The sequence below is a fragment of the Mesorhizobium sp. M0590 genome (genome assembly GCF_040320905.1).
Classification (GTDB): Bacteria; Pseudomonadota; Alphaproteobacteria; order Rhizobiales; family Rhizobiaceae; genus Mesorhizobium.
This window is the reverse complement of sequence record NZ_JAMYQN010000008.1, coordinates 1-56,544: the sequence shown is the minus strand read 5'-3', so window position 1 is coordinate 56,544 and position 56,544 is coordinate 1. Positions and strand designations below refer to the sequence as shown.

Genomic DNA, 56,544 nt, shown 5'->3' with positions numbered 1-56,544 from the left:
GCGCGCCTGAGGCGGGGTCAGGTGCCCGGCCGGGCCTCTTGCCTAATCGGCTGATAATGAACATTCTTCGACCGCCGCTGTCGGCGGCCGAACGGAACGGATGAGGGCGTTCGTGAACAGGATCGTATTTTCTTGGCGCGCAACAACCGCCGGCCTTGTCGCCGGGCTGTTGCTGGCCGCGAATGCTTCGGCGGACGAGGCTTGCGGCCTCTGCGCCAAGGAGGTCGTCATCAATTCCGAACTGGCGAGTTGCTTTCTCGACCAGTACGACCAGATCTCCAAAACCGGCAACGCCGCCGTTGTCGTCGATCTCAGCAGTTGCACCTCACGCGGCGTGGTCGAACCATTGCCGTCGCCGAGCAAGGCGCAGGTGGCGCCTGACGTGCAGTTCATCGTTTCGCGGGCGCAGCTGGATTGCCTGAAGAAGAAGCTGGAGGCGCCGGGCATCGTGCTCGACCCGTCCGCCACCATAGAACTGGACAGCTGCGGATGACGAAAGCGGGGGGCAACGCAACGCAGCAGGTAGTGACGGCGCCGGTACCGCAAAAGAAGCCGGTGTCGCTGCCGGAAACCGTCGAAGGCCTGCCGTGGGTGAGCAATCACGAGGTCAAGAAGGAGGCGAACCCGTTCACCGATCGCGACTGGCGCATGCTCGTCTATGCCTGGTCCGGATTGCTGGTGCGCCTGGCGATCATCTTCACCTTGATCTTTTCGGTCTACCAGTTCCTAGCGACCAGGAGCAGAAGCGCGTCGAGCAGACGATGTCGCTGGTCGAGCTCTGGGAAAGCAAGGACTACCAGCAGGCGCAACGGGCCCTCAAGCAACGCCTGGCGGCGCTCAACGCCAAATACGGCAATCTGCTCAGTGCCAATCCGACGCCGACCGAGGAACAGGTGTTCAGGCAGCGCATCGGCATCGAAGCGATGAGCGCAACCGGCGGCGACATGCCGCTTGCCGAGTTCAGCGACAATTTCGACCGCATCGTCTATTTCCTCAACCGCCTTTCCTTCTGCGTCGAAGGCAGGCTGTGCTCGCGTGAGGTCGCCGACTCCTATTTCCGCGACTATGCCGCTTCGTTCTGGAGCTATTTTGCCGGCTATATCGACAAGGAACGCAAGGCCGGTTCACCGACTTTCGCCCAGCCGATCGAGAACTATGTCCGCCAGGCGCCACCCTCGGCCCAGTCCAGATAATTCCCGAAAATGCGAAAGCCGGCGACGGAAATGCTCCGCCGCCGGCCGGTTTTCCGCGACGATCGCGGCGGAAACTCTGCAGGCCTATTTGTACAGGCTGTTGATCCACTGGACGTTGATGGCGTTCAGACGCACGGCTGTGTTGGCATCCGGGCTCTCGGCCACGTTCACGCCGGTGATGACGCGCTGCTTGGAGCCATTGTCGTAGGCATAGACCGAGCTGCCGCTCGATCCTGGATACGTGTCGCAGTCGTACTGGAAATACTCGGTGGCGATGTGTTCGGCGAGCACTTCGCAGGTCGCCTTCCACATCGTGCCCATCGGCTTGTCGCCGGGATAGCCGACGATGTTGGCGGTGAAATCGCCGAGATCCACATAATTGGCATAGCCCAGCCAGCCGAGGTTGGTGCCGACATCCTGCTTCAAGGTGACGATGCCGAGATCCCATGGCACGACCGAGCCGTAAAAGCCCTGGTAATTGTCGATGAAGCCCTGGATGATATAGGCGCTTTCATAGGTGAAGGCGCCGAACGGTGCGTCGTCGGCAGTCTTGCCGTTGAGAGCCGGCACGAACAGGATGTCGTCGAGCCAGGCCTTGTCCTCGTGGCTGTAGAGGCAGTGCGCCGCGGTGAGCACCGTGCGCGGGCCGATCAGTGTTGCCGAACAGCTGCCATAGCTGCCGCTTTTCGATTTGCCTTCGAGGTAGCCGATCGCGGTGAACGGGTAGGTTTTGGTATTCTTGATCTGCTCCCGGTCGTCCGTCCCGAACACCTGGCGGCCGGCCTCTTCGCCTCCGCTCAGCCCGGAATTCTCGGACTTCTGTCCCTCGGCGGGCGCGTTCATTTCCTTGATGACAAGGTCCTTCAGCGTCTCGTTCGGATCGATCTTGATGTCCTTGCCATCGGCGGAGCGGCCGACGATGCCATAGGATTTGACGGCCGTTGCTTCGTCGGTGAGCGGCGCGGCGCGGTTGGCCTCGTCCTCGGTCAGTTTCGGCGGGGCGATCGGTTTCGCCCGGCCGGGCTTGTAATCGCCCGATGTCACATCCCGCATGCTTTCGCCGTTGCCGGCATTGGCGGAACCTGGATCGGCTGCCAAGGCAGGAACCGCCCACATTGCGGTGGAAAGCAACGCGGACGCAATAATGCTATATGTCAGTTTTGTCATGGTGAGACTCTCCCAAAAGTCAGCAAGGACTGGATCAAGATACAGAAATATTGTCGAGATCGTGGTGGCGCAGAAAAATGAAATTGGTTACCGGTACCTTTACCGGGCCATTATTCAGTGCAGCCAGTTTAGGTCCCCGCCAAAAATGCCTGCAACGGTATACTGCCTAAAATAATCCAACATTGGCAACGACAAATTGCTTCCACATAGCCCGTGGGGGGCTATAGGATTTTGGGCGGGTTTGGCTCGACAGCACGACTAGCAGAAATGGTGCTCGGCTTTGTGACGGATCATGCTTCGCCGTGGAGCATGATCTCACCGGCCGGTTCCATTTCAGTGGATCATGCGTCGGCGACTGACCTGTCGGGAACATCGTCTCAGGGGGTTCGAGGTGAAGATCATCCATAGGTTCAGACCGATTGCCGCCGCCGCACTGCTCGGCATCGCGGCGGCCTTGCCGGCCGTCAATTCCGTTCATGCCACGGACGCGGCCGCGCGGCCGGAGGCGGCGATCTCGCCGATGAAACGCGTGGCCGAGGCCAGGGCCAAGGCCAAGGCGGAGAACCCCGACGGCGCCGATCGCGTCTACGGCGGCAAAGAGGCCGAGAAGGGCGCTTACCCGTTCCAGGTGGCATTGTTGACCACCAACAGACTGGACAAAAGCCCGGCCTCGCAGGCGAATGCGCAGTTCTGCGGCGGCAGCCTGATCGCGCCGCAATGGGTGCTGACGGCGGCGCACTGCCTCAATGACGACGGCGAGCCGATTTCGCCTGATATGGTCACCGTGCTCACCGGCGCCACCGATCTCAGCGAGGGCAAGCGCTACAAGGCGGCGGAGATCATCGTCAACGAGGGCTATAGCGAGCAGACGCTGGACAACGATCTCGGCTTGATCCGGCTGGCCGAGCCGGCCGATGCTCCGACCATCAAAATTGCCCGTGAGCCGACACCGGACACCGGTAAGACGACGGTCACCGGTTGGGGCAAGATGCAGGACGGAGCGTTTCCCACCGCGCTGATGGTCGCCGACCTGGACCTCCAGCCGAACGCAACCTGCAACAGCGGCATCAAGGCGATTTATGCGCATGATTTGAAGGCAGCGCTCGGCGAGCTCGCCCGCCGCATGCGTTACTCGGAAAGGGGCATCGAGGCGGCCGCCAACGCGATTGCAGCTGACATGGCCGATCCGCTGACCGGCAACATGATCTGCGCCGGCACCGCAAGCGGCGAGCGCGACGCCTGCAACGGCGACAGCGGCGGACCGCTATTCATGACCGGCGCCGATGGCCCGGTGCAGGTCGGCGTCGTCAGCTGGGGCGAAGGTCCGGCCGACGGCAGCACCGCCTGCGGCCACAAGAACGCCTACGGCATCTACACGCGGCTGGCCAATTACACCGGCTGGATCGAAGAGAAGATGAAGACGGCAGCGCCGGCAGCGCCCAAAGCCCTCGGCACGGCGCAGAAGCCCGCCACGCCCTGACCGGTGTCATTTGCTGAATGACGGCGGGAGCAATCCCGCCGTTTCTGCCCGGAACCTTAGGTTGGGACTAGAACCAGCGATCGCGGCGCTGGTCTGTGGCGGCCAAGGCGAGGCCCAGTAGCGCCCCTACGGCCGCTCCGAGTATGAAGGCGGACGATATTGTGCCGGGATTCTCCTGGACAACCCCGGACACTGTCTGCGCCCTGTTGCGCAGGGCTTGTGCCGTCCGCGAGGCGCGCTCAGCAGCGTTGCCATACCAATCGCCGGCGTCCTCAATCGCCTCTTCCGCGCGTTCGGCCAAGGTTCGGTTGATCTTGTTGATCTCGCGCCTCAGCTGCGCGACCTGCTTCTCCAGGGCTTCCTGAGCTTCACGTTGAGTCATCTTCGGTGCTGCGGATTCGTTCGGTTCGTCGGCCATTGTAATCTCCTTTGCTCAGGCTCGGCTCAACGGCCGGCCCACTGTGCAGGTTCCTCCGCAAAACGCGTATGTCCGGTGTTTGTTCGGTGAGAAACCGGCTTTTGTCCGGCATGTCTGCGAATTCGGCATCAACATCGGATCGTTCCGGCGCTCCCCGCGTTGGTGAAAACGCCACAAGGGAGGAACCGCCATGGACGACGATCGGCATGAAAAAATTCGGCAGCGAGCCTATGAAATCTGGGTGCGCGAGGGCCGCCCGCACGGCGCACATGAGCGTCATTGGCAGCAGGCGAAACATGAGCTTGACCTCGACGACGCGACAACGGTGCCGGCAGATGATGGCGCGGCCGAGCACGGTCCCACTGGAACGATCGCCAGTTCCGACGTTCTGACGGTCGAGGCACTGGCGATGCGCACCGGGATAACCGGTGATCAGGCGCAAGAGCTGATCGACAGGCTTGGCAACGACAGAGCGACGCTCGAGGAAGCCGCGCGGAACCTCAAGGCAGCCGAAGGTTAGCCGCTGGCCACCGTGTCGAAGACAGCTACCAGTTCGCGCTGCCGCGTCTTTTCGATGAAACCGGACCGCAGACCGTCGTCGCCTACTTCCTCGGCGGCCCCTTGCGCTCGGCCGATGCCGCCCAGAGGTTGATGTCCGACTCGCGGGCAAAGGTGTCGATCTCGGCGAGCTCGGCATCGCTGAAGTCGAGCGCCTTCAGCGCGCCGACGCAATCCTCGACCTGTTCCGGCCGGCTGGCGCCGATCAGCGCCGACGTCACCCTGCCCCGGCGCAGCACCCAGGCCAGCGCCATCTGCGCCAGCGTCTGGCCGCGGCGACGGGCGATGACGTTCAGCGCCTCGATATTGGCGACGGACTTGTCGTTGATGAATGCCGGGCGCAGCGACTTGCCCTGGCTGGCGCGGCTGCCATCGGGGATGCCGCCGAAATATTTGTCGGTCAGCATGCCTTGCGCCAGCGGCGAGAACACGATGGAGCCGACGCCAAGCCCCTCAAGCGTATCGAGCAGGCCGTCATCCTCGACCCAGCGGTTGAGCATCGAATAGCTCGGCTGATGGATCACGCAAGGCGTGCCGAGCTGCTTCAATATGTCGGCGGCCTCGCGTGTTCGCTGGGAATTGTAGGAGGAAATGCCGGCATAGAGCGCCTTGCCCGAGCGCACCGCATGATCGAGCGCGCTCATCGTCTCCTCCAGCGGGGTGTCAGGGTCGAAGCGGTGCGAATAGAAGATGTCGACATAGTCGAGCCCCATCCGCTTCAGGCTCTGGTCGAGGCTGGCCAGCACATATTTGCGGCCGCCCCATTCTCCATAAGGCCCTGCCCACATTTCGTAGCCGGCCTTGGTCGAGATGATCAGCTCGTCGCGATAGCCGGCAAAGTCCTTCCGCAGGATCTCGCCGAACGCCCGCTCCGCCGAGCCGGGCGGCGGGCCGTAATTGTTGGCGAGGTCGAAATGCGTGATGCCGAGGTCGAAGGCCTTGCGCGTAATCGCCTGCTTGGTTCTATGCGGCGTGTCGTCGCCGAAATTGTGCCACAGCCCAAGCGAGATCGCCGGCAGCTTCAAGCCGGAGCGCCCGCAGCGATTGTAGATCATCTTTTTGTAGCGGTTCTCGGCGGGGACATAGGGCATGGGAAATCCTCATATCTCATATCGAAACGCGCCCGACGGCTGCCGACGCGATGACGGGCAAGTCGGCTCCAGCCTCACCCTTAGCCTCTCCCCGCGCAAACGGGGAGAGGCTGTTGCGGTCCTTGGGAGGTGCGCCGCCTACTTCGTTTTCTTCTTCGCCAGCAGCTCCTTCGCCGCCTTGACGCCGAGTGCCGCGGGCCGCTCGCAGCTGGTCTGCATGGCAACGAACTTTCCGGTCTCGCCCGAGCGCAACAGGCCGGTCATGACGTCGACGGCATGCAGCGCCAGTTCCATCGAGCAGCGGTGCGGCCTGCCTTCGGTAATCGCTATCGCCATGTCGGCAAGGCCGGCGGTGCGGTAGTTGGCCATCATGCCTTGCGAATGCATCTCGTTGGGCACGCCGAACGGATGCGGCCATTTCGGCAGCTTCTTCACCGGTTTGGCGGCTTCGGTGTAGCGCACTTCGCCGCCGAAGAAGTTCGGATCCGGCACGAACACCGTGCCCGCCTCGCCATAGAGTTCCATCGGCGCGTGGCCATGGCTCCAGACATCCCAGCTGGTGTTGAGCGTCACCACGGCGCCGTTCTCGAATTCCAGCACGCCGTGGATCGTCGTCGGCGTGGAGACCGGGATCTTTTCGCCGGCGCGCGGCTTCGAGCTGATGATGCGTTCCGTCATCGGGATCGAAGCGAAGGCGGCGACCCGCTTCACCGCCCCGATCAGCTGGATCAGGTTGGTGATGTAATAGGGTCCGATGTCGAGCACCGGCCCGGCGCCCGGCTGGAAGAAGAAGTCCGGATTGGGGTGCCAGTGCTCCATGCCATGGCTCATCACATGACAGGTGCCGCTGGTGATCCTGCCGAGCCTGCCGGTGTCGATCAGGTCGCGGACAAGCTGGTGCGCGCCGCCGAGGAAGGTGTCGGGCGCCGAACCGATGCGCAGCCCCTTGCTTTCCGCCCGTTTTTTCAGGTCGAGCCCTTCCTTGACCGACAGCACGAAGGGCTTCTCCGAATAGACGTGCTTGCCGGCGTCGAGGATCTGCTTCGACACCTCGTAATGCACCGCCGGAATGGTCAGGTTGACGATGATGTCGATATCGTCGGCCTTGAGCAGCCCCTCGACGGTCTCGGCGCGCAGTTTGAACTCTTTTGCCCGCGCTTTCGCCGCTTCCATGTTGATGTCGGCGCAGGCGCGCATCTCGATGCCGCGAAACAGCGGCGCCAGCGAGAAATACGCCTTCGAGATGTTGCCGCAGCCGATAACGCCAATGCCAAGTTTTGTTGCCATGCTGGTGTGCTCCTAATAGGTCTTGGCGGCTGCGATCGAGCGGCGGGCGAAGCGCTCGATATCGTTGGGATTGTCCTGTTCCATGACGTAGTATTTTGCGGCGCTTTTGGCGCGCAGCGCCTTGATCAGGCCGGGCCAGTCGATGGTGCCGTGGCCGACATCCGACCAGCCGTCCTCGTCGAGGCCCTCGCCCGGCTTGGCCAAGTCCTTGACATGGACGGCGACGATGCGCTTGCCGTGCTTCTCGATCCAGGGCAGCGGATCGACGCCGCCGCGCACCACCCAGGCGACGTCCATCTCCCAGCCGATGTCGGGCGCGGAGGACAGGATATGGTCCTGCGGCACCGAGCCGTCGGCAAGCGCCTTGAACTCGAAATCATGGTTGTGCCAGGCAAAGCCATAGCCGGCTTTCCTGGCCGTCTCGCCGACCTTGGCCAGGCGTTCGCCGAAGCCGCGCCAGCCGGCTGTGTCGGCCGGTCTGAACTCGGCGTTCAGGAACGGGCAGATGAGCAGCGTGATGCCGAGCGCGTCGGCCGTCCTGCGCACGCCGTCGAAATCCTTCTCGAGCGCGTCGATCGAGAAATGCCCGGTCGGCATGGCAAGGCCGTTCTTGTCGAGTTCGGCCCGGAACGCCTTGGGATCGTCATAGACGCCGCCGAACCCTTCGACTTGGCTGTAACCAAGCTCCCCCAGCATCTTGAGCACGCCCTCCCAGGGCTGGAAATTGCGGGCGCTGTAAAGTTGGAATGACCAGTTCATCGTCTCTGTCCGTTTTCTTGTGGATGGTTAGTTTTGGGGGGATGAGTCTTGGGGGAGTGGAAGAGTCTTGGGGAGTGGGAGAGTCTTGGGAGGCTAAATCATGCTCTAGAGGCGGTTACCTGTGGCGGCGTCGAAAAGCGAGGCGCGCATCGGGTCGAAACCGATGCCGACCGCCTCGGCGTTGTTTGGCGTGCGCTCGGCTGTCACCCGCACCGTGAAATTCTGGCCGGCGAGCTTCAGCCAGACCAGCGTGTCGGAACCCATGGGCTCGACGACCTCGACATTTGCCGTGGCTGCGAACGGCCATCCCGTGCCGCTGTTGAACGCCACGTGCTCGGGGCGGATGCCGAACACGGCCGGCCCTGGCACCGGGTCCTTCTCGAAAGCATAGGTGGCAAGCGGTATCCGCACATCCTCGGCGACGAAGTGCCAGTCGCCTGCAGCTTGCTCCAGTCTGCCGTCGAGGAAGTTCATTGCCGGCGAGCCGAGGAAGCCGGCGACAAACCGGTTGACCGGCCGGTTATAGATGGTCTGCGGCGCATCGAGCTGCTGGATGACGCCGCCCTTCATCACCGCGATACGGTCGGCCAGCGTCATCGCCTCGATCTGGTCGTGGGTGACGTAGATCATGGTGTTCTCGAGCTTGCGATGCAGCAGCTTGATTTCGACGCGCAATTCCGCGCGCAGCTTGGCGTCGAGGTTGGAGAGCGGTTCGTCGAACAGAAAGACATCGACGTCACGCACAAGTGCGCGCCCGATCGCCACGCGCTGGCGCTGGCCGCCGGACAGCGCCGCCGGCTTGCGATGCAAAAGCGGTTCGATCTGCAGGATCTCGGCGGCCCGGGCGATGCGCTTGGCGATCTCGTCCTTGGCGAGGCCGGCAACGCGCAGCCCGAACGACAGGTTCTTCTCCACCGTCATCTGCGGATAGAGCGCGTAGGACTGGAACACCATGCCGATGCCGCGATCCTTGGGCTCTTCCCAGGTGACGTTCTTGCCCTTGATGAAGATGCGGCCTTCGGAAACGTCGAGCAGCCCGGCAATGCAGTTGAGCAAGGTCGACTTGCCGCAGCCGGACGGGCCGAGCAGCACGATGAATTCGCCTTCGGCAACATCGAGGTTGAGCGTCTGCAGCACCGATATCGCACCGAAATTCAGCGACAGGTTCTGGATCGAGACGCTGGTGCCGTTTGCCGCAATGCTGCCGTTTGCGTTCATCGCCATCATCCTTTCACCGCGCCGGCGGCGATGCCGCGCACAAACAATTTTCCGGACAGGAAATAGACGATCAGCGGCACCAGGCCGGTCAGGATGGTGGCTGCCATGTTGACGTTGTATTCCTTCACGCCTTGCACCGAGTTGACGATGTTGTTGAGCTGCACCGTCATCGGATAGGTGTCGGGGCGGGTGTAGACGACGCCGAACAGGAAGTCGTTCCAGATGCCGGTCACCTGCAGGATGATGGCGACGACGAAGATCGGCAGCGACATCGGCAGCATGATGCGGAAATAAATGCCCCAGAAGCCGGCGCCGTCGACACGCGCTGCCCGGAACAGCTCCTCCGGCATGGAGGTAAAGTAGTTGCGGAACAACAGTGTGAGGATCGGCATGCCGAAGATGGAATGGACGATCACCAGGCCGCTGAGGCTGCCGTAAAGGCCGACTTCGCGCAGGATGATGACGATCGGATAGATCATCACCTGATAGGGGATGAAGGCGCCGACGATCAGGATGATGAAGAAGGTGTCAGCACCTTTGAAGCGCCAGTTGGCAAGCGCATAGCCGTTCACCGAGGCGAGCGCGATCGACAAGATCACCGACGGGATGGTGATGCGCACCGAATTCCAGAAGCCACGCGACAGCCCGTCGCAGTTGAGCCCGGTGCAGGCGCTCGACCAGGCCTTGACCCAGGGCTCGAAGGTGATCTCCATCGGCGGCGAGAAGATGTTGCCGAGGCGTATCTCGGGCATGCCCTTGAGCGATGTCACCACCATCACGTAGAGCGGCAAAAGATAGTAGAGCGCCACCACGATGAGCGTGCCGTAAAGGAAGATGTTGCGGCGCGAGAACATATGCCGCGGCTTCGGCCCGCTCGGCCCGTAGGCTTCGAGCCCGCCGGCGCCGGCAATAGCGGGCAATGAAACGGTATGGTCAGACACGCTTCTTGCCTCCGAACTCGAGATAGGCCCACGGCACGATGACAATGATCACCGACACCAGCATCATCGTCGAAGCGGCGAACCCTTGGCCGAGGTTCTGGGCAAAGAACATGTAGTCATAGACATATTTGGCCGGGACTTCGGAGGCGATGCCGGGTCCGCCGCTGGTCTGGGCGACGACAAGGTCATAGATCTTGACGATACCGGCAGCGATGATGACGAGCGTGGTGATAAACACCGGCCGCATCATCGGTATGATGATGAACAGATAGGTCTTCCAGGTCGGTATCCCGTCGACCCGCGCGGCCTTCCAGATATCCTCGTCGATGCCGCGCAGGCCGGCCAGCATCAGGCACATGATGAGCCCGGTGCCTTGCCAGAGAGCGGCGATCAATATGCCGTAGATGACGATGCTGGAATCATAGAGCGGATTGAAGCTGAAGCTCTCCCAGCCGAGGCTGCGCACCACTGCCTGGACACCGAACTCGGGGTTGAGCAACCACTGCCAGACGAGGCCGGTGACGATGAAGGAGAGGGCGAAGGGATAGAGGAAGATGGTCCGGAACGTGTCTTCGAACCGGATCTTCTGGTCGAGCAGGGCGGCAAGCAGGAAGCCGATCACCAGCGAGAACAGCAGTGACAGCACGCCGTAGATCAGCAGGTTCTCGATCGAGACCAGCCAGCGCGGCACCGACCACAGCCGGTAGTACTGGTCGAGCCCGACGAAATTCAGCCGTGGCAGGAGCTTCGAACTGGTGAAGGAATAAAGCACCGTCCACGCGCTGCCGCCGACAAAGATCACCAGCGCGGTGAGGATCATTGGGATCGAGGCGATCTTCGCATTGAGGTTGCGAAAGAGTTGGCTAGGGCGTTCGCTCTTGCTCATCTGCACAGCCGCGCTGGATCGGGTAAGGGCCGGAGGGTCAAGAGGCCTTGACCCGAGCTCCCGACCCTGCGTTTGCAGGGGCGGGAGTGAGGCGGTCGGTCGATCGCTCAATCGGCCGAACTGACAATGGCGGCGAAGCGCTTCTGCGCATCTTCCACGGTCATGTCCTGCTTGGCGAAGAACTCGGAGAAAAGATCCTCCTTCTGCTTCTGCGTATCCTGCGAAAGCAGCTGGTCGGTCCAGGGCATGACATTGCCCTTGGCGAGAATTTCGAGCCCCTTCTTCATGCAGTCGTTCGCCGCCTTGAGGTCGACGTCGCCGCGCACCGGCAGCGAGCCTTTCTTGAGATTGAAGGCGACCTGCGTCTTGGGATCGAGCAGCGTGTGGGCCAGCACTTCCTGTGCCTTCGATTTTTCGGGATCCTTCAGCAGCGGGAAGTAGAAAGCGTCGCCGCCGGTGGCGATGACCTCGTTGAGACCGAGGCCCGGAAGGCAAGTATAGTCCTTGCCGGCGGTCTGGCCGGCAACCTGGAACTCGCCCTGCGCCCAGTCACCCATGATCTGGCCGCCCGCCTTGCCGGTGATGACCAGATTGGTGGCCTGGTTCCAGTCCTGCACATTGGTGTTCTTGGCCATCTTGCGGGCATCGTCCGCGGCCTTGAAGACCTTGGCGACCTCGGGCCCGGCAGCGAATTCCGCGTCCTTGTCCTTGTAGACCTTGAGGAAGGCGTCGGTGCCGCCGACCGCCGCAAGCAGCACGTCGAAAGCGCCGGAGGCCTGCCAGGGCTGGCCGCCGACCGCGAGCGGCTGGATGCCTGCTTTTTCAAGCGCGGGCGCCGCAGCGACATATTCATTCCAGTTCTTCGGCACCGGCACGCCGGCTTTTTCGAAGGCCGCGTTCGACAGCCACAGCCACTGCCAGGAGTGGATGTTGACGGGCACGCAATAGATCTTGCCGTCGAGGGTACAGCCGTCGAGCAGGCTCTTCGGCTGCACGATTTCCGTCCACTTTTCCTTGGTGGCGAGATCGGTGAGGTCGCGCATCAGCCCGGCCTGCACCAATTCTTCCGCCTGCCGGCCGTGATTGAACTGGGTCGCGCCCATCGGGTCGCCGCCGGTGATGCGGCTGATCATGATCGGCCGCGCCGTGCCGCCGGAGCCGGCGATGGCGCCGTCAACCCAGTGATTGCCGGTTGCGTCGAAAGCCTTGGCGAGTTCGGCGACCGCTGCCGCCTCGCCGCCGGAGGTCCACCAATGGGTGACTTCCAGATCCGTCGCGGCCGCCGGGCCGGCAAATTGCAGCGCGACCGTCGCAGCCAGCGCAGCAGTCATGAGTTGGTATCGCATTTCGTTCCTCCCAGAATCTGAAACGTTACAGATTTTCGATACGGCAATTGCTTGAGGCGCGCAACCCCTCAGGCGAAGGTGGCATCAAGTTTTTTCGAAGCGCGAATAAAATCGCGCGGCTCGCCGGCCTGCCGCATCGCAACAAGAGGGGTTGCACTGCAAAATGGAATGCTGCGACGCCAAAAAATCGGAAAAGCCCGTTCGAATCACGGTTTTGCACCGACTGCAGCACCGCTCGTTCTGCATCTGTCACCAGTGATATGGCGATGGTCGTGACAATCTGTAACGTTTCAGTATATAGCGGTTTCATTCGGTGAGAGCCCGCGGCGAACCCGCGGCCGGCCGATTGCCGGCCTGTCCGGCAACTGTTATGCGCCTGACGGGGCGGGATGAATGAACAGGCATCAAAAAGAGAAGGCCGACGAAGCGTCGGGCCAGGGCCGGCCGACACTGAAGACGCTCGCCTTCATGACCGGGCTGGGCGTCACCACCGTGTCGCGCGCGCTGAAGGATGCGCCCGAGATCGGCGCCGAGACCAGGCGGCGCGTCCAGCTTGTCGCCAAGCAGATCGGTTATCGGCCCAACCGTGCCGGCGTCCGCCTGCGCACCGGCAAGACCAATGTCATCAGCCTGGTGCTCAACACCGAGCACGAGATCATGAGCTTTGTCTCGGATATCATCTACGGCGTTTCCGAAGTCATTGCCGACACGCCCTACCATTTGATCGTGACACCCTACTCGCGCTCCCAGGATCCCCTCGACCCGATCCGCTACCTCGTGGAAACCGGTTCAGCCGACGGCGTCATCATTTCGCGCACGCAGCCGAACGATCCGAGGGCCCGTTATATGCTGGAGCGCGGCATCCCCTTTGCCACGCATGGCCGCACCGATATGGGGCTGATCCATCCCTACCATGATTTCGACAATTACGCTTTCGCAGCCGAGGCAGTGCGCCATCTGGCCGGCCTCGGCCGCCGCCGCCTGGCTCTGTTGGCGCCGCCGGTCGAGCTGACCTATCACGGCCATACGCTCGCAGGCTTTGCCGATGCGCTGAGCGAGGTCGGCGCCAGCGAGATTCCGTTCAACACCGTTTCGATCGATCATTCGATCGAGCAGATCAGAATGCGGACCGCGCAGCTGATGCGCCGCGAAAGCCGCCCGGATGGTTTCATCAGCAGCGCCGCCGCCGCGACGCTCGCCATCGTCGCCGGCATCGAAGACGCCGGCCTCAAGCTTGGCCGCGATGTCGATGTGGTGTCCAAACAATCGTCGGAGCTTCTGCACCTGTTTCGCAGCGAATTGCTGGTCGTCAACGAGAACTTCCGGCTGGCCGGCGCCGAACTCGCCCGCTCGGTGCTGGGCTGGATCGGCGGCGCCGCCCCCGGCTCCTTGCAAAGCCTGAGCGAACCGGGCGAAGTCCAGGCCTATCGCCGCCCGGCGTGAGCGGGACATGTTCAAAGTGAACTGGGCATCCCGCTCTATCTGTTTGTCTTAGCCGCATTCTTCCACTTGGCTGGAAAATGCGCTGCTGACTGGCAGCCTTTGGCCGGAAGCGAATGGTCCGGTCCGGGCTGACTGCACCGGAGAGCCGACATTCGCCCGCCGACCTCATCTCCGGCGTGGAATCACAGCCAAGCTTAGCACATCTGGATGGTGCAGATAAGTCGGATGAGCACGGCAGCCTTGGATCAATGACCGCGTCTCGTCGCAGACGTCCCAGATACCCTACTGTTAGGCGCGACCCCACCCGCTTGAACTAACGCCGGATTTACCCGGCTACCGCCCAAAGTTGCCTGACGGGATATCCAGAGAACCATTTTACTAACATTGGGGACAAGTTTCGGATGTCGATTGCTCGTCAGTGCCCCATATTCTACTTTTGTTCTCATGGAAAAATTCTTGGCACAGGGGCTTGTACGATGAGCGGGCGGGGCACGTCCGGAGGGGTGGTTTTTCAGGCCGAGGTGGGTGCGTACGTGGCTGGGCTGCTGCTGGCCGAACGCCCGGTCTCACGTATGGCAGGTGGGCTTCCTGGAGTGCCACGTACTATTCGATTTGAGACGCCCACGGCCGTGGATGATCTTTTAATCGAGACTGATCGTGGCGAGATTTATGTACAGGCCAAACGCACGATTAGCCTGTCATCAAATCCTGGGAGTGAGCTGGCGTCAGCCGCCGACCAATTCGTGCGACAGTTTCGCGATGGCATAATCGACGGCGGAGTGCGTAGGGATTTTGATCCGTCGCGTGATCGCTTGGTTCTCGCCGTTGGGTCGACGACCGCAGCTACGGTTGCGAACAATCTACGCGAAGCACTCGATCGGAACCGTACCGGCGCCGCAACCGCCATGCCAAATAGCCTGGGCTCAGCGCTAAGGACCTTCTCTGGGCTGATCGATGCCGCATGGAACACTCACGCCGGTATCGGGATCAAACCCGCCGAACGACAGTCTATTTTGGCGTGTTGTTCTGTAGTCGTCGTGGGTGACGGGCAACGCCAGACTGTCGAAGATGGATTGCGCGATGTTGTAGCAGTTGTAGGGGATGAAGCCGCCCTGCTTGAGGCACTAATTTCGTGGGCCGCGACTGCGTCCGGTAACGGAACGGGCGGAGATGCAGCAGCGATCCGTCTGGCGCTAGCTGGCAAAGCTCGCCTGGTCGAGCCGCCAAGCTATCGCGACGATGTACAGCGCTTGAACACCTATAGCGCAGGCGTCATGGGGCGTCTCGAGCGTTTCACACAAATAACGAGCCCGGAGGGTCACTTCACCATTGCTAGACCCGTGACGGCACTGACCGTCCAGGCGGCGCGGGGAGGCTTACTCGCCATCACCGGTGAACCGGGTTCAGGCAAGTCAGCCATCGTTCGCGAAGTAGCGCAAGAGCTTGCGAAGGAAGCTACCGTTGTTGTCCTTACAGTAGAGGCAGTATCTATTTCGGCCGACGCCCTGCGGATTGATATTGGCCTTCAACACTCGCTGATCGATGTACTCGCTCAGATGCCCGGCGACAGACCGGCATATCTCGTGCTTGACGCACTTGATGCCGCACGCGGAGGATTGGCCGAAGCCACCTACAAACGTCTCGTGGAAGAAGTGTCCACCCTTCCGGGTTGGCATGTCATTGCATCGGTCAGAACATTCGATCTCCGTCTTGGCAGGGAGTGGCGACGGCTTTTCGCTGGAACTGCTCCACAAGCGGCTTATGCCAATCCGAATTTTTCCGCCGTCCGACACATCCATATTGGACTCCTTTCGGATGTTGAAAAGGCGGATGTCGCTGTCAAATCGCCAATCCTTGCGTCTGCGATCGAGGCAGGCGGACCAAAGATGGAAGGCCTGGCCCGCAACCCTTTCAATCTTGCCCTCCTTGGCGACCTGCTGCACAGCGGTGTGGCCGCAAGTACATTGTCTTCGGTAGCGACGCGAGGAGAACTGCTGGAGCGATATTGGGATGAACGGATCAGCGAGTTTGGCCTTCCGGCCGTCACAAGTCTAAAGACCGTAGTGACGCGCATGCTCACCGCTCGGTCGATCGATCTCCCAGAAACAGACGTTCCTGATACAGCGGCGAAAGCTGTTGACGATCTTCAACGTGTTGGCGTTTTAGTTACAGAGCAGACACGCCGCATCGGCTTCCGGCATCACGTCCTATTCGACTATGCCGTCGCGCGATTGATCTTGTTGCCAGACCGCGTAGCGGCATTAGAATTTTTGAGCCGGGCGAGCGGCGCAGGCCTCCTAGTCACTCCATCGCTAGGGTACTGGCTTGAAGCTCTGAAGGCTACATTTAGCGCGGAGGAATATTGGTCTTTTGTCGTATCGCTAATTGGCGATGATGCTATCGATCCAATCGTTCGTATCGAAGTCGCCCGCCTGCCCGTCGAGTCGGTTCACAATGGCGACGACCTCACGCCATTGGCGGATGCCCTCACGAAAGTCGATCCGTCAAAGAATCGGGCATTTCAGCACATCGTCGGCTCGCTGATGACGAAGTCGCAGCTCAAGCAGCCGATAGCGGTGGATGCTTGGGCTACACTTTTAGAGGCGCTTGGTGATCCCAATCCCGAACAGCTCGGTAGTTTTCGAGCATTGATTGGAATGCTGATCGAAGACAACCCGAGCCCCGAAGCGCTGAGGTCCTTGGGTAAGGCGTCTCGTGTGCTGTTCGACGCCATGTCGACAGATGAGAGCCGTATCCGATGGCTTGCATCACACGTTGTGCCGTTCGTCGCGAAGACCATAGGAACAGACCCAGGTGCCTCGCGGAAGAGGTTGGATCAGATATTCTCGCAGCCGCGGTTTTCAAAACTTGGCTTTATCGAGGTGCCGTGGCTGGCGCGCGAAAGTCTGAGTCTCGCGGAGCATGACGAAGAGTTTGTTGTTCAGCTTTTTTATCGAGTTTTTCGTGGAGGAGAGTTTAGTAGAGACCAAGTCACCTCAATGTCTGGCAGTTGGATACTCTCGCTCACGTCTAATGCCGCCCAAGATTTTGCGATGTCGACACATTCGCTCGCTAGCGATTTTCCTCAGTTACTGTTGCGATATCCACGGATCGCTTTACGTGCCTTCGCTGCCGCAATCCGAGGTGAGCGCGAAAGGTCACATCCTGCCAGGGAAAGCCAGGAGGTTCAAAGGGTCTCGATTGCCGGTGTAGAGAGGGAGTTCGAGCAGGACTACAGCCATATATGGGCGTGGAACGCAGACGATAGGGAACATGACGACTACGCGAAGCTCTACCGCGCGGTAAGTGCATGGGGAGCGACGGCTGACGACCAGGCGCTTTTGACGCAAGTGCCTGAACTGATTCTGAGTGAAACAGGCATTGGTCTAGCGTGGCGATCAGTTTTCGAGATCGCAGCATCCAAGCCCGATATCCTTGGGAGGGAGATTTGGAAAACGGCAGCCAGTGTGCCGATGCTTAAATCGCTTGATACCCGCCGGAGCGCTATCTCCGCGATAGCTGCGACGTTCCCACATCTGTCATCAGACGAACGTGCCCAAGCTGAGACTGATTGGCTTCAGCTTAATTTCGCTGAGTTCTCGCGGCCTGACGAAGTGCGCGTTGAGATTGTTGGAACGCTATTTGAAACGATAGGCGAGTCCCAACTCGTCACCGAAACAGCACGGGCATTCCTACGTGATGCCAAGACGGGTGGCAGCATATTTGAAAACGGCAAGCCTCTCGAATTCAACTCTGGTTGGACGGCATCTGACCGGCATTGGCTTGAACGGGAAGGGATAGACGTTAAGGCGCATGATGTCGCACCATTATTAGCCCTGGTTAGCGATCTGCGATCCGCCCGCGATGCCTTTAAGGCAGAGGAGACGCTGGATCGAGGAGCATTCTTGTGGAACTCAACTTTGGCCCTTGGCGACGCAGTCGCTCAAGCTGGTCCAATGGGGGCTGCGCTTGATCAGGAGATGTCAGATGCGCTGGCAGAAGGACTTGGGATTGCCTTATCTAAGGGACTCGTACCTACGGAGAAGCGTGATGCCGCGCTCGGGTGGTTGCTGGAACTGACACATCACAGCGATCCCGAGTTGAAGGACGAAACCGAGGAAAGATTCGCAGATTTTCCGTCATGGGGATCACCATCGCCAAGAATCGAAGCCGCTCAAGCATTAGCGATCCTCGCCACTCAATCCGAGTTTTGGCCATTAGTTAGAGAGCGCTATCAAGATATACTCCTAAATGACCCTCATCCGGCTGTCCGCTTTCAGCTTGTTCGCGTCCTTCCTTGGATCGAACAAATAGCCGAAGAGGAGATGTGGACTCTTGCGGAAAAATTTCTGAAGAAAGAAAAGAACGCTACAAATTTGAAACAGGCAATCGCCTCTCTTTCGAGACTAGCTGGCCGAAACCCCGAACGGTTGGAAGCGTTGGCTATTCCCGTTGCGGACGTGAGGTTTCCAAAGAAAGGGGACGATCCGCTGACAGGGCTCATCGTTTTTTTTGCAGTTAACAAAGAACTCCCCACATCTAAGGCACTGCTGTTCGATTGGACGCAAAATTATAAAGAGCAAGAAGAGCGTCTTCAGTCGGCTCTATTTGATATCCGCAATGGGCTGATCATTGGTTTTGATGATGAGGACCCGGAAAAAGTGACACTACGCCGGAGAACTCAAGATTTTCTCTGGATTCTAATCGCTGCTCTCGAACCAGCGGTGAAATCGTGGCCTTCGTCGGGTAATGAGCCAACTCCAGAAGAAGTTTCTGCCCTTAAATTGTTTAATGAAATTGCTGACCAAATCTACTATGCGGTAGGTCATGATGAGATCTCTCCTGAGCTTGCCGGTGTCGACGCCAAACGCAGGTTCCTCAAGGAGTATGCGCCGTTTATCTCGAAACTGACGACGCTAGGCACTCCAGGGTCAGTTCACCATCTCTTGTCAGTCCTAAGCTTTCTCATGGAGGTCGATCCCGAACAATGCTTTGATTTAATTAGCGAGGCGATGTTAAGGACCACTGGAGTTGCTCGCTACGAACACGAAAGCATGGGTGCCACTCTTTTTGTGAAGCTTATCGGATGGTATCTGGCGGATTATCGTAGCGTTTTTGAAGACGAAGTAAGGCGACGGAAGCTAGTTGATTGCCTTGCTCTCTTTGTTGAAGCGGGTTGGCCGGAGGCACGGCGTCTTTTTCAAAGCTTACCTGAGCTTCTTCAGTAGGATTGCTGGTTTTCCGTACTATTTGCACAGACCGGCTCTCATCTGGCGTAGAGGTGAGCCGACAGCCAGCGCACGACCCGCCCGCGACCCGCAACATGGTGACCGGTGATGTCGGCTTTCAGGAAACAGCAAAGTTGATCTGGATGTCCGTTATGAGGCGCAGTCCCGACGTCCAGATGGCGAACCGCCGGACCGGCCCGAGAACTCCCAACGGCGCGCTTGAGATCACCCGCGCGCGGCTCTACTGGTCCGAAAACCTCACGCTCACGCCGCGCTGCCGAAAATAGGCCTGCATCAACTTGCGCCCCGAGCGGTTGTTCTGCGCCAACTTGGTCGGATCGAACACCGCCTGTTTTATCCCTTCTCGAGTCAGCGCCGCTTTAAGCGTCGCGATATGTGCGTCGATGTCGGCATTGTCCGCCCGCAGCGAGGCATAGATAGTTTCGGTCGCCTGGGCCACGGTCGGTTCGCTCACAGGTGTCGTCCCTTGGTTGGTCGAGCGGCGGCTTACCACAGATTCGCGGCTCCGCCGATACCGATGAGACCGTCAATCGTCTCTACCGGCATAGCAGGTTCCTGGCGCGACCCGACACTCAGTTGGTCGCTGGAGATGTCTGCTTTCTGGCAACCGCAAAATTGGACTCTAGGTCCAAGTCGCGGCGCTAACCCGCCGCGCCACTCCCCCAGGGCCCATGGAAAGCGCCCTGCCCATCGATGCGCTCGAAGCCGTGCGCGCCGAAGAAATCGCGCTGCGCCTGGATCAGGTTCGAAGTGCCGCGGCCCTGCCGGTAACTGTCGAAATAGGCAAGTGCAGACGACAGGGCCGGCACGGGCGAGCCGGCTTCGGCCGCCCTTGCGACGACACGGCGAAGCGACGGCTGTGCCTCCTGCATCAATGAAACGAAAGCCGGCGCCATCAACAGGTTGGTGGCCGCGCCGCCGGCGCCGAAGGCCTCCGCCATCGTATCCAGCAATTGCGAGCGGATGATGCAGCCGGCCCGCCAGATCTTGGCGATGACCGGCATCGGCAGGTTCCAGTTGAATTCCTTCGACGCGCCGCTCATCACCGCGAATCCTTGCGCGTAGGCGGCGATCTTGCCGGCAAACAGCGCCAGCTCGAGATCGGCGAGCAGGGCGTCCCTGTCTCCGGAAATCTTGCTCACGCCGCCGCCATAGACCTTTTCGGCGGCAAGCCGCTCGTCCTTGATCGACGACAGTACGCGTGCCGCCACAGCCGCCTCGATTGCGGTGGCCGGGATGCCGAGCTGCTGCGCCTCGATCACCGACCATTTGCCGGTGCCTTTCTGGCCGGCGCGGTCGAGGATGATGTCGACCACCGGTTTGCCGGTCTTGGGGTCGTCGGCGGCCAGCACCTTGGCGGTGATCTCGATCAGGTACGAATTGAGCCTGCCCGTGTTCCACTGGGAAAACACCTCAGCGATCTCTTTCGGCCCCATGCCGAGCCCGTCGCGCAATATGCCGTAGATCTCGGCGATCATCTGCATGTCGGCATATTCGATGCCGTTGTGGATGGTCTTGACGAAATGGCCGGCGCCGTCGGTGCCAAGCCACGCCGCGCAAGGCTCGCCCTTGAACTTGGCCGAGATCGCGGTCAGCACCTTTTCGACGCGCTTCCAGGACTCTTCGGTGCCGCCGACCATGATAGAGGGACCGTGGCGTGCGCCCTCCTCGCCGCCGGACACGCCCATGCCGATGAAGGTCAGGCCCGAATCGGTAAGCTCGGAGAAGCGCCGCATCGTATCGCGGAAATTGGCATTGCCGGCGTCGATGACGATGTCGTTGGCCGACAGCACGCCGCGCAATGCCGCGATCTGCTCGTCGACCGGCTTGCCGGCCAGCACCATGATGATGATCGGCCGCGGCGGCCGGATCGCGGCGGCCAGTTCTTCGAGGCTGTAGCAGGGCACCACCCTATCCCGAAGCGCGCCGGCATTTTCGACAAAGGCATCGGTGCGCGCCGCGGTGCGATTGAAGACGGCGATGCGGTGCCCCTTCTCGGCGATATTGAGCGCCAGGTTGGAGCCCATCGTGCCAAGGCCGATCAGGCCGATTTCGGCTTTTTCCATCGTTTCTTCCCTGCTTTCGGATCTTGTTGGTTTGAGCCCGCGATTGGGTTGGACGCCCATTCTTGATGGCGATGATTGACGGGGGTTCGCGGCCGCGTCAACCGCCTCGCCGAATTGTGTTGCGCGGACCAGCGCCGTCTTCACGGCCTGATGTCGATCGGCGCCTCTATCTTCACCATCTCGAAATCCGAGACCAGGATGTCGAGCCGCGCCGTCCACCGGCCGGCGACCGGGATGACGAGATCGTCGACGCGCCAGGTACCGTCGCCGGGCTTCGTCGCCGGGCGCTTGATGGGTTCGATGCCGGAATCGGGCTTTGACAGCACCAGCGTTACCTGCTTGGCGTCGAGCGGGCCGAAATCGCCGGTCATGATGAAGATCGAAGCGGCAACAGCTCCGGCATGGCCGGGCGCAATGCTGAGGTCGGCCATCGCTTGCAGCGTGTGGATATGCACCGACGCCGGCTGTGCCGCGGCGATCGCCAGCGCGCGCGGCGGCGGCGTGAAGCGCCAGCCGGCGGCAACGCCGAAGATCGCCAGCACGATCAGCAGCTCGATGGCGATCGAGCGGGCCAGCCGCCGCTGGACTTCTGTTTCGCCCGCCTCAGCCGGGGCCGTAAGCTTGAAGCGATTGACGGCGGCGAGTGTGAACAGAAAGACGAGCAGCACCAGCTTGAGCAGCAGCAGCCGGCCGTAAGCGGTATGGACCAGCACCGACGTCGTTTGCACCTGGATGACGGTGAGCACGATGCCGGCTGCCGCAAGCACCGCCACGACGAACAGGATCGCTCGTGAAAACCGGCGCAGCAACGGCCCGGCTTTGTCCGGCTGCCGTTTCAAGGCAAGACCGAGCGGCGCCAGCGCCCCGGCCCAGACGGCGATACCAGTGGCGTGCAGAAACACCATCGGCCGGGTCAGCCATTGCGGCTCGGCGGCACTGGCATGCCCGCTGGCGGCAAGTGCTGCGCCAACGCCAACCAGTCCGGCCAAGGCCAGCGGCTTTGCGTCGGCGGGCGGCACGACCAGCGATAGCAGGCCAAGGCCGAGCGCCATCAGCGCGATCAGCACCGTCCAGCCGAAGCTGGTGCCAAGCCCGGTCTGCCAGATGACCGGCTGCGCCAGCCGGGCAAGCGGCGCGCCGAGTGCATCCAGCCCCTGGAAACCGAGCGACAAGAGTGCGGCGGCCAGCCCGCACAGGATCGCGGCGACGATCATGTTCTGGCCGGATCGGCCGCCTTGCGCCAGCCAGGCCTGCGCAAAGGCACCGCCGACGCCGAAAAACAGGCCGATGTATAGAAAAACCTTGCCGATCCAGATCGCCGTTCGAAGCGCCCGGTCGACAGCTTCGGAGGCGGCCGGCGCAGCACTCGGCGCACCGACCGAGAACAGCACCGAGCCGCCGACCGGATGCCCGTCGGCGGAGATTACCCGCCAGCTCAGCACATGCGTGCCCGACGTCAGCGCCTGCGGATTGTCAATCTCGACGGTCTGGCCGCTGAGCCGGAAAGAGCTCAGCGGGATCGACGTCCCGTCGGGCCGCACCAGCGTCAGCACCAGCGGCGAAACCGGCTCGCTGAAGGTCAGCGACATCTGCGACGGCCTCTGCGCCAGCACCGCACCGTCAGCCGGCTCGGCCTTGATCAGCGCCGCATGGGCGAAGGCTGCGTTTGGCGCGGCAATGGTGGCAAGCAGCACAATCGCAGCCAGCAGGCCTATGGCAAGCCGGCCGGTTGTGCAGGCCGTTCGCAGGATCGATGCCGCGCTCATGTCACCGCCACAAAGACAGCGGCGCGCTCTTTCGGATAGAGCGCGCCACGTAAGGATCACTTCTTCGGCAGCAGCTTGAGGCCGGGCGCCGGAAATTCCAGCGCGTCCTCAGCCTGCCCGGCCGCCGGAATCTCGATCCAGCGATCGGCAACCCCGTCACATTCCTGCACCACCGGGAAATGCAGCGTCTGGCCTGCCGGCAGGTCGGACGCCAGCGTCGCGCGAAAGACGAATTCGTCGTAGAACTCGTCCGGCAGGCTGCCGGCGCTCCAGTCGATCTCCTTGACGCCGCTGGTCACTGCCTGGCCGTAGAGCTGGTAGGACTTTTCGTATTTGCCGTTCTTGACCTGCAGTGTCCAACCCGGCTTCGGCATCGGTTTGACCGAGAGCACCCCTTCCGGGATCTGCACGCGCAGCGCGGTCGTCGCCTTGCCCTCGCAGCCATGCGGCACCCGAAGAACCGCCTTGTAGGTCGAGCCCACCGCCGCCTCCGGCGTTTCGAGCGTGATGTGGGCAAAGGCCGCGCTGGTCCCGAGGGCAAGAAGCACGCAGCCGGGCAAAAGAGATTTCTTCATGATGCTACCTCTCGAAGCGGCCAAGTCAGTCGTCGTCCTGGGGCGCCGCGCTGCCGATGCCTTGCACGGCGAATTCAATCTGCACGGGCCCGGCTTTCTCGAAGGTCAGCGTGGCGGAGAACGTTTCGCCCTCCTTGGGCTGCCGCTTCAAATCCATGAACATCAAATGGTAGCCGCTGCCCGCCAGCGCGACCTTGCCGCCAGCCGGGATTTCGAGGCCGCCGGTGACCGGCCGCATGGTCATGACGCCATTGCTGACGCCCATCTCGTGCAGTTCGGCCTTGGCCGAAATGTCGGAGGTGATCGACAGCAGGCGATCCGGCGCACTGCCGGTGTTGGTGATGGTGAAGTAGCCGCCGGCCACCTTGGCGCCGGCTGGCGTGGCGCGCGACCAGGGGTGCCCGATCTCGAGATCGCCAAGCTTGAACTCGTGTGCCAACACCGTCTGGGCGCTGGCGAACAGGAGGGCAAGAACGCAAAGGGCGATGCCGAGACGCTGCTCGAAACTACCCAGTGCGAAGCGCCTGCGGCTGGATGCGGCAGCGCGAAAAGAGTGAGACATGATTGCTCCGTGGACTTTAAGGGGGATCGCGCCGATTGCCGGTCGCGAACGATGTCGATAAACGCGCCGGCAAAGCGCTGCGCGGCGCGAACCAGAACGGATCAGGCCGTCGCCGGTGGTGCACGCGGATTGGACGGAGTGCGGGCGCGGGCGAAATCGCGATGCCGGAAGGCCGGCAGGAAAAAGGCGATGGTTTCGATGGAAAGGCTGCGAGCCAGGCTCCCGGCTGCATCCAGCGGCGCGTAGACCGCCGAAACGAGATTGCAGCCAAGCATGCAGCAAGCCGGCATGTGCTGCTGATGCGGATCGCCGGCGGGGAGTTGCGCCGCACCGTCATGGGTGCAGATCGTGTTGCCGAAAGCATCGAATTGCGAGGCGTTCGGCGCGACGCCGGAAGCAAACGCGCCGAATATCGACTGGAGCATGAAAAGCCACGCCGCGGCGAACGCGACCGGCATGCTCCATCGTCTCCGGCGTATGGTCAAGAACCAGCCTCTTCACGCAGCAACGTCAGCTCTCTAGCACGGAGCCGGCGGCCGGAAAATCGCCAAAACGTTGCTGCGGCAACGCAACACAATCACGCGCGTTGCGGCTGCCTGCCCTCGGGAATGGACGTCAGCAGCGTGTGGCGGGCCGATTTCAGGTGCTTGCGGCAGGCGGCGTCGACCTTGGCGAGATCGCGCGATTTGAGCGCGGCGATATAGGCGAGATGCTCCTGGACCGCGACTTCGTTGCGCTCGCGCTCCTGCGCCTTGTTCCACTGGTAGTGGTAGTGGAAGATCATGGCGATGACGTCGTAGAAATCGACGATGAAGCGGTTGTGCGACGCCCGATGGATCAGCCGGTGAAAGCGCTCGTCAAGCTCGGAGAATTCGTTGAAGCGCACGGCGATCTCGCGCTCCAGCCGGTGATGCTCGTCTTCCAGGCGGTCGAGGTCGGTCCACACCGGGCTGTCCTCGGGCAGAGCGGCAAAGGCTGCGGCCGAGCGCAGTTCGAACATCTCGCGGATTTCGGTCAACTCCAGCGCGAAGGCGCGGGTAAAGCCTTTCAGCACCCAGTGGCTGTTGCGGCGCTTCTCGATCAGCCCGAAGCGCGAGAAGCGGATCAGGAATTCGCGCACGCTGGTGGTGCCGACGCCGATCTCACGCGCCAGTTCGAGCTCGTTGATCTGCATGCCGGCTTCGGCACCGCTGGCAAGCAGCCGCCGCATGAAGGAGCGCTCGATGATCTCGGCCAGCGTGTCGGTTTCTTCCTCGGGGAAGAAATCGTCCGGTCGCGGTTCGCGCAGGACCGTCTTGCTGCGCTTGTTCCAGTCGATCAGCCCGGTTTCTTCCATGCGCGCAAGGATAGTGCGGACCGTCGTGCGGCTGACGCCGAGCAGCGTACCCAGCTCCGGCTCCGAAGGCAGGCTCCTGGTTTCGTCGAGCAGCCTCAGACCGCGATTATAGGCGTCCTTGTAAACGTTGTTGCTCTTCGACATCCCCTGCCCCGTGGCGCATCTGCGTTTGCGGCCAGTGTGAAGCGTTTCTCGCGCATGAAACCGGTACCTTTTCGGAAAACATCATGCGCAACGCTAGTTTTGGTTGTAGAGCCTACTTCTCGCATCCAAAAGACGCGTCGCGCTCTGGCGAAAAAACAATTGACGCAAAAATGTTTTTTCACGATAAAAGACATTATATGTTAAGAGCCGCGTGTCAATCCGCTCGCGCACCCAGGAACACACCCAGGAAGCTCCCGTGAACGCCGCAAACAGCATTCTTCTGTCTCCCGCCGACAATGTCGCGGTCGCCAATGGCCGCATCGAGATCGGCACCGTGCTGCCGGGCGGCGCCGTCGCCGCCGCAGTGATCGAGCCGGGCCACAAAGTGGCGATCAAGCCGATTGCGGCCGGCGAGGCCGTGGTCAAATACGCCCAGGCGATCGGCCGCGCCACGCAAGACATCGCGCCCGGCGAGCATGTCCATTCGCACAATCTGGTCTTCGAAAGCGGGCGTTTGCCGGTGGTGCCGCCGAGCGAGGCAGTGCATGCGACTGAGGCCGACCGCGCCCGCACCTTCATGGGCTACCGCCGCGCCGACGGCCGCGCCGGCACGCGCAACTTCATCGGCATTCTCGCCAGCGTCAATTGCTCGGCCACCGTCTGCCACGCCATCGCTGACGCGGCGAACCGCACGCTTCTGCCGCAATATCCCGGCATCGACGGCTTCGTCCCGATCGTCCACGGCCAGGGCTGCGGCATGAGCGCCACCGGCGACGGCATGATGGTGCTGCATCGCACGCTGGCCGGCTACGCCCGTCATCCGAATTTTGGTGGTGTGCTGATGGTCGGGCTCGGCTGCGAGGTCAACCAGCTCACCCTCTACGGCCAGAAGGGCGTTGCCGCGGGAAAACGTCATTTCAACATCCAGGAAGCCGGCGGCTCGCGCAAATCGGTCGAGAAGGCGTTGGTCGTGCTGGCCGAGATCGCCGAGGAGGTCGGCAAGCTTCAGCGTGAGCCGATCCCGGTCAGCGAGATCGTCGTCGGCCTGCAATGCGGCGGCTCCGACGGTATGTCCGGCATTACCGCCAATCCGGCGCTGGGTGCCGCGGTCGACATTTTGGCCGGCGTCGGCGGTGTCGGCATCCTCTCCGAGACGACGGAGATCTACGGCGCCGAGCACCTGCTCGCCTATCGCGCCGCCACCCCCGAGATCGCCGCCAAGCTCGACGGTTACGTGAAATGGTGGGAAGACCATGTCGCCAAACATGGCGCTTCCATCGACAACAACCCCTCGCCGGGCAACAAGCGCGGCGGCCTGACCACCATCCTGGAAAAGTCGCTCGGCGCGGTCGCCAAGGGCGGCCAGACGCCGCTCAACGGCGTCTTCGGCTATGCCGAAAAGGTCATCGGGCACGGGCTGGTGTTCATGGACACGCCCGGCTACGACCCGGTCTCGGCCACCGGCCAGGTGGCGGGCGGCGCCAACGTCATCGTCTTCACCACAGGCCGCGGCTCCTGCTTCGGCTGCCGGCCGACGCCGTCGATTAAGGTCGCCAGCAACTCGACCATGTATCACACGATGGAAGAGGACATGGACGTGAATTGCGGCGTCATCGCCTCGGGCGAAAAGACCATCGCCGGCATGGGCCGCGAGATCTTCGAACTGATCGTCGAGACGGCTTCGGGCCGCAAGACCAAGAGCGAAGAGTTCGGCTACGGCGACAACGAGTTCGTGCCTTGGCATCTCGGAGCGACGCTCTAAGCCGGACATGCGCAATAGTCGCGAACACCGGACGTGATCGCCAGGCGTCACAGTTCCAACGCTCCCGAAAAAGAATGAACATTCCATATTGACTGGATGATGGAATTAATATTCCATGCGACGTATTGGAGGAGATTGGCAGCGGAGTTCCGAGGGAGCAAGCTTTCCCGCCCAGCCATTCGAGCGGCCATCAAACATCGCTTGCGCCGACCGAGGTGATGCACTATCAAAATGCGGTAAATGTTTTTTATTGATAAAGTTCCGTTTGGGCCGCGCCATCCGAATGGAGCTTCCGTAACATTCACCGGGCGACTTAGGGAGGACTCCTAATGAAATTCGTGACCAGCATTCTCAATCGCCGCGCCTTCGTGGCACTCGCAGCCGCCTCGATGCTTGCCGGCGTGATGCATTCGGCGCCGGCATCCGCGGCCGACGCGACCATTCCGATCATCGTCAAGGACACCACGTCCTTCTACTGGCAGATCGTTCTGGCCGGCGCCCGCAAGGCCGGCAAGGATCTCGGCGTCAACGTGCCGGAGCTCGGCGCCCAGGCCGAGACCGACGTCAACGGCCAGATCTCGATCCTCGAAAATGCCGTCGCCGGCAACCCGGCGGCCGTCGTCATTGCGCCGACCGAAGCCAAGGCGCTCGGCAAGCCGATCGACGAGGCCGCCACCAAGGTCAAGATCATCGGCATCGACTCCGGCGCCGACTCCAAGGCCTTCACCTCGTTCCTGACCACCGACAACATCCAGGGCGGCCGCGTCGCCGCTGACGGCCTTGCCGCAGCCATCGGCGAAGCCAATGGCGGCAAGGTCGAGGGCGACGTCGCCCTGATCACCGCGCTTCCGGGTGCCGGCTCGCTCGAACAGCGCGCCCAGGGTTTCAAGGAACAGCTCGCCGCCAAATATCCCGGCCTCAAGCTGGTCGCCGACAAATACGCCGACGGCCAGGCCACCACCGGCCTCAACATCGCCACCGACCTGATCACCGCCAACCCCAACCTCAAGGGCATCTTCGCCTCCAACCTGATCATGGCGCAGGGCGTCGGTCAGGCGATCGCCGAGAACAGTCTTGCCGGCAAGGTCGGGCTGGTCGGTTTCGACAGCGACGAGAAGCTGATCAAGTTCCTCAATGACGGCGTCATTTCGGCTCTCGTCGTTCAGGATCCGTACCGGATGGGCTATGACGGCATCAAGACGGCGCTCGCCGCCTCGAAGGGCGAGAAGGTCGAGGCCAATGTCGATACCGGCGCCAATTTGGTTACCAAGGCCAACATGAAGGATCCGAAGATCGACGCGCTGCTCAACCCGAAGCTCGACTGAGCATAGCCGCAAGTGAACTGTTTCCGGGGCCTTTCGCCCCGGAAACATCCCACTCGTGCCAATCGCGAGGCCAATCTTTGGGGGCCAATCTGGGAGGATTGTCATGATGTCGACGGCGCAGGAACTCCATCCGGCCCCAACGCTGGAACCGGGCAGGACCATCCTCGAACTCCGCGGGCTGGAAAAGCGCTATCCCGGCACCCATGCGCTGAAGCCGGTCGATCTCGCCTTCAAGGCCGGCGAGATCCACGCCATCGTTGGCGAGAACGGCGCCGGCAAATCCACCCTGATCAAGCTTCTTACCGGCGTCATGCCGCGCACCTCCGGCGACGTCATCTGGGAGGGCAAGCCTGCCGCATTGGCAACGCCGCATGAGGCGATGGCGCTCGGCATCAATGCCGTGCATCAGGAAGTCGTCCTGTGCCGCCATCTCACCGTCGCCGCCAACATGTTCCTCGGCGAAGAGGATTCCCGCTTCGGCATCCTGCAGCAGCGGGCGATGATCAGGCAGGCGCAGAAGATCATCGACGATCTCGGCTTCGACCTGCCGGCGCATGTCATGCTGGGTGACCTGACCATCGGCCAGCAGCAGTTGATCGCCGCCGCCCGCGCCACCGTGCGCGGCACCAAATTCCTGATCTTCGACGAGCCGACCGCCTATCTTACCCGCAAGGAGGCCGACCAGCTGTTCACGCTGATCCGCCGGCTGAAGGGCGAAGGCGTCACCATCATCTACATCAGCCATCGCATGGAAGAAGTGTTCGAGCTCGCCGACCGCGTCTCGGTGCTGCGCGACGGCACGCTGGTCGGCACCAGGAACATTGCCGAGACCAATGACGCCGAGCTGGTCAAGATGATGATCAACCGCTCGATCGAGCAGGTCTACCACAAGGAGCATTTCACCCCCGGCGCGACCATCGTCGAAACCAGGAACCTGTCCGGCAAGGGTTTCGAAAATGTCTCGATGTCCGTCCGTGCCGGCGAGATCGTCGGCCTCTATGGCCTGATCGGCGCCGGGCGCAGCGAGTTCGTCACCACGCTCTATGGCCGGCACCGCAAATCGGCCGGCCAGATCCTGTGGGAGGGCAAGGAGGTCAAGGTCAATTCCGAACATGACGCGATCAGGCTCGGCATGGCGCTGGCCCCGGAAAGCCGCCGCGACCAGGGCCTCTGCCTCAACCTGCCGGTCGGACTCAACCTCAATCTGCCGATCTACAAGCGCATCTCGAGCAATCTGCTGATCTCCCGCGCGCAGGAAAAGGCGCAAGCCGATCGCCAGATCGCCGACCTGCGCATCAAGACGCCGACGCGCGGCGCGCTGGCCTCCAGCCTGTCCGGCGGCAACCAGCAGAAGATCGTCATCGGCAAATGGCTCGCCCACGGCGCCAAGCTATTCATCTTCGATGAGCCGACTGTCGGCGTCGATGTCGGCACCAAGGCCGAGATCTACCGCCTGTTCGGCGCGCTGTTGTCCAAGGGAGCCGGCATCATCCTGATCTCGTCCTACCTGCCCGAGGTCTATGAGCTCGCCGACACGCTGCACGTGTTCCGGCGCGGCAAGCTGGTGGCCACGCACGGCTTTCGTACCGCTGACCACGAGGAGATCCTCACCCAGGCGCTGGCCGAGAAACAAGAAAAACCGGGAGGACGGATATGAGCACCGAGGCGATCGCTGCCGAAAGGCCGAAACGCAACTACAACGCCCTGTTCGGGCTGACACTGCTGGCGCTGCTGGTTCTTTTATGGATCATCCTGTCGGTGGCGACGCCGAGCTTCGCCTCCGCCAACAACATCTCCAACCTGTTGCGGCAAGGGTCGATGATCGCCATCCTGGCGGTCGGCCAGACCTTCGTCATCATCACCGGCGGCATCGACCTTTCCGTCGGCGCCGTGGTCGGCTTCGCCACCGTCATCGTCGCGATGCTGATCAACGCCGGCACACCGGTTTTCCTCGCCATCCTGATCACCTTGCTGGTCGGCGTCGCCATCGGCATGTTCCATGGGTTCGGCATCGTCAAGATGGGCCTGCCGCCCTTCATCATCACCCTGGCAACGCTGACCTCGCTGCGCGGCATCGGTCTGTTGATGACCAATGGCAACTCGATCTCGATCAACAACGACGCCTTCCAGACGTTCTCGCGCAGTTCCTTCGCCGGCGTCCCCAATCTGTTCTGGATGGTGATCCTGGTCGGCATCCCAGCCTACATCTTCCTGCACCACAGCCGCTGGGGCCGCTATCTGTTCTCGGTCGGCTCCAACGCCGAGGCGTCGCGCCTGTCAGGCGTCAACGTCCAGCGCACCATCTACATGGCCTACACGCTGTCGGGCCTGTGTGCGGCCTTCGTCGGCGTGCTGCTTGCCTCGCGCATCGGCATCGGCAATCCGACGCAGGCCGAGGGCTGGGAATTGCAGGCGATCGCCTCCTCGGTGATAGGCGGCACCTCGCTGTTCGGCGCTGTCGGCTCCGTGCACGGACCGCTGCTCGGCGCCTTCATCCTTGCCACCATCAACAACGGCGCCAATCTGCTCAACGTCAACGCCTTCTGGCAGCGCATCATCACCGGCGTGCTGATCATCGTCATCGTCTATTTCGACGGGCTGCGCCGCCGCGGCAAATAGACTGCCTCCCAACAACCGCCGGCCTCGCGACAGCAGGGCCGGCGGTGCCATGAACCGACTGGATTGAAGCATGAAAGCCGTCGTCTGCCGCTCGCCCGGCGAACTTGTCCTCGAAGATCGTCCGGCGCCTGGCGCGCCCCCCGCCGGCTGGGCGCTGGTCGCCGTCAGCCATGTCGGCATCTGCGGCACCGACTATCACATCTTCGAAGGCAAGCACCCGTTCCTCGCCTATCCCCGCATCATGGGCCACGAGGTTTCCGGCACCGTGATCGAGGTTGGCGAGGACGTCGATCTCGCCGTCGGCGAAGCGGTGATCGTCAATCCCTATCTCGCCTGCGGCAAATGCATCGCCTGCCGGCAAGGCAAGCCGAATTGCTGCGTCAGGATCGAGGTGCTCGGCGTCCACCGCGACGGCGCCATGTGCGAGCAGATCCTGGTGCCGGCGCAAAATCTTTATCCGGCAAACGGCCTGTCGCTGGCCGATGCCGCCGCCGTCGAATTCCTGGCGATCGGCGCCCATGCCGTGCGGCGCTCGCTCGCTGATCCAGGTGCGCGCACACTGGTCATCGGCGCAGGCCCGATCGGGCTCGGCACGGCGCTGTTCGCCCGCATCGCCGGGCTCGACGTGACGCTGCTCGACATGAGTGCGGAGAGGCTGGGTTTCGCCGAAAGCGAACTCGGCTTCGCGACCCTCGACGGCTCGCGGGGCGCTGCTGCCGACCTGGTGCGGGAAGCAACCGGCGGCGACGGCTTCGACGTGGTTTTCGATGCCACCGGCAACACCCGGTCGGTGCAGTCGGCCTTCGCCCATGTCGCGCACGGCGGGGCGCTGGTCCTGGTCAGCGTCGTCAAGGACGACATCGCCTTTTCCGATCCCGAATTCCACAAGCGCGAGATGATGCTGATCGGCAGCCGCAACGCCCTGCGTGCCGATTTCGATCATGTCGCCGCCTCGATTCGCAACGGCGCGCTGCCGCTGGCAAAGCTGGTCACCCACCGCACCACGCTTGGCGAGACGCCGCACGACCTCGCCCGCTGGGCGCATGAGAAGTCCGGCCTGATCAAGGCCGTCATTCAAGTCGGATGATGCCAGGGCTGCCGCATCTCAGAGCGCCGACAATTTGAGCTCGATCCGCTCGGCCGGGAAGCGCGACTCCGAAAACTGTATCGGCTGACCGTCGGGCGTGACGTTGACGGCGACCGTCACCAGCACGATGGCGCCGGGCTGCAGCTCGAGGTCCGCAAGGTCGGCGGCATCGGCATGGCGCGCCGACAGCACGGTCGATTGCCTGAGATAGTCGTCGATGCCGAAACGTGCCAGCGATGCGGTGATCGAACCGGTTTCCGCCATGGCGGCATCGATGCCGGCAAAGCGCCTGGCATCGAACCAGCCGGCCGCGCGGGACACCGGCATTCCATCGGCTTCGCCGCGCGTTTCCAGGCGTATCACATCGGCCCCCGTCGCAAGGCCTAAGCCCTCTGCGACACGACGGTCGGCCGGCTCGATCGATGACGCGAGCAAGGTGATATGCCGCTCGGACGCCTGTCCTTGCAATCCCTCGGAAAAGCGGGTGCGGGCGCCGATCGGATAAGACAGCCGCTTGCGCGACAGCACGAAGGTGCCGCGCCCTTGCTCCGCCCTGAGCACGCCCTCCTGCACCAGCGCTGCGATAGCGCTGCGCACCGTGTGGCGGTTGACGCCATAGCGTCCGGCCAACGCGATCTCCGGCGGCAGCGCGGCATTCTCGGGAAAATCGCCGGCGGCGATCGAATGCAGGATCTGGTCGGCGATCTGCCGCCACAGCGCGACACCGCTGCGCCGCTCGATGCTGTTGGCTTGTCCGATCATCTCCCGCCCCAATTCCTTGCGCCGATCTTTTGGCCCGTGTCACGTGCCCGTCATGGACACGCGCTAGATAATGGATATAATTTGTATAGTTGTCTATATCAATAGACAAAATGAACGCAGACGAGGAGCACCGCCATGCGAGGACGGGAAGCGCGAGAGCAGGCCGAGCGCAAGGCCGTGATGGCGACGCTGGCGCAATCGGCCGGCGACGACATCGTCCGCCTCTGGGACGAAGCCGGCCTGCCTTGCGAAGCGGAACTTCTGCGTGGCCCCGAAACCGGCCTGGTTACGGTACGCGGCCGCATCGGCGGCGGTGGTGCCCCTTTCAATGTCGGCGAGGCGACGGTCACCCGTGCCACGGTGCGGCTTGCGTCCGGCCATGTCGGCCACTGCTACGCGCTCGGCCGCGACAAGCAGAAGGCAAGGCTGGCGGCAATCGCCGATGCGCTGTGGCAGGACCCGGCCCACCGCAATGAGGTCGAGATCAGGATCGTTGCGCCATTGCAGGCGGCACTGGCCAAGGCGCGTGAACAGCGCCGCGCCGAGACGGCGGCGACCAAGGTCGATTTCTTCACCATGGTGCGCGGAGAAGACTGATGGATATCGCCGCTCAATCCATTGAAGGCGGCTTCGCCGATCCGGTATTCAATGCCCAGACCGTATTCCGTGCCGTGATGGACGCGATGGCGCGGCCGGGCAGCGTCCAGCCCTTGCCGGCCCTTGCCCACCCACCGGCGCCGCTGTCGGCCACCGCCGGCGCCGTTGCGCTGGCGCTGTGCGACAACGACACGCCGCTCTGGCTCGACCCGGCTTTGCAGGTGTCGGCGGTGAAATCCTGGCTTGGCTTCCATACCGGCGCGCCGCTGGCCAACACCCCGGCCGACGCGCATTTCGCGCTGATCGCCACGCCGGCCGAGATGATGGCGCTCGACGGGTTTTCGCAAGGCACCCAGGATTATCCCGATCGCTCCACGACGCTGATCCTCGAGGTCGGCGATCTCATCTCCGGCGCTGCGCTGCTGCTCGAAGGCCCGGGCATCGAGAAGACGGCGACGATCGCGCCGGCGCAAATGCCGCGCCATTTCGTCGAGCAATGGAAGCAGAACAACCAGCGTTTTCCGCGTGGCGTCGATATCATCCTCGCCACGTTCGACGCAATTGCCTGCCTGCCGCGCACGACGCGCATCAAGATGATGGAGGCGTAGCATGTATGTTGCGGTAAAGGGTGGCGAGACGGCCATTCGCAATGCTCACAAACTGCTCGCCGACCGCCGGCGCGGCGACCGTTCGGTGCCCGCACTTCGTCTAGACCAGATCGTCGAGCAGCTGGCGCTCGGCGTCGACCGGGTGATGAGCGAAGGTTCGCTCTACGACAGGGAACTGGCGGCATTGGCGATCGTCCAGGCGCGCGGCGACATGATCGAGGCGATCTTCCTGGTTCGCGCCTATCGCACCACGCTGCCGCGTTTCGGCTACACCAGGGCGATCGACACCGGCACGATGCTGGTCGAGCGGCGGGTGTCGGCGACCTACAAGGATCTGCCCGGCGGCCAGTTGCTCGGCCCGACTTTCGACTACACCCACCGGCTGCTCGATCCCGAACTTGCTGCCGGCGGCGATGTCGCCGAGCCGGAACAGCGTGCAGGCGAGGCGGAGGCGATGCCGCGCGTCTCGGCCATCCTCGCCCGCGAAGGCCTGATCGAGCCCGACGGCGACATGCCCGGCGATCATGTCCCCGGCGACATCACCCGTGAGCCGCTCGAATTCCCGATGGCGCGTGACATCCGCCTGCAGGCGCTGTCGCGCGGCGACGAGGGGTTTCTGCTGGCGCTCGGCTATTCCACCCAGCGCGGCTACGCGCGCAACCATCCCTTCGTCGGCGAGGTTCGCATCGGCGAGGTCGAACTGGAACTGGACGTGCCGGAACTGCCCTTTGCCGTGCCGCTCGGCAGCATCCGCGTCACCGAATGCCAGATGGTCAACCAGTTCAAGGGCTCGGCCAAGGCGCCGCCGCAATTCACCCGCGGCTACGGCCTCGTCTTCGGCCAGAGCGAGCGCAAGGCGATGGCCATGGCACTATGCGACCGCGCGCTGCGCGCCTCGGAGTTGGGTGAGGATGTCATCGCCGCCGCGCAGGACGAGGAGTTCGTCATCTCGCATTCCGACAATGTCCAGGCGACCGGCTTCGTCGAGCATCTGAAGCTGCCGCATTATGTCGACTTCCAGGCCGAGCTCGACCTCGTGCGCCGCATGCGCACCGAGCACGACGCCCGCGAAAATGCCGGCAAGGGCGAAGAGAAGAGGCAGGCAGCGGAATGACTTCAGTTAGCTCCACCACCGTGACCTCCCCCGTCTGGGGAATGGCCTCCGGATCCGCCGTAACCGCTACTGCCGCCAATGGTCTCGCCTTGCGCGCCTTCCCTCGGCTCAGGAAGAACATTCTTCGAAGCACAAAGGCAACCACCCCGACGAACACCAGCAACAGGATTCCGAGGCGCATCCATCCGGTCGGGGTCATCGGAGCCCAGCCCCTTTTCCGTGTCTTGGAACTCAATTCGGTAGCACAGAGCGGAAGCGATCGCCATGACCGACATCGCCACCTACAACTTCGCCTATCTTGACGAACAGACCAAGCGGATGATCCGTCGGGCGATCCTCAAGGGCATCGCCATTCCTGGCTATCAGGTGCCGTTCGCCTCGCGCGAAATGCCGATGCCCTATGGTTGGGGCACCGGCGGCGTCCAGGTCACCGCTTCGATCATTGGCCCGGACGATGTGCTCAAGGTCATTGACCAGGGCGCCGACGACACCACCAATGCCGTCTCGATCCGCGCCTTCTTCAAGAAGGTCGCCAATGTCGCGGTCACCACCGAGACGGCCAAGGCGACCATCATCCAGACGCGCCACCGCATCCCTGAATATCCGCTGAGTGCCGGTCAGGTGCTGGTCTACCAGGTGCCCATCCCCGAGCCGCTGCGCTTCCTCGAGCCGCGGGAAACGGAGACGCGCAAAATGCATGCGCTGGAGGAATACGGCCTTATGCATGTGAAGCTCTACGAGGACATCGCCAGGCACGGCCGCATCGCCACCACCTACGCCTACCCGGTCAAGGTTGAGGGCCGCTATGTGATGGATCCCTCGCCGACGCCGAAATTCGACAATCCGAAGATGCACCGTTCGCCGGCTCTGCAATTGTTCGGCGCCGGCCGCGAAAAGCGCATCTATGCGCTGCCGCCGTTCACCGATGTGGTCAGCCTCGACTTCGAGGACCATCCCTTCGAGGTGCAGACCTTCGACCAGCCCTGCGCACTGTGCGCGGCCGAGAACGTCTATCTCGACGAGGTCATCCTCGACGACCATGGCGGCCACATGTTCGTCTGCTCCGATACCGATTATTGCGAGAAGCGGCGCAACGCCCCTACCTCCCCCTTGTGGGGAGGTCGCGCCGAAGGCGCGGGTGGGGGTACTGCCACCGCCTCACCCCCCACCCCGGCGCTACGCGCCGACCCTCCCCACGAGGGGGAGGGTAAGGAGAAGCAATGACCGACGAACCGCTGCTGCGCGTTTCGGCGCTGTCCAAATTCTACGGCTCGCGCGTCGGCTGCGAGAACGTCACTTTTGACCTGTGGCCGGGCGAAGTGCTGGCGGTGGTCGGCGAATCCGGTTCCGGCAAGACGACTTTGCTCAACTGCCTGTCAACTCGACTGCTGCCCAGCTCCGGCACCGCCAGCTACCGGATGCGCGACGGCCAGTTTCGCGAACTCTACCGCATGAGCGAGGCCGAGCGCCGCTTCCTGATGCGCACCGATTGGGGTTTTGTCCATCAGAACCCGGCCGACGGGTTGCGCATGACGGTGTCGGCCGGCGCCAATGTCGGCGAGCGGCTGATGGCGGTCGGCGACCGTCACTATGGCAGGATCCGCGCAACGGCGCTCGACTGGTTGTCTCGTGTCGAGATCGACGAAGACCGCATCGACGACGAGCCGCGCGCCTTTTCCGGAGGCATGCGCCAGCGCCTGCAGATCGCCCGCAACCTCGTCACCGGGCCGCGGCTGGTGTTCATGGACGAGCCGACCGGCGGCCTCGACGTCTCGGTGCAGGCGCGCCTGCTCGATCTGTTGCGCGGCCTGGTCACCGATCTCGGCCTGGCCGCCATCGTCGTCACCCACGATCTCGCCGTGGCGCGGCTGTTGTCGCAGCGCATGATGGTGATGAAGGACGGCCGCGTCGTCGAAAGCGGCCTCACCGACCGCGTCCTCGACGATCCGCGCGCGCCTTATACCCAGTTGCTTGTCTCCTCGATTCTGCAGGTGTGACGATGATTGCTCCGGCGTACCCCCCTCTGGCCTGCCGGCCATCTCCCCCTCAAGGGGGGAGATCAGCAGCTTTTATGGCCCGCCCGTTCTGCGACACAGGAGAATGGCGAAACCGAATGCGACTGCCAATCTCCCCCCTTGAGGGGGAGATGGCAAGTTTTGGCAAAGAGGGCAGGCCAGAGGGGGGTGTTGGCCCGCAGACGAATGACGATTGGAGAACCCTCTGATGGCAACCCCGCTCGTTGTCTCCGATGTCGCGAAGAGCTTCACCATGCATCTGCGCGACGGCATCAAACTGCCGGTGGTCGCCGGTGTCTCGTTCGCGATCAGGGCCGGCGAATGCGCCGTGCTCGGCGGCCCGTCCGGCGCCGGCAAGAGCTCGATCCTGAAAATGCTCTACGGAAATTATGCCGCCGATGAAGGCCAGATCATCGTCCAGCACGAGGGCGGGCTCATCGATCTCGCCTCGGCCAGCCCGCGCACCGTGCTTGCCGTGCGCCGGCTTACCATCGGCTATGTCAGCCAGTTCCTGCGCACCGTGCCGCGTGTCTCTGCGCTCGATGTCGTGGCCGAACCGCTGGTCGAGCGCGGCGAGGAGCGCGAGGTCGCGCACGGCAAGGCACGCGCCTTGCTGGCGCAGCTCAACCTGCCGGAGAAGCTCTGGGCGCTGCCGCCGGCGACGTTCTCCGGCGGTGAACAGCAGCGCGTCAACATCGCGCGCGGCTTCATCACCGAGCACCCGATCCTGCTGCTCGACGAGCCGACCGCTTCGCTCGACGCCAGGAACCGCGATGTGGTGATTTCCCTGATCGCCGCCAAGAAGGCAGCGGGGGTCGCTTTGCTCGGCATCTTCCACGATCACGACGTGCGTGAGGCGGTCGCCGATCGCGTCATCGACGTGACCGCCTTCGCCGCCGGGAAAATCGCCGCATGACCAGGAAACTGTCGGAGGCGCCGCTGATCCACGAGACGGCGGAAGTCGAGAACTCGACGCTTGGCCGCTGGACCGAGATCGCCGAGCGCTGCCGGGTTTCCGAAAGCACGCTCGGCGACTATTCCTACATGATGCAGGACTGCGGCGTCTGGTGCGCAACGATCGGCAAATTCGCCAACATCGCCGCAAGCGTGCGCATCAACGCTACCAACCATCCGACCTGGCGGCCGACGCTGCACCATTTCACCTATCGCGCCTCGGATTATTGGGACGACGCCGAGCACGAGAGCGAATTCTTCGCCAAGCGCCGCGCCAAACGCGTCACCATCGGCCACGACACCTGGCTCGGCCACGGCTCGACCATCCTGCCGGGCGTCACCGTCGGCGATGGCGCGGCGGTCGGTGCCGGTGCGGTGGTGTCGAAGGACGTCGCGCCCTACACCATCGTCGCCGGCGTACCGGCCAAGCCGATCCGCGAACGCTTCGACCGCCGCACCGCGGAGCGCTACCAGGCGCTCGCCTGGTGGGACTGGGACCACGCAAGGCTGCGCGCCGCGCTCGACGATTTTCGGGAATTGTCGGCGGAGGCGTTTCTGGAGAAATATGGCGGCTGAGGGTCGTGAAATGGTGAATGGTGAATGTGAATGGGGGCAGCGGACAGGTTTCGAGGCTCAGGGAAGCCGTTCTTATCACCATTCACCATTCGAGCTTCTCGCGCCGAGTTGATCCCGCCCCGCTCCAGGCTGTGGGCAGTAACAAAACTGACATCGTTCCGACACCGCAGGTTCATGCGGCTGCGCTAGCCAGGGTAAACAGACCTTCAATTGCGATTGGACTGGAGCCTGCACCATGTCAGCTACGCTCGAAATCCGCGGCGTCACCCGCCGGTTCGGCAAGAACACCGCCGTCAGCAATGTTCACATCGCGATTCCGCAAGGCCAGATGGTCGGCATCATTGGCCGCTCCGGCGCCGGCAAATCGACGTTGCTGCGCATGATTAACCGCCTCATCGATCCCAGCCAGGGATCCATCCTGTTCAACGGCGTCGAGGTCTCCGGGTTGCGCGGCTCGCCGCTCCGGCGATGGCAGCGCGACTGCGCCATGATCTTCCAGCAGTTCAATCTCGTGCCGCGCCTCGATGTGCTGACCAATGTGCTGCTCGGCCGGCTCAACCACCGCTCGACGCTGTCCAACCTATTTGGCATGTTCTCCCGCGGTGAATGCGCCGAGGCGGTTGCAGCCCTCGAGCGCCTCGACATCGCCCGCACCGCCCTGCAGCCGGCCGGCACCCTTTCCGGCGGCCAGCAGCAGCGCGTTGCGATTGCGCGCGCCATGATGCAGCAGCCGAAGGTGTTGCTGGCGGATGAGCCGATTGCCTCGCTCGATCCGCTCAACGCCAAGGTGGTGATGGATTCGCTGCAGGACATCAATTTGCGCGAGGGCATCACCGTCATCACAAATCTGCATACGCTGGATACGGCCCGCACCTACTGCAACCGCATCATCGGCATGGCCGCCGGCAAGGTCGTCTTCGACGGCCCGCCCGAAGCCCTCAACCGCGAGGCCGTGCGCATGGTCTACGGCGCCGACAGCAATGGCGGCGAAATCTCCGAGGCCATCACCTCCACCAGTGTCGCCATCAAACAGAAAATCGCTGCATCCGCCGGACCGCTCGAGCCCGCATTCCCGGGATATTGAGAACGGCCTGATCGCCCGCCCGCGTCAAAGGCACCTGTCAAAAAATTCGAACGCTACCGGCGCGAGGCCGGGACCAACAGGAGAGAGATAATGTTCAGGAAGATGGTTTTTGGCGCCGTTTCATTGCTCGCCATCGCGGCAAGCGCCGCTCACGCCCAGGATATCAAGGAATTCCGCATCGGCATCCTTGGCGGTGAAAACGAAGCGGACCGGCTGCGCAACTTTCAGTGCCTCGCCGATCACCTGAAGTCCGAATTCGGCTTCGAGAAGGTCTCGCTGTTCCCGGCCGCCGACTATGACGGCGTTATCCAGGGCCTGCTCGGCGGCACGCTCGATTTCGCAGAGCTTGGCGCGTCGGGCTATGCCAGCGTCTACCTCAAGGATCCGAACGCCGTGACCCCGATCCTCACCACCCAGCAGACCGACGGCGCGACCGGCTATTATTCGATCGGCCTTGCGCTGAAGTCGTCCGGCATCACCGACATCAAGTCGGCCAAGAGCAAGAAGCTCGGCTATGCCGACCCGGATTCGACCTCCGGCTACCTGATCCCGCTGACCCAGATCCCGAAGGACACCGGCGCTTCGAACGAAACCTTCTTCGCCTCGACCCAGTTCAATGGCGGCCACGAGAACAACCTTCTCGCGGTTCGCGACGGCAAGGTCGATGTTGCGGTTGACGATTCCTCGGGCATCGGCGACTTCAAGAACGGCTACACCTCCGGCACCTTCCACAAGGAAGTCGCCAAGGGCGCCGTGGACCCCAACGATTTCGTCGAAGTCTGGCGCTCCGGCTTGATCCCGAACGGCCCGCTGGTCGTGCGCACCGCGCTCGGCGGCGGTATGAGCGCCAAGCTCGCCAACTTCTTCACCAGCCTGCCGGCCAAGGACAAGCCTTGCTTCGAGGCCATCGAAGGCGGCGATTTCACCGGCTATGTTCCGGTGAAGCCGGACTTCTACAGCGTCATCGTCGAAGCCCGCAAAGCCGCGATCGGCGGCTGACGACAATTGCGGAAAGGGCGGCGTCCTCCAGCGCCGCCCTTTTTGCGTGTCCGCTCGCGACCCCGTATGACCTTCGCCGCTACAATTCGTTCAGACGCGGTCCGGCAGGCAGCAGACGCCTGGCGACGCCAGACGTCCTTGCGCCGGTTCTACACGGCGCTCGGCATCGGCTCACTGCTTGTCGCCATGTGCACAGCCATGTGGTTTGCCGACGAGGCCAATGCCGGACATTTCTTCGATCGGCTGCCGCACATACTGGATTTCCTTAGTTGGCTTGTTCCCAAGGACTGGAACGACGTCTGGCGGGCGCTGTTCGACATCGCATCGCCGCACGACAAGGGCAGCCAAGAGTTCAACTTCCCGCTTGGCCGCGTCTATCTCTGGGGCGGCTTTTATCTACCCGAATATTTCGAGCTGATGCTCACCACGCTTAACGTGGCGCTGGTTTCCACTTTCATCGGCTTTGTCTTTGCGGTGCCCTTTTCCTTCATCGCCGCGCGCAACTTGACGCCCAGTCCGGTGCTCAGGCTCGTCCTCAAGCGCTTCATGGAACTGCTTCGCGCCTTCCCCGAGATCGTCATTGCCGGCCTGTTCGCAGCCATCCTCTCGACCGGCCCGGTCGCAGCCATCATCGCCATCGGCCTGCATTCCATCGGCGCCCTCGGCAAGCTCTTCTACGAGATCAACGAAAACATCGACATGCGCGCCGAAGAAGGCCTGCGCGCGGTCGGCGCCAACTGGTTCGAGCGCGTGCGCTTTGCCGGCCTGCCGCAAGTGCTGCCCAATTTCATGTCCTACACGCTGCTCAGGATCGAGATCAATGTGCGTATCTCGACCATTATCGGCGCGGTCGGCGGTGGCGGCATCGGCGAGGAACTGAAGCTCTCCATCTCGCGCGGCTTCGGCGCCAAGACGCTGGCACTGGTGCTGCTGCTGTTCACGACGATCTTCCTCGTCGACCAGTTTTCCGCCTGGCTACGCCGCAAGCTCGTCGGCGAGCAGGCATTCATGATGGGTGCCTGACCATGATCCCAAAATGTGGATTCCGGTTTTTGGAAAAGATCGTGGCAAATCAACAAGAAGACTGCCCATGGCCGCAATGACCGCCGATGAGATGCGGTCGATCGAGGAGCGCTTTCCCCAAGTGTTCCGGCGGCCCTTGTACAAACGCTTCGGCCCGCTGGTCCTGTTCACCGGCATCCTGCTCTACCTCGTCTATGCCTTGTGGTTCTTCAGCCTGCCGCAAGTGCTGAGGGAATCGCACTGGGAGCGCCTGCCGCTCTTCCTGACGCAATGGATCAGCTACGATCTGCAGCCGGAATTCCGTCTCGACCAGCCTCAGATCACACCCAGATACCCGCGTTTTTCGGCGCTCGGCGAAGACCCGCATCCCGATTGGGTCATCACAAACGCCAACGGCTCCTACACCATCCTGATCGACGGCCGGGCCAAATCGGTCACCTTCGACAAGACCGAGGCGACGCTTGTCGCCAATGGCCAGGCGGTGCCGGTGTCCTTGGCCAGCGGCAAGCCGGTAGTATCCGGCCCGGTGCCGGACTGGATCACCGCGCATGACGACGAAATCATCGCCAGGATGGGCTTTGCCGGCGAGGTCCGCATAACCGTCGATCGCGTCAAGGTCCGCAAGCGCTTCCTCGGCTGGGCGAATTTCGTCTTCGACACACGCTCGCCCTTCTTCGGCAAGTCACCCGGCGAGGTGGTCTCGTTGCTGATGTCCGGACCCCAGCTCAAGCCGGGCACATCAAACATTGCGCTGGCCGCCGACAATATCTGGAACAACGCCCAATGGCAGCATGGCGACGTCTGGACGAAGCTGTTCCAGACCATCGTCATGACGTTTCTCGGCACCTTGCTCGGCGGCATCGTTGCCTTCCCGCTCGCCTTCTTCGCCGCCCGCAACATCACCCCGAGCGGCCTGCTTAGCCAGGTGCTAAAGCGGTTCTTCGATTTCATGCGTTCGGTCGACATGCTGATCTGGGCGCTGTTCTTCACCCGCGCCTTCGGCCCGGGCCCGCTTGCCGGCAGCGCCGCGATTTTCTTCACCGAGATCGGCACGCTCGGCAAAGTCTATTCGGAAGGCCTCGAGAACATCGACGACAAGCCACGCGAGGGCATCCAGTCGACCGGCGCCAACGGCTTGCTGGTGCAGCGCTATGGCGTGCTGCCGGAAGTGATCCCGGTCTTCATCAGCCAGACACTCTATCAGTGGGAATCCAACACCAGGGGCGCGACGATCATCGGCGCCGTCGGTGCCGGTGGCATCGGCCTGAAGCTCTGGGAGGCGATGCGCACCAATTCCAACTGGGCCAATGTCTTCTACATGGTGCTCTTGGTCCTGCTCGTCGTTTTCATCTTCGACAACATTTCCAATTTCCTGCGCCGCCGCTTGAGCAGGACGATCCACGACTACAACCGGATCCAGGCCGGCCAGGGCTGACGGGGGCGTTGCGCAGGCGTGCGGTTAGGGCGCCTTCCTCCATCCATTCCTGATATGCCTGTAGCCGTCGCGGTAAACAGCTTCCGGGCCTTCGGAAAAGTCGCGCCACACCTTGGTGGCCGCGGCTAAATCCTTCAGCGAACGCCCGAACGCCTCGATCGTCAGCCAATCGTCGTAGCCGCTCTTGCGAATGGCGGAGAAAGTCTCCTTCCAGGGGACGTGGCCGCGGCCCGGCACGCCGCGATCGTTCTCCGAAATATGGATATGGACGATGTTCTTGCGGTTGCGCGTATAGGCGCCGATCGGGTCGGCCTCTTCGATGTTGGCATGGAACGTGTCGTACATCGCCTTGATGTGCGGCCGGTCGATCGCGTCGATATGCGCCGACAAATCGTCCATCGTGTTGAGCAGATAGCATTCGAAGCGGTTGAGCGCCTCCAGCCCGATGGTGACACCCTTGTTGCCGGCATGGTCACCGATGGCGCGCTGCGAAGCGATCGAACGTTTTTTCTCGGCCGCCGTCGGCCCGCTGCCGGAGAAGGCTCCGAGTGTGGAATGCAGCGGGCCGCTCAACGTGTTCGCGCCAAGCGCCTGAGCGCAGTCGATCGCCGATTTCATGTAGTCGATACCGGCCTTGCGCGTCGAGGCGTCGGCCGAGATCAGGTTCATCGCCGGATCGCCCATCGCCGAGACGGCGGTACGTTGCAGCCCGATGCGGTCGAGCAGCTCACCGAGCTTCTTGTAGTCGTCCGGCGTGCCGGAGAAGACCGGTATCTCGACGCCGTCGAAGCCGGTCGCCTTGATATCCCTCAACAACGGCTCGTGTTTTTTCGTGACACTGGTCGTCCACAACAACATGCACATGCCGATTTTCATCGACGCCCCTCCCCTTTGACGGCCGGGCTTGCTCCTCCGGCGACTTCGCCACAAGCCCCTCATCCGGCCACTTCGCGGCCACTTTCTCCCCGCTGGGGAGAAGATGCAGACGCCAACGCAGGCGATCTCCTCTCCCCTCGGGGAGAGATCGGAATGCCCCGAATTGCCCTTGCAATTCGGCCGGCAGTCCGGGTGAGGGGGATTTCCCGGTAACCGGACGCAGTGATTAAAGTTTCGTCCACGCTCCATTCTTCTTCGCCGATTTCACGCAGGCCTCGATGAAGGCCATGCCTTCGACGCCGTCTTGCACAGTCGGGAAAACGACATCCTTAGCCGGCTTGCCGCCCTTCCGGCGCGCCGCACGAATGGCCCGCGCGGCTTCCTGGTAGATGTTGGCGAAACCTTCGAGATAGCCTTCCGGATGGCCTGGCGGAACGCGGCTGACGCGCCCGGCGACGGGCAACGCTCCCGCGCCGTTTCGGGTGATCAACTGCTTCGGCTGGCCGAACGGCGTGTACCAGAGATAGTTCGGATCGGCCTGTACCCATTCGAGCCCGCCCTTCGAGCCGTAGATGCGCAATTTCAGGCCGTTCTCGTGGCCGGGCGCCACCTGGCTTGCCCAGATCATGCCCTTCGCGGGGTGCGACCCGCCGACCGGCTTGAAGCGCAGCAGCACATTGATGTTGTCGTCGAGCAGCCGCCCCGGTACGAAGGCATCGAGATCGGCCGACAACGAATCGAGCTCCAGCCCGGAGACGAAACGGGCGAGGTTGTAGGCGTGCGTGCCGATATCGCCCAGCGCACCGCCGGCACCGGCCTGCTTGGGGTCTGAGCGCCACGCAGCCTGCTTCTGGCCGGTTGCGGCCAGATCTTCGGTCAGCCAGTCCTGCGGATATTCCGACTGCACGATGCGGATATCGCCGAGCTGTCCTTTGGCCACCATCTCGCGTGCCTGCCGCACCATCGGATAGGCGGTGTAGTTATGCGTCAGCACAAACACCTTGCCGGTCTTTTCGACCAGCGCCGCCAGCTTCTTTGCCTCGGCCAGCGTCGTCGCCAGCGGCTTGTCGCAGATGACGTGGATGCCGGCCTCGAGAAAAGCCTTGGCGGCCGGCACGTGCACATTGTTCGGCGTGACGATGGCCACCACCTCGATGCCGTCCGGCCGCTTGGCCTCGGCCTTGGCCATCTCGGCATAGGAGCCGTAGCTGCGTGCCGGATCGAGCCCAAGCTCGGCCGCCGAGGCCTTGGCGCGCTCCGGATTCGACGACAAGGCGCCGGCAACCAGCACGAACTCGTTATCAATGCGCGCCGCGATGCGGTGCACCGCGCCGATAAAGGCGCCTTGTCCGCCGCCAACCATGCCGTAGCGGATCGGACCGCCTCCCGTTTCCGTCTTCGATGCGCCAACCACGATTTTCTCCCTCGTTATCTGAGATACCCCTCCCCCTTGAGGGGAGGGTCGACGCGTAGCGCGGGGTGGGGTCGCCGGGCATGAAGCTCGGCATGGACCGACCCCACCCGGCCCCCCGGGCCACCCTCCCCTCGGGAGGGATATCTGTGCTAGATCCCCATCATGCCGCGCAGCACCTTTTTATCGGTCGTGCCGCCGGCGAAATCGTCGAATGCTTTTTCCGTCACCCTGATGATGTGGTGCTGGATGAAGGGGGCGCCTTCGGCAGCACCATCCTCCGGGTGCTTGAGGCAGCATTCCCATTCCAGCACCGCCCATGAATCGTAATTGTATTGGGTGAGCTTGGAGAAGATGCCGCCGAAATCCACCTGCCCGTCGCCGAGCGAGCGGAAACGTCCGGCACGGCTGGTCCAGCTCTGGTAACCGGAATAGACGCCTTGCCGCCCGGTCGGATTGAACTCGGCATCCTTGACGTGGAACGCCTTGATCCGCTCGTGGTAGATGTCGATGAATTCGAGATAATCGAGCTGCTGCAGCAGGAAGTGCGACGGGTCGTAGTTGATGTTGCAGCGCTTATGGCCGCCGACCGCATCGAGGAACATCTCGAATGTCGCGCCGTCGAACACGTCCTCGCCCGGATGGATTTCGTAGCCGACATCGACGCCGTTCTCGTCATAGACGTCGAGGATCGGCTTCCAGCGCTTGCCCAGCTCGGCAAATGCTTCCTCGATCAGTCCCGCCGGCCGCTGCGGCCATGGGTAGAGGTATGGGAAGGCCAACGCGCCGCAAAACGACACCGACGCCTTGAGCCCGAGATTCTTCGACGCCTTGGCGGCGAACTTCATCTGTTCGACCGCCCATTGCTGCCTGGCTTTTGGATTGTTGTGCACCGCAGCCGGCGCAAAGCCGTCGAACTGCGCGTCATAGGCGGGATGCACCGCCACCAGTTGCCCCTGCAGATGCGTCGACAGTTCGGTGATTTCGACGCCGGCATCGGCGCACATGCCCTTCACCTCGTCGCAATAGGCCTTGGAGGAGGCTGCCTTCTCGAGATCGAACAGTCGAGCGTCCCATGTCGGAATCTGCACGCCCTTGTAGCCCAGACCAGCCGCCCATTTGGTGATCGAGGCCAGCGAATTGAACGGCGCGGCGTCGCCCGCAAACTGCGCCAGGAACAGACCAGGCCCCTTCATCGTCGTCGGCATCGGCATCTCCCTATGTTTCACGACCAAGCATAGCGCCGATTGAAAACAGGGCCAGCGTCTTTGGTCTCTTTGCACAGCGCGCTCAGCGCTGCTATTCTGGTATTACCAAATGCCGAAATCTGGTCAAGCCATTTGACGCGCTGCGACGGTCCTGCAACCATGCCGAGTTAAGCCACATGTTTAAGTATAATCAATAGCATAGACAGGAGCCAACGCTTGATGGCAGCAGTTCTTGCCGTCCAGATGAAATTACTGTAGACCTCCCTTCAAGCCCAATTGGTCGAACCAGTTTGCAAAAAATGCTGGGACGCCTTGGGGAGGAATCATGCGGCACGCTTCGGCAGAGTGCGCCGCAGGCGAACTGGTACAGGCGATTCTGGGAAGGATAGACCATGCATCTTTCGACGCACAATTGGATGCGGGCGGAGCCGCTGGAAACGACGCTCAAGCGCATCAAGAAATTCGGCTACGAGTCGATCGAGATCTCCGGCGAACCCGAACAGTACAAGCCCAAGGAGACGCGCCCACTGTTGAACGAGTACGGCATTCGCTGCTGGGGAGCGGTGACGCTGATGCTGGGCGAGCGCAATCTCGCCGCCAAGGACCAGGGCCAGCGCGAGCGCTCGGTGCAGTATGTCAAGGACGTGCTGACCATGGTCAGCGAACTTGATGGCGAGATCATCACGCTGGTTCCGGCCACCGTCGGCAAGGTGGTGCCGGACGGCACCGAGGAAGAGGAGTGGAAATGGGTGGTCGACGCCACCCGGGAATGCTTTACCCACGCCAAGAAGGTCGGCGTCAAGATCGCGGTCGAGCCGCTCAACCGCTTCGAGACCTATCTGTTCAACCGCGGCGCCCAGGCACTGGCGCTGGCCGATGCGGTCAGTCCCGAATGCGGCGTCTGCCTCGACGCCTACCACATCCACATGGAAGAATTTAACGTCTACGACGCCATCCGGCAGGTCGGCAAGCGCCTGTACGACTTCCATGTCGCCGACAACAACCGCTTCGCCGCCGGCCTCGGGCAGATCGACTGGCCGAAGATCGTCGGCACGCTGAAGGAGATCGGCTATGACGGCGCGCTGACCAATGAATTCGTCGCCCCCGTCGACCGCACGCCGGCTGCCCCCTATCCCGACATGGTCGAACGCAACCCCGTCGACATCTCGCCGGAGCAGCTGAAATTCATTCAGGACCACGGCTCCAGCGTGCTCACGGAGAAATTCTACACCGACCAGATGCGCATCAACGCGGAAACGCTGCTGCCGCTGATCAAGTAGCCGAGCCGTTTGGAAAGAGCCCTTCCGCCTCACCGCGGCCGGGCCGAGGATGAACATGCGCATCAAGACGGTCCAAGCCTGGTGGGTCCGCATACCGATCGAAGCCGCGAAGCAGCACCGCAGCGACTTCGGTCAGGTGGCGACGTTCGACGCCGCCATCCTGCGCATCGAAACCGACGACGGGCTGGTCGGCTGGGGCGAAGGCAAGAATGCCGCCGGCAGCGCCGGCAGTTACGGCGCCCTTGTCCATTTGCTGAACTACGAGGTCGGCCCGCAGCTGGTCGGCCGCGACCCGGCTGACATCGGCGTCATCTGGGAGATGCTCTATAATGGCACGCGCCACGACAGCGCCGCTCGCGCCGGCCACGCCATGCCGCAATTGGCGCGACGCGGCATGAGCATCGCGGCTATCAGCGCCGTCGACATCGCATTGTGGGACATTCTTGGCAAATCGCTCGGCGTTCCGGTCTGGCGGCTGCTCGGCGGCCGCAAGCTGGACCGCATGCCGGCCTATGCTTCCGGCGGCTGGGCCACTGCGGAAGCCATCGGCGACCAGCTGCAGTCCTACATCGCCAAGGGCGGTTTCAAGGCGCTGAAGATGCGCGTCGGCGCCATGGACGGCGCCCCACATATCTCGGCCGCTCGCGTCCGTGCCGCCAGACAGGCGCTCGGTCCCGATATCGACCTGATGGTCGACGCGCACGGCACCTACACGGTGGCCGAAGCCAAGCGCTTTATCCATCTCGCCGGCGACCTCGATCTCGCCTGGTTCGAGGAGCCGGTGATCGCCGACGACAAGCCCGGCATGGCCGAGGTGCGCGCCTGCGGTTCGATCCCGATCGCCACCGGCGAAAGCGAGGCGACGCGCTATGCCTTCCGCGACCTCGCCGTGCTAAAATCCGCCGATATCTTCCAGCCGGATCCGGCCTTTTGCGGTGGCATCAGCGAGGCGATGAAGATCGGCACCATCGCCAGCGCCTTCAATCTGCGCTTTGCGCCGCATCTTTGGGCCGGCGCGCCCTGCTTCTTTGCCGGGCTGCATGTCTGCGCTGCTTCGCCGGCGAGCTTCACCGTCGAATATTCGCTCGGCGCCAACCCGATGATCCACGATCTGATCGAAGAGACTGTCGAAGCAAAGGACGGTATGGTAGCGATCCCTGATAGACCCGGGCTGGGATTCACCATTTCGGAGCGGTTCCTGGAGGCGCACGCGCAACACGGCTGACATGAAAGAAAAGAACCTTCTCGCGGAACTCGCCGCCTATCTGTTCTCCCATTCGGACAAGGAGACGGGCCGCACGCCGTCGGAGCGCGAACTGGCAGAGCATTTCAGCGTCAGCCGCGGCCAGATCCGCGAGGCGCTGGCCATTCTCGAGGCCATGCGCATCGTCGAGCGACGGGCGAAATCCGGCATCTACATCGATACGAAGCAGGCGAGCGTCGAGGCGATGGCGCTGTTCGCCCGCGCCGGCCTGCCGCTCGATCCCGTCCAGATCTACGAGACGGTCGAGTTGCGCAAGATCCACGAGATCAAGGCCGCCGAACTTGCCTGTTCACGCGCCACCGAGGAGAATTTCGAGCGGCTGCGCGAGATCCTGAAGGCCTCCGAGGATCGCATCGCCGCCGGTGAAGGGCTTGCCCGGGAAGACCGCGAGTTCCACCTCGAGATCGTGCGGGCGACCAAGAACAGCGTCTTCCACAATATCTGCAGCGTCTACTACATGATGGGTGAACTGCGCCTGCCGATCTATTTCAACGATCCCGAACGCAGCGTGCGCTCCCATGCCGAGCATATCCAGATCTACGAGGCGCTGCTGCGCCGCGATGGCAATCTCGCCCAGGCGCTGATGAGCGCCCACCTGCAAGGCGCGGAAAGCTACTGGAAGGGGCTGATCGAGGGGCGTGGGGCGGAACCGGAAAGCCCTGCGCTCGAAAAGGCCTGAAATGCTCAAGATCCTGTCAACACACAGACTGCACCCTCGTGCCGCTTCCATGCTGACCGGGGCCGGCGAACTCGTCGTTGCTTCCGCCCTCGATGCGGCCACGCTGGCCGCCGAGGCGAGGAACGCCGATGTCATCATCGTTCGCGCTCCCTTGCCTGCGGCGCTTTTCGAAGGCGCGAAGAAGCTCAGGGCCGCGATCCGCCACGGCGCCGGGCTGGACATGGTACCGATGGAAGCGGCCAATGCGGCCGGCGTGCTGGTGGCGAACGTGCCGAGGGTGAACGCGCGATCTGTCGCCGAATATGTGATGTTCGCGGCGCTGGCGCTGCTTAGGCGCTTCCGTGTGTTGGACCGCGACTTGCGTGCGAAGGGCTGGCTGGCGGGCCGCGAACACACGGTGGTGGCCAGCGAGCTAGCGGGCAAGACGATCGGCATTGTCGGCCTCGGCGCGATCGGTCAGGCGGTTGGCCACATCGCCGCCCATGGGTTCGATCTGAATGTGGTGGCGACGACGCGCAGCATGCGGCCGGCGCCGGACAGGGTCGGCTTCCTGTCGATCGATGCACTCATCGAGCAGAGCGACATCATCGTTCTGTGCTGCCCGCTGACGCCCGAAACACGGGGGCTGATCAGCCGCGAGCGCATTGAGCGGATGAAGCCGGATGCGCTGCTGATCAATGTTTCGCGCGGGCCGGTGATCGATGACGACGCGCTGATCGAGGCCTTGCAGAAGGGCCGCATCGGCGGCGCTGCGCTCGATGTTTTTGCTACACAACCGCTACCGCCCAACCATCCTTATTTCGGCTTCGACAACGTCATCGTCACCCCGCACATGGCTGGGATTACCGAGCAGTCGATGATGCGCATGGGCGTCGGCGCGGCTGGCGAAGCCTTGCTGGTGCTGGCCAACAGATTGCCGGTCAATCTGCGCAACCCCGAAGCGGTCGAGCACTACCGGCGGCGGTTCCCTGCCGATTTCTGAAAGCGCCCCAATTTTCCCGAATTCGCCGGCGATGGTGCCGGCATGGCAAGCGTCACAAAATTCCTGCTGACCGCCGGCTTCTGCGTGGCGACGGCGCAAGCCTTCGCCAACGGACAGGGTAGCTACGTGTTCTGCGACAACGGCATACGCTGCGTGGCGGCACCCTGTCCATCGAACAGCGCACTCGACCTCGCTGCTGGGAAGCTCATCAAAGGCGTTTCAATCGACATCGATCGCCTGCCCCAGCAAGACAAGGCGCTCGATCTTTCAGACAAGCTCTATGCCGGCAAGGTCGTTGTTGTCGGCTCGATCGAGAACCGCACCCGGACCTTCAACGGCAAGCGGTACACCCTGCCTTGGCTGGTCGCCACCAGCATCGAACGCGCCGCCAAGGACAGCGAACGCGGCCACTGCTCGTCGCGCTGACACGCGCTATCCGATCAATTTGCAAGCAGCCCCTCCACGCCCGCTGCGATGCGCAGCAGGTGGTGGTCATGGCCATTGCGCGCCACCAGCATCAGCCCGGCCGGACGCGTCATTCCCGGCATCGGCAGCGAGATGGCTGATAGATCGAATTGGTTGGCGACCTGCGTGTTGCGCAGCAGAAGGCCTTCCGTCCTGTTGCACAGAGCCTCGTCGCTGGTCATCGACACGATCGTCGGCGCCGTCACCGGTGTGGTCGGCAGGGCCAGCACGTCGACCGACGCCAGCCGGTCATCCATCGCGGCGGCCAGCGCCGTGCGGCGGCGCATTGCCCTGATATAGACCGTGGCCGGAATGGCGGCGGCGCGCGACAATGGCCCGCTTACCCGCGGGTCGACCGGCCTCGTCGCTCCCATCGCCAGCCAGTCGGCATGGATCTCCGCCCCTTCCATCGCCGCGATCGACGCGCGTTGGGTTGCCACGCGCAGATCGGCAAGCAGGTCGTCGATCGACAGCTCCACAAGCCGTGCGCCGCTAAGCTCTATCTTGCGCAGACACCGGTCGAACGTCGTCGCGACCTCTTCCTGCGTATCATCGAACAGCACGCCGCGCGCAATACCGATGCGCAGGCCGTCCAGCGGCAGCGGCAACAGTGCCGCCAGGTTTTCGCCCGACATCACTGCATCGGCCGCCGCACATTCGGCGACGGTGCGGGCCAGCGGACCGATCGAGTCCAGCGTGGCTGACAGCGGAAACGCACCCGTGAGCGGCACGCGCCGCGCAGTCGGCTTGAAACCGACGACGCCATTCAGCGATGCCGGAATGCGCACCGAACCACCGGTATCGGAACCGATGGAGATTTCGCTGGTGCCTTCGCCCACCGAAACGCCGGCGCCTGAGGAGGAGCCGCCCGGAATACGGCTGGCATCGCTAGCATTGCCGGGCGTGCCATAATGTGGATTGACGCCGATCGCAGTAAAGGCGAACTCGGTCATGTTGGTCTTGCCGAGGATGATTGCACCGGCCTGGCGCAACTGTTGCACGACAATGGCATCCCGCAGCGCCGGCGCTGCGTTGGCGAGCAGCAGAGAGCCCGCCGTGGTCGGCTCGCCGGCGACATCGAACAGATCCTTGATCGAGACGATCGCCCCATCGAGCGGCCCGAGCGTGACGCCGGCTTTTCGCCGCGCATCGGTGGCGTCCGCCGCCGCCCGTGCGGCTTCCGGGTAGAGCTTTACGAAAACCCTCTCATCGTCGACGCGAGCGGCAAGAGGCGAAAGAATTGCTTCGAGGTGATCGCGGGCTGATTGCATTTTTCGGTGTCGGACTCCGCGCGCTTGCAACGTCTTAACGTAGTAGCCAGAAACTGGCCGCAGGAGACATAGCCCGGCACGGTCGGATTTGCACCTGTCGAACCGAAGGAGGAAGGCCCGATGCTCTACCAAGGCAGCTGCCACTGCGGCAAGGTCGCGTTCGAGGTCGAAGGCGAGCTGACCGGAGCCGTTCGGTGCAATTGCTCGATCTGCTCGCGCAAGGGTGCACTGCTATGGGCAGTTCCGCATGAGAGCATGTGGGTGCTTGCCTGGGGCGATGATCTCGGCCGCTACAGCTTCGGCAACCATGTCATCGCCCACCGCTTCTGCCGCAGCTGCGGCATTCACCCCTTCGCCGAGGATATCGGCGAAGGGAGCGGGCGAAGTGCCTATATCAATATTAATTGCATCGAGGCGTTGGACGTCGCCGCCGTGCCGGTCTTCGACTTCGACGGCCGTTCCGTTTAGGCCTTGGGGTCGTCGATCGGCTTGGGGCCAAGGAAGAACGCCGCCAGTGCCGCAAGCAACGTCGCCGCCGCGCAATAGGCGAAGGCGGTGGCAACGCCGGTATTGTCGACCAGCAGGCCGCCGAAGACGGCGCCCAACGCGATGGCGACCTGGAACGTCATAACCATGAGCCCACCGGCGCTTTCCGCCTGATCGGGGGCGGCCCGCACCAGCCAGGTCTGCAGCCCGACTGGGACGGCGCCGAAGGCAAAGCCCCAGCTGCCCACTGCTATTGCAGCCACGACGGGTGAACCTCCGACCACCAGCAGCAGGAGCGCCGAAAACGCGATCAGCAGGGGCGCCAGGCTGATGGCTGCCTTGAGGCTGCGTTCGGCAATGAAGCCGCCGGCAAAATTGCCGAAGAAGCCACCAATGCCGTAGGCGAGCAGCACAAGCGAGATCGTCTCGATGTCCAGCGCGGGCACCTTCTCGAGAAACGGGCGGACATAGGTGAAGCCGGCAAAATGTCCCGAGGCGACCAGCAGCACCACCAGCAGTGCCACCCTGATCATCGGCCGCTTCATCACCTCCAGCAGCGTGCGAAAACCTGCCGTACCTGCAGGCGGCAGCTTCGGAATGGTAGCCACCTGCACCAGCAGCGCCAGCGCACCGACCACGGCGGCGATCATGAACGCCGTCCGCCAGCCCCAGATGTCGCCGACATAGGCGCCGACCGGAGCCGCGCAGACCGTCGCCACCGAAACGCCGGTGAGAATGATCGACATGGCGCGCGGCATCAGCCGCATTGGGACAAGCCGCATCGCCATGGCCGCCGACATCGACCAGAAGCCGCCGAGACTGATCCCGAGCATGATGCGGGCGATCAGAAGAACAGGAAGCGACGACGCAAACGCGGCCACCAGGTTTGACAGCACAAGCAGCACAGTCAGCGCCAACATGACCAGCCTGCGGTCCAGCCGCTTGGTGACAATAGCCATGGTCGGCGCCGCAATCGCGCCAATGACGGCCGTCGCCGTTACCGCCTGCCCGGCGGCGCCTTCGGTGATGCCGAGATCCTGCGCAAGCGGCGTCAGCAGGCTGGCCGGCAGAAATTCTGCGGTCACCAGGCCGAAGACTCCGAGCGCCAGGGAAACCACCGCCCCCCATGCGGGCTCGGATCGTTCGCCGGTTTCCGATGGATCGAGAACGGCGTCCATGACGCCTGTCGCGGGTTCGGTCATGAGGGATCTCCGGTCTGTTGCAGCGCAGCATTTGGCTGCAATGCAACATAAGGAGTGACTAGCTGGAGTTTCCATGCTAGAAACACCATTATGTTTGACCGTTCGTCCAAAATTCCAATCACCGGCGATCCGCTGACAGACATATTGCGCGGATTGCGTCTCGAAGGCGTCGATTACGGCCGTTGCGAGATGAAGGAACCCTGGGGCATCCATTTTCCGGCTCAGGCGGCGGCACGGTTTCATTTCATCGGCCGCAAAGGCTGCTGGTTGCTGCAGCCGTCCGGTGAATGGGTCGAGCTCAAGGCGGGCGACGCGGTATTGTTGCCGCGCGGCTCAGCCCACACGCTGGCGAGCGAGCCGGGTATCGAGGCGGCGCCGATCCACGGCTATGAGGTCGAGGAAATCTGCAAGGGTGTCTATTGCATGTCGAATGACGGCATGCCCGGCTGCCGTCCGGGGACCTTGCTGTTTTTCGGCAGCATGTATTTCAATCTCGATGGCTTGCACCCCTTGCTCGGCATGATGCCGGACGTGATGCGCGCACATGAGTTGGAGGCCTATGAGCCAGGTATCCCGCATTTGCTGGAAGCGATGGCCCGCGAGGTGACGATGGAGCGCGTCGGCTCCGGCGGCATCTTGGCGCGGCTGGCCGATGTGCTCGCCGCGACCGTCATCCGCTCATGGGTCGAGCGCGGCTGCGGCGACTCTTCCGGTTGGATTGCGGCGGTCAGGGACCGCGAGATCGGCCGGGTGCTGGCCGCGATCCATCTGGAACCGAACCGCGACTGGACGGTGGAGGCTCTGGCGAAGATGATGGGTGCCTCGCGATCAGGTTTCGCCGAGCGCTTCGCAACCATTGTCGGCGAAACACCGGCAAAGTACGTCACGCAGGTGCGGATGCACCAGGCGAGGCAATGGCTGGTCCGCGACCGGCTCAAGATTTCCGTCGTCGCGGCTCGTCTCGGCTACGAATCCGACGCCTCCTTCAGCCGCGCCTTCAAACGGGTCATCGGATCGCCGCCCAGCCATTTCCGGGCCGAGGAACAGGCGGAGATCCGCCAGGCCGGCTAAACGTTGGCCGGCTTATTGCTCGGTAATGCAGGCCGAGCCGGCGCTGCTCTTGCAATATTTGCCGGAGGCCCCGCACCTGCCATCCGAGACTTCCACGACGGTGCCGCTCAACAACAGCTTGCAGTCGCTGGTGGACAGATTGACCGTGCCGTTGAGGTCCTTGATCTTCTTGGCGTCGACCTTCGCGCCGGCGACAACTTTCTTGGCTGCCTGCGCCTCGCCCAGATGCGCCGCCGACAATCCCATACCGGCGACGAGCAGGATCGTCGCAAAACTGCGGAACAGATTTCCCATAGCCAACCCTCCATTTTGGGCCTCCAAATTGGGCTTGCAAAGCCCGTTTGGGACCAAAGGATCAGCCTATTCGACAAATCGGAGCATCCGCATCCCCCGTACGGGGGATGACGGGAAGACTCGAGCATTTCGCAGCCAAGTGGAATCACGTGGCGTCGCACAAATGCGGCTAAAACACATGGATAGAGCGGGATGCACGGTTCACTTTGAACGCATCCCGCTCTAGCGCAGTAAAGACGCTTGTACTTAGCCGGCGTGACGCAGGCTTATTCCGCTGCCCTTGTCGAACAGCACCACCTTGTCCGGGTTCCAGGCAAAGCGCACCGGCTGCTCTATCTGGACGTCGGTCCTGGCAGGCACGGTGGCGCGCAGCATGGCGTCGCCGACCCGCAGCGTCAGGATCTTCTCGACGCCATGGTTCTCGACGTCATGGACCCGCGCCTCGACCGGCGCGCCGGTCTCGAGATAGACGTCCTCGGGACGAATACCGAAGACGAGCGGGCGACCGTCGGTCGCCGCGCCCGTCTTTAGGCGCGCCGCGGTGGTGGGGGGGGGGGGGGGGGGGGGGGGGGGGGGGGGGGGGGGGGGGGGGGGGGGGGGGGGGGGGGGG

Annotated in this window: 54 protein-coding genes (1 of these 54 only partly in view); 30 read left to right on the top strand and 24 right to left on the bottom strand. The window is 62.8% G+C overall.

Annotation, left to right across the window (positions count from 1 at the left end; all coding sequences use genetic code 11):
* The 3 genes from NKI52_RS15195 to NKI52_RS15185 all read left to right on the top strand — a co-directional run.
* Positions 1-10, top strand: the 3' end of a protein-coding gene (locus tag NKI52_RS15195; RefSeq protein ID WP_352698479.1) for a caspase family protein. Its footprint begins 2,192 nt before the window's first position; only the last 10 of its 2,202 coding nucleotides appear in the window; its start codon lies off the left edge, out of view; the stop codon is at positions 8-10.
* A gap of 102 nt (positions 11-112) precedes the next feature.
* A complete protein-coding gene (locus NKI52_RS15190; protein ID WP_352698477.1) occupies positions 113-493 on the top strand; it encodes a hypothetical protein in 381 nt (126 codons plus the stop codon).
* Positions 494-761: 268 nt separating this feature from the next.
* Positions 762-1,193: a hypothetical protein gene (locus tag NKI52_RS15185; protein ID WP_352698475.1), complete on the top strand. Its 432-nt coding sequence runs from the start codon at positions 762-764 to the stop codon at positions 1,191-1,193.
* A gap of 84 nt (positions 1,194-1,277) precedes the next feature.
* On the opposite strand, the gene NKI52_RS15180 is transcribed toward NKI52_RS15185, so the two are convergent.
* Positions 1,278-2,360 (bottom strand): trypsin-like serine peptidase, encoded by a 1,083-nt coding sequence (locus tag NKI52_RS15180; RefSeq protein ID WP_352568254.1) that lies wholly within the window; start codon positions 2,358-2,360, stop codon positions 1,278-1,280.
* A gap of 391 nt (positions 2,361-2,751) precedes the next feature.
* On the opposite strand from NKI52_RS15180, the gene NKI52_RS15175 reads away from it, so the two are divergent.
* Positions 2,752-3,840 carry a S1 family serine peptidase gene (locus NKI52_RS15175; RefSeq protein WP_352568255.1) on the top strand — a complete coding sequence of 363 codons (1,089 nt, stop codon included), beginning with the start codon at positions 2,752-2,754 and terminating at the stop codon, positions 3,838-3,840.
* 67 nt (positions 3,841-3,907) lie between these two features.
* On the opposite strand, the gene NKI52_RS15170 is transcribed toward NKI52_RS15175, so the two are convergent.
* A complete protein-coding gene (locus NKI52_RS15170) occupies positions 3,908-4,258 on the bottom strand; it encodes a hypothetical protein (RefSeq protein WP_023675228.1) in 351 nt (116 codons plus the stop codon).
* 190 nt (positions 4,259-4,448) lie between these two features.
* Between NKI52_RS15170 and NKI52_RS15165 the strand changes: the two genes are divergently transcribed.
* Positions 4,449-4,778, top strand: coding sequence for a DUF2934 domain-containing protein (locus tag NKI52_RS15165; RefSeq protein ID WP_352577436.1), 330 nt, complete (start codon positions 4,449-4,451; stop codon positions 4,776-4,778).
* Positions 4,779-4,860: 82 nt separating this feature from the next.
* Here the strand turns inward: NKI52_RS15165 and mgrA are convergent, their stop codons facing one another.
* From mgrA to NKI52_RS15130, 7 genes are all read right to left on the bottom strand, one after another.
* A complete protein-coding gene (gene mgrA / locus NKI52_RS15160; protein WP_352698473.1) occupies positions 4,861-5,907 on the bottom strand; it encodes an L-glyceraldehyde 3-phosphate reductase in 1,047 nt (348 codons plus the stop codon).
* A 138-nt stretch (positions 5,908-6,045) separates the two neighbouring features.
* A complete protein-coding gene (locus tag NKI52_RS15155; RefSeq protein WP_352698471.1) occupies positions 6,046-7,194 on the bottom strand; it encodes a Gfo/Idh/MocA family protein in 1,149 nt (382 codons plus the stop codon).
* A 12-nt stretch (positions 7,195-7,206) separates the two neighbouring features.
* Positions 7,207-7,953, bottom strand: coding sequence for a sugar phosphate isomerase/epimerase family protein (locus NKI52_RS15150; protein WP_023675224.1), 747 nt, complete (start codon positions 7,951-7,953; stop codon positions 7,207-7,209).
* 105 nt (positions 7,954-8,058) lie between these two features.
* On the bottom strand, positions 8,059-9,171 hold the full coding sequence (locus tag NKI52_RS15145; protein WP_352448362.1) for an ABC transporter ATP-binding protein: 1,113 nt from the start codon (positions 9,169-9,171) through the stop codon (positions 8,059-8,061).
* Between the two features lie 5 nt (positions 9,172-9,176).
* Positions 9,177-10,112: a carbohydrate ABC transporter permease gene (locus NKI52_RS15140; protein ID WP_352620230.1), complete on the bottom strand. Its 936-nt coding sequence runs from the start codon at positions 10,110-10,112 to the stop codon at positions 9,177-9,179.
* Positions 10,105-10,998 carry a carbohydrate ABC transporter permease gene (locus tag NKI52_RS15135; RefSeq protein WP_352698469.1) on the bottom strand — a complete coding sequence of 298 codons (894 nt, stop codon included), beginning with the start codon at positions 10,996-10,998 and terminating at the stop codon, positions 10,105-10,107. The genes NKI52_RS15140 and NKI52_RS15135 overlap by 8 nt, the downstream gene beginning before the upstream one ends.
* Before the next feature lie 107 nt (positions 10,999-11,105).
* Complete coding sequence (locus tag NKI52_RS15130; protein WP_352698467.1) at positions 11,106-12,344, bottom strand: ABC transporter substrate-binding protein; 1,239 nt, start codon at positions 12,342-12,344, stop codon at positions 11,106-11,108.
* A gap of 393 nt (positions 12,345-12,737) precedes the next feature.
* Here NKI52_RS15130 and NKI52_RS15125 point away from each other — a divergent pair, with 393 nt between their 5' ends.
* On the top strand, positions 12,738-13,787 hold the full coding sequence (locus tag NKI52_RS15125) for a LacI family transcriptional regulator (protein WP_352539436.1): 1,050 nt from the start codon (positions 12,738-12,740) through the stop codon (positions 13,785-13,787).
* A 533-nt stretch (positions 13,788-14,320) separates the two neighbouring features.
* Complete coding sequence (locus tag NKI52_RS15120) at positions 14,321-19,015, top strand: NACHT domain-containing protein (protein ID WP_352698465.1); 4,695 nt, start codon at positions 14,321-14,323, stop codon at positions 19,013-19,015.
* Positions 19,016-19,256: 241 nt separating this feature from the next.
* Here NKI52_RS15120 and NKI52_RS15115 read toward each other — a convergent pair whose 3' ends face one another.
* From NKI52_RS15115 to NKI52_RS15085, 7 genes are all read right to left on the bottom strand, one after another.
* Complete coding sequence (locus NKI52_RS15115) at positions 19,257-19,490, bottom strand: hypothetical protein (RefSeq protein WP_352698463.1); 234 nt, start codon at positions 19,488-19,490, stop codon at positions 19,257-19,259.
* 187 nt (positions 19,491-19,677) lie between these two features.
* On the bottom strand, positions 19,678-21,102 hold the full coding sequence (gene gnd, locus NKI52_RS15110) for an NADP-dependent phosphogluconate dehydrogenase (RefSeq protein WP_352698461.1): 1,425 nt from the start codon (positions 21,100-21,102) through the stop codon (positions 19,678-19,680).
* Between the two features lie 140 nt (positions 21,103-21,242).
* Positions 21,243-22,868, bottom strand: a complete 1,626-nt coding sequence (locus tag NKI52_RS15105) for a copper resistance CopC/CopD family protein (protein WP_352698459.1) — start codon at positions 22,866-22,868, stop codon at positions 21,243-21,245.
* Between the two features lie 56 nt (positions 22,869-22,924).
* Positions 22,925-23,443: a YcnI family copper-binding membrane protein gene (locus tag NKI52_RS15100; protein WP_023675213.1), complete on the bottom strand. Its 519-nt coding sequence runs from the start codon at positions 23,441-23,443 to the stop codon at positions 22,925-22,927.
* A 25-nt stretch (positions 23,444-23,468) separates the two neighbouring features.
* Entirely contained in the window at positions 23,469-24,005 is a 537-nt protein-coding gene (locus NKI52_RS15095) for a copper chaperone PCu(A)C (protein ID WP_352698457.1), read from the bottom strand.
* 101 nt (positions 24,006-24,106) lie between these two features.
* Positions 24,107-24,463 carry a DUF2946 family protein gene (locus NKI52_RS15090; protein WP_023675211.1) on the bottom strand — a complete coding sequence of 119 codons (357 nt, stop codon included), beginning with the start codon at positions 24,461-24,463 and terminating at the stop codon, positions 24,107-24,109.
* 119 nt (positions 24,464-24,582) lie between these two features.
* Complete coding sequence (locus NKI52_RS15085; RefSeq protein WP_023675210.1) at positions 24,583-25,485, bottom strand: GntR family transcriptional regulator; 903 nt, start codon at positions 25,483-25,485, stop codon at positions 24,583-24,585.
* A gap of 256 nt (positions 25,486-25,741) precedes the next feature.
* Here NKI52_RS15085 and NKI52_RS15080 point away from each other — a divergent pair, with 256 nt between their 5' ends.
* From NKI52_RS15080 to NKI52_RS15060, 5 genes are all read left to right on the top strand, one after another.
* Complete coding sequence (locus NKI52_RS15080) at positions 25,742-27,247, top strand: UxaA family hydrolase (protein ID WP_023675209.1); 1,506 nt, start codon at positions 25,742-25,744, stop codon at positions 27,245-27,247.
* A gap of 329 nt (positions 27,248-27,576) precedes the next feature.
* Positions 27,577-28,572, top strand: coding sequence for an ABC transporter substrate-binding protein (locus NKI52_RS15075; protein WP_023675208.1), 996 nt, complete (start codon positions 27,577-27,579; stop codon positions 28,570-28,572).
* A 103-nt stretch (positions 28,573-28,675) separates the two neighbouring features.
* Positions 28,676-30,229, top strand: coding sequence for a sugar ABC transporter ATP-binding protein (locus NKI52_RS15070; RefSeq protein ID WP_352539443.1), 1,554 nt, complete (start codon positions 28,676-28,678; stop codon positions 30,227-30,229).
* Entirely contained in the window at positions 30,226-31,191 is a 966-nt protein-coding gene (locus NKI52_RS15065) for an ABC transporter permease (RefSeq protein ID WP_352448376.1), read from the top strand. The genes NKI52_RS15070 and NKI52_RS15065 overlap by 4 nt, the downstream gene beginning before the upstream one ends.
* Positions 31,192-31,261: 70 nt before the next feature.
* Positions 31,262-32,278, top strand: coding sequence for a zinc-binding alcohol dehydrogenase family protein (locus tag NKI52_RS15060; protein WP_352698455.1), 1,017 nt, complete (start codon positions 31,262-31,264; stop codon positions 32,276-32,278).
* An 18-nt stretch (positions 32,279-32,296) separates the two neighbouring features.
* On the opposite strand, the gene phnF is transcribed toward NKI52_RS15060, so the two are convergent.
* Positions 32,297-33,040 (bottom strand): phosphonate metabolism transcriptional regulator PhnF, encoded by a 744-nt coding sequence (gene phnF / locus NKI52_RS15055; RefSeq protein WP_352698453.1) that lies wholly within the window; start codon positions 33,038-33,040, stop codon positions 32,297-32,299.
* Between the two features lie 135 nt (positions 33,041-33,175).
* Between phnF and phnG the strand changes: the two genes are divergently transcribed.
* From phnG to phnE (NKI52_RS15000), 11 genes are all read left to right on the top strand, one after another.
* Entirely contained in the window at positions 33,176-33,637 is a 462-nt protein-coding gene (phnG, locus tag NKI52_RS15050) for a phosphonate C-P lyase system protein PhnG (RefSeq protein WP_023675204.1), read from the top strand.
* Positions 33,637-34,245: a phosphonate C-P lyase system protein PhnH gene (gene phnH, locus NKI52_RS15045; protein ID WP_023675203.1), complete on the top strand. Its 609-nt coding sequence runs from the start codon at positions 33,637-33,639 to the stop codon at positions 34,243-34,245. The genes phnG and phnH overlap by 1 nt, the downstream gene beginning before the upstream one ends.
* 1 nt (position 34,246) lies before the next feature.
* Complete coding sequence (locus NKI52_RS15040; protein ID WP_352698451.1) at positions 34,247-35,359, top strand: carbon-phosphorus lyase complex subunit; 1,113 nt, start codon at positions 34,247-34,249, stop codon at positions 35,357-35,359.
* Positions 35,360-35,623: 264 nt separating this feature from the next.
* A complete protein-coding gene (locus tag NKI52_RS15035) occupies positions 35,624-36,583 on the top strand; it encodes an alpha-D-ribose 1-methylphosphonate 5-phosphate C-P-lyase PhnJ (protein ID WP_352633810.1) in 960 nt (319 codons plus the stop codon).
* Positions 36,580-37,356 (top strand): phosphonate C-P lyase system protein PhnK, encoded by a 777-nt coding sequence (gene phnK / locus NKI52_RS15030; RefSeq protein WP_352633812.1) that lies wholly within the window; start codon positions 36,580-36,582, stop codon positions 37,354-37,356. Before NKI52_RS15035 ends, phnK begins: the two co-directional genes overlap by 4 nt.
* A 226-nt stretch (positions 37,357-37,582) precedes the next feature.
* Positions 37,583-38,290, top strand: coding sequence for a phosphonate C-P lyase system protein PhnL (gene phnL, locus NKI52_RS15025; protein WP_352633814.1), 708 nt, complete (start codon positions 37,583-37,585; stop codon positions 38,288-38,290).
* Positions 38,287-38,904: a DapH/DapD/GlmU-related protein gene (locus NKI52_RS15020; protein ID WP_352577415.1), complete on the top strand. Its 618-nt coding sequence runs from the start codon at positions 38,287-38,289 to the stop codon at positions 38,902-38,904. Before phnL ends, NKI52_RS15020 begins: the two co-directional genes overlap by 4 nt.
* Positions 38,905-39,139: 235 nt before the next feature.
* On the top strand, positions 39,140-39,988 hold the full coding sequence (gene phnC / locus NKI52_RS15015) for a phosphonate ABC transporter ATP-binding protein (protein WP_023675197.1): 849 nt from the start codon (positions 39,140-39,142) through the stop codon (positions 39,986-39,988).
* Between the two features lie 90 nt (positions 39,989-40,078).
* Positions 40,079-40,987: a phosphonate ABC transporter substrate-binding protein gene (phnD, locus tag NKI52_RS15010; protein WP_352588461.1), complete on the top strand. Its 909-nt coding sequence runs from the start codon at positions 40,079-40,081 to the stop codon at positions 40,985-40,987.
* 66 nt (positions 40,988-41,053) lie between these two features.
* Positions 41,054-42,010 (top strand): phosphonate ABC transporter, permease protein PhnE, encoded by a 957-nt coding sequence (gene phnE / locus NKI52_RS15005; protein WP_352633819.1) that lies wholly within the window; start codon positions 41,054-41,056, stop codon positions 42,008-42,010.
* A 67-nt stretch (positions 42,011-42,077) separates the two neighbouring features.
* Positions 42,078-43,445, top strand: coding sequence for a phosphonate ABC transporter, permease protein PhnE (gene phnE, locus NKI52_RS15000; RefSeq protein ID WP_352698448.1), 1,368 nt, complete (start codon positions 42,078-42,080; stop codon positions 43,443-43,445).
* A gap of 24 nt (positions 43,446-43,469) precedes the next feature.
* On the opposite strand, the gene NKI52_RS14995 is transcribed toward phnE (NKI52_RS15000), so the two are convergent.
* The 3 genes from NKI52_RS14995 to NKI52_RS14985 form a co-directional block, all read right to left on the bottom strand.
* Positions 43,470-44,321, bottom strand: coding sequence for a sugar phosphate isomerase/epimerase family protein (locus tag NKI52_RS14995; protein WP_352456817.1), 852 nt, complete (start codon positions 44,319-44,321; stop codon positions 43,470-43,472).
* A 226-nt stretch (positions 44,322-44,547) separates the two neighbouring features.
* On the bottom strand, positions 44,548-45,735 hold the full coding sequence (locus NKI52_RS14990; RefSeq protein WP_352577413.1) for a Gfo/Idh/MocA family protein: 1,188 nt from the start codon (positions 45,733-45,735) through the stop codon (positions 44,548-44,550).
* 149 nt (positions 45,736-45,884) lie between these two features.
* Positions 45,885-46,940, bottom strand: a complete 1,056-nt coding sequence (locus tag NKI52_RS14985; protein WP_352577412.1) for a sugar phosphate isomerase/epimerase family protein — start codon at positions 46,938-46,940, stop codon at positions 45,885-45,887.
* Positions 46,941-47,332: 392 nt separating this feature from the next.
* Here NKI52_RS14985 and NKI52_RS14980 point away from each other — a divergent pair, with 392 nt between their 5' ends.
* From NKI52_RS14980 to NKI52_RS14960, 5 genes are read left to right on the top strand one after another with little or no spacing between them, the layout of a single operon-like run.
* Positions 47,333-48,220 carry a sugar phosphate isomerase/epimerase family protein gene (locus NKI52_RS14980; RefSeq protein ID WP_352698446.1) on the top strand — a complete coding sequence of 296 codons (888 nt, stop codon included), beginning with the start codon at positions 47,333-47,335 and terminating at the stop codon, positions 48,218-48,220.
* A 55-nt stretch (positions 48,221-48,275) separates the two neighbouring features.
* Positions 48,276-49,445 (top strand): mandelate racemase/muconate lactonizing enzyme family protein, encoded by a 1,170-nt coding sequence (locus NKI52_RS14975; protein ID WP_292661184.1) that lies wholly within the window; start codon positions 48,276-48,278, stop codon positions 49,443-49,445.
* Position 49,446: 1 nt separating this feature from the next.
* Positions 49,447-50,163 carry a FadR/GntR family transcriptional regulator gene (locus NKI52_RS14970; RefSeq protein WP_292661187.1) on the top strand — a complete coding sequence of 239 codons (717 nt, stop codon included), beginning with the start codon at positions 49,447-49,449 and terminating at the stop codon, positions 50,161-50,163.
* A 1-nt stretch (position 50,164) separates the two neighbouring features.
* Positions 50,165-51,145: a hydroxyacid dehydrogenase gene (locus NKI52_RS14965; protein ID WP_352577410.1), complete on the top strand. Its 981-nt coding sequence runs from the start codon at positions 50,165-50,167 to the stop codon at positions 51,143-51,145.
* A 42-nt stretch (positions 51,146-51,187) separates the two neighbouring features.
* Positions 51,188-51,571 (top strand): DUF6748 domain-containing protein, encoded by a 384-nt coding sequence (locus tag NKI52_RS14960; protein ID WP_023675186.1) that lies wholly within the window; start codon positions 51,188-51,190, stop codon positions 51,569-51,571.
* A gap of 14 nt (positions 51,572-51,585) precedes the next feature.
* On the opposite strand, the gene NKI52_RS14955 is transcribed toward NKI52_RS14960, so the two are convergent.
* Complete coding sequence (locus NKI52_RS14955) at positions 51,586-52,881, bottom strand: amidase (RefSeq protein ID WP_352577409.1); 1,296 nt, start codon at positions 52,879-52,881, stop codon at positions 51,586-51,588.
* 120 nt (positions 52,882-53,001) lie between these two features.
* Between NKI52_RS14955 and NKI52_RS14950 the strand changes: the two genes are divergently transcribed.
* On the top strand, positions 53,002-53,349 hold the full coding sequence (locus NKI52_RS14950; protein ID WP_352577407.1) for a GFA family protein: 348 nt from the start codon (positions 53,002-53,004) through the stop codon (positions 53,347-53,349).
* Here NKI52_RS14950 and NKI52_RS14945 read toward each other — a convergent pair.
* Positions 53,346-54,569 (bottom strand): MFS transporter, encoded by a 1,224-nt coding sequence (locus tag NKI52_RS14945; protein WP_352577405.1) that lies wholly within the window; start codon positions 54,567-54,569, stop codon positions 53,346-53,348. The genes NKI52_RS14950 and NKI52_RS14945 overlap by 4 nt on opposite strands.
* A gap of 90 nt (positions 54,570-54,659) precedes the next feature.
* Here NKI52_RS14945 and NKI52_RS14940 point away from each other — a divergent pair, with 90 nt between their 5' ends.
* Complete coding sequence (locus NKI52_RS14940) at positions 54,660-55,640, top strand: AraC family transcriptional regulator (protein ID WP_023675183.1); 981 nt, start codon at positions 54,660-54,662, stop codon at positions 55,638-55,640.
* A 12-nt stretch (positions 55,641-55,652) separates the two neighbouring features.
* On the opposite strand, the gene NKI52_RS14935 is transcribed toward NKI52_RS14940, so the two are convergent.
* Together NKI52_RS14935 and NKI52_RS14930 are read right to left on the bottom strand one after the other, a co-directional pair.
* A complete protein-coding gene (locus NKI52_RS14935) occupies positions 55,653-55,934 on the bottom strand; it encodes a hypothetical protein (protein WP_352448400.1) in 282 nt (93 codons plus the stop codon).
* Positions 55,935-56,180: 246 nt separating this feature from the next.
* The coding region (locus tag NKI52_RS14930) for a TOBE domain-containing protein (protein WP_352698442.1) at positions 56,181-56,544 on the bottom strand (364 nt) is incomplete at its 5' end.

What these genes read in the sequence shown, in the direction of transcription:
- NKI52_RS15185 (WP_352698475.1), top strand. Translation starts at nt 762, where the DNA reads ATGTCGCTGGTCGAGCTCTGGGAAAGCAAGGACTACCAGCAGGCGCAA.
- phnL (WP_352633814.1), top strand. Translation starts at nt 37,583, where the DNA reads ATGGCAACCCCGCTCGTTGTCTCCGATGTCGCGAAGAGCTTCACCATG.
- NKI52_RS14935 (WP_352448400.1), bottom strand. Translation starts at nt 55,934, where the DNA reads ATGGGAAATCTGTTCCGCAGTTTTGCGACGATCCTGCTCGTCGCCGGT.
- NKI52_RS15100 (WP_023675213.1), bottom strand. Translation starts at nt 23,443, where the DNA reads ATGAAGAAATCTCTTTTGCCCGGCTGCGTGCTTCTTGCCCTCGGGACC.
- NKI52_RS15165 (WP_352577436.1), top strand. Translation starts at nt 4,449, where the DNA reads ATGGACGACGATCGGCATGAAAAAATTCGGCAGCGAGCCTATGAAATC.
- phnE (WP_352698448.1), top strand. Translation starts at nt 42,078, where the DNA reads ATGGCCGCAATGACCGCCGATGAGATGCGGTCGATCGAGGAGCGCTTT.
- NKI52_RS14965 (WP_352577410.1), top strand. Translation starts at nt 50,165, where the DNA reads ATGCTCAAGATCCTGTCAACACACAGACTGCACCCTCGTGCCGCTTCC.
- NKI52_RS15040 (WP_352698451.1), top strand. Translation starts at nt 34,247, where the DNA reads ATGTATGTTGCGGTAAAGGGTGGCGAGACGGCCATTCGCAATGCTCAC.
- NKI52_RS15085 (WP_023675210.1), bottom strand. Translation starts at nt 25,485, where the DNA reads ATGTCGAAGAGCAACAACGTTTACAAGGACGCCTATAATCGCGGTCTG.
- NKI52_RS14940 (WP_023675183.1), top strand. Translation starts at nt 54,660, where the DNA reads ATGTTTGACCGTTCGTCCAAAATTCCAATCACCGGCGATCCGCTGACA.
- NKI52_RS15135 (WP_352698469.1), bottom strand. Translation starts at nt 10,998, where the DNA reads ATGAGCAAGAGCGAACGCCCTAGCCAACTCTTTCGCAACCTCAATGCG.
- phnH (WP_023675203.1), top strand. Translation starts at nt 33,637, where the DNA reads ATGGATATCGCCGCTCAATCCATTGAAGGCGGCTTCGCCGATCCGGTA.
- phnK (WP_352633812.1), top strand. Translation starts at nt 36,580, where the DNA reads ATGACCGACGAACCGCTGCTGCGCGTTTCGGCGCTGTCCAAATTCTAC.
- NKI52_RS15060 (WP_352698455.1), top strand. Translation starts at nt 31,262, where the DNA reads ATGAAAGCCGTCGTCTGCCGCTCGCCCGGCGAACTTGTCCTCGAAGAT.
- NKI52_RS14955 (WP_352577409.1), bottom strand. Translation starts at nt 52,881, where the DNA reads ATGCAATCAGCCCGCGATCACCTCGAAGCAATTCTTTCGCCTCTTGCC.
- NKI52_RS15095 (WP_352698457.1), bottom strand. Translation starts at nt 24,005, where the DNA reads ATGTCTCACTCTTTTCGCGCTGCCGCATCCAGCCGCAGGCGCTTCGCA.
- NKI52_RS15145 (WP_352448362.1), bottom strand. Translation starts at nt 9,171, where the DNA reads ATGAACGCAAACGGCAGCATTGCGGCAAACGGCACCAGCGTCTCGATC.
- gnd (WP_352698461.1), bottom strand. Translation starts at nt 21,102, where the DNA reads ATGGAAAAAGCCGAAATCGGCCTGATCGGCCTTGGCACGATGGGCTCC.
- NKI52_RS14980 (WP_352698446.1), top strand. Translation starts at nt 47,333, where the DNA reads ATGCATCTTTCGACGCACAATTGGATGCGGGCGGAGCCGCTGGAAACG.
- NKI52_RS15070 (WP_352539443.1), top strand. Translation starts at nt 28,676, where the DNA reads ATGATGTCGACGGCGCAGGAACTCCATCCGGCCCCAACGCTGGAACCG.
- phnE (WP_352633819.1), top strand. Translation starts at nt 41,054, where the DNA reads ATGACCTTCGCCGCTACAATTCGTTCAGACGCGGTCCGGCAGGCAGCA.
- NKI52_RS15150 (WP_023675224.1), bottom strand. Translation starts at nt 7,953, where the DNA reads ATGAACTGGTCATTCCAACTTTACAGCGCCCGCAATTTCCAGCCCTGG.
- NKI52_RS14950 (WP_352577407.1), top strand. Translation starts at nt 53,002, where the DNA reads ATGCTCTACCAAGGCAGCTGCCACTGCGGCAAGGTCGCGTTCGAGGTC.
- NKI52_RS15035 (WP_352633810.1), top strand. Translation starts at nt 35,624, where the DNA reads ATGACCGACATCGCCACCTACAACTTCGCCTATCTTGACGAACAGACC.
- NKI52_RS14960 (WP_023675186.1), top strand. Translation starts at nt 51,188, where the DNA reads ATGGCAAGCGTCACAAAATTCCTGCTGACCGCCGGCTTCTGCGTGGCG.
- NKI52_RS15125 (WP_352539436.1), top strand. Translation starts at nt 12,738, where the DNA reads ATGAACAGGCATCAAAAAGAGAAGGCCGACGAAGCGTCGGGCCAGGGC.
- NKI52_RS15075 (WP_023675208.1), top strand. Translation starts at nt 27,577, where the DNA reads ATGAAATTCGTGACCAGCATTCTCAATCGCCGCGCCTTCGTGGCACTC.
- NKI52_RS15155 (WP_352698471.1), bottom strand. Translation starts at nt 7,194, where the DNA reads ATGGCAACAAAACTTGGCATTGGCGTTATCGGCTGCGGCAACATCTCG.
- phnC (WP_023675197.1), top strand. Translation starts at nt 39,140, where the DNA reads ATGTCAGCTACGCTCGAAATCCGCGGCGTCACCCGCCGGTTCGGCAAG.
- phnG (WP_023675204.1), top strand. Translation starts at nt 33,176, where the DNA reads ATGCGAGGACGGGAAGCGCGAGAGCAGGCCGAGCGCAAGGCCGTGATG.
- NKI52_RS15170 (WP_023675228.1), bottom strand. Translation starts at nt 4,258, where the DNA reads ATGGCCGACGAACCGAACGAATCCGCAGCACCGAAGATGACTCAACGT.
- mgrA (WP_352698473.1), bottom strand. Translation starts at nt 5,907, where the DNA reads ATGCCCTATGTCCCCGCCGAGAACCGCTACAAAAAGATGATCTACAAT.
- NKI52_RS15105 (WP_352698459.1), bottom strand. Translation starts at nt 22,868, where the DNA reads ATGAGCGCGGCATCGATCCTGCGAACGGCCTGCACAACCGGCCGGCTT.
- NKI52_RS14985 (WP_352577412.1), bottom strand. Translation starts at nt 46,940, where the DNA reads ATGCCGACGACGATGAAGGGGCCTGGTCTGTTCCTGGCGCAGTTTGCG.
- NKI52_RS15090 (WP_023675211.1), bottom strand. Translation starts at nt 24,463, where the DNA reads ATGCCGGTCGCGTTCGCCGCGGCGTGGCTTTTCATGCTCCAGTCGATA.
- phnF (WP_352698453.1), bottom strand. Translation starts at nt 33,040, where the DNA reads ATGATCGGACAAGCCAACAGCATCGAGCGGCGCAGCGGTGTCGCGCTG.
- NKI52_RS14970 (WP_292661187.1), top strand. Translation starts at nt 49,447, where the DNA reads ATGAAAGAAAAGAACCTTCTCGCGGAACTCGCCGCCTATCTGTTCTCC.
- NKI52_RS15130 (WP_352698467.1), bottom strand. Translation starts at nt 12,344, where the DNA reads ATGCGATACCAACTCATGACTGCTGCGCTGGCTGCGACGGTCGCGCTG.
- NKI52_RS14995 (WP_352456817.1), bottom strand. Translation starts at nt 44,321, where the DNA reads ATGAAAATCGGCATGTGCATGTTGTTGTGGACGACCAGTGTCACGAAA.
- NKI52_RS14975 (WP_292661184.1), top strand. Translation starts at nt 48,276, where the DNA reads ATGCGCATCAAGACGGTCCAAGCCTGGTGGGTCCGCATACCGATCGAA.
- NKI52_RS15020 (WP_352577415.1), top strand. Translation starts at nt 38,287, where the DNA reads ATGACCAGGAAACTGTCGGAGGCGCCGCTGATCCACGAGACGGCGGAA.
- NKI52_RS15065 (WP_352448376.1), top strand. Translation starts at nt 30,226, where the DNA reads ATGAGCACCGAGGCGATCGCTGCCGAAAGGCCGAAACGCAACTACAAC.
- NKI52_RS14945 (WP_352577405.1), bottom strand. Translation starts at nt 54,569, where the DNA reads ATGACCGAACCCGCGACAGGCGTCATGGACGCCGTTCTCGATCCATCG.
- NKI52_RS15180 (WP_352568254.1), bottom strand. Translation starts at nt 2,360, where the DNA reads ATGACAAAACTGACATATAGCATTATTGCGTCCGCGTTGCTTTCCACC.
- phnD (WP_352588461.1), top strand. Translation starts at nt 40,079, where the DNA reads ATGTTCAGGAAGATGGTTTTTGGCGCCGTTTCATTGCTCGCCATCGCG.